Below are 57671 nucleotides of genomic sequence, written 5' to 3'. Positions count from 1 at the left end.
ATCGAAATTGTTTTGCATGCTTTGCTCCTGAAATCTGCGCCGTGCTTTTCCGGCTTTGCGCAATCATTCCGAAGCGGCCGCATGGTGAAAAGGGTTTACAAGCGAACACTGTTTTTAATTGGATCGATGCACGGGAATGCCACCCTGAGTTTTCGGTTTAAACGAAAAGCGAATTCGCAGCGTGCGACTGTTGGCGCGCCGCCTTACTCCGCATCATTCCGAACCACGCGTGCATTGATTGCACGTGTCTGTGGGGGGCGATCTCATCGCTCCTGCGGCAGGAGACAACAGAGCGCCCCCGAGGAGTCATGCGCCATGAAAAAAATTTGCACACTGGTTTTTTCCGCCCTGGTGGCCGTCAGCGGCTCAGTCCATGCCCAGACCCCGGAAGCGCCGGCTAACTACCCTAGTCAAGCCATCAAACTCATCGTGCCCTGGCCCGTCGGTGGCGGCACCGATGCGGTATCTCGCCATGTGGCCGCTGTCATGGGCAATCAGCTCAAGCAGCAGATGGTGGTTGACAACCGCCCGGGCGCCAATGGCCTGCTGGGCACAGAACAGGTTTCGCGCGCCCAGCCCAATGGCTACACGCTGGGCATTGCTTCGGTGGAAACCCATGCGATCAATCCACATGTCTACAAGCGCGTGAACTACAACGCGCAAAAAGACTTCACGCCCATCGCATGGGTGGGCGAGTTCCCCTACGCCATGGTGGTGCGCCCCGATCTACCCGTAAAAGATGTGGCTTCGCTGGTCGAACTGGCCAAAAAAGCGCCAGGCAAGATGACCTATGCCTCCTGGGGCGTTGGCAGCTCTTCGCAGATCGCCTTTGAGATGTTCAAGCAGGCCGCCAAGGTGGATTTCCTCCACATCCCGTTTCAAGGGGCGGCACCCGCTATTACGGCCATTGCCTCGGGCCAGGTGGATGTGTTGATGGTGCCGCTGTCAGTGGCCATGCCTCAAGAACGCGGAGGCCGCCTGAAGATGCTGGCGCTGGCCTCGGCCAAGCGTATGCCGGCCGCGCCAAATCTGCCCACGCTGGCTGAGCAAGGCTTCCCCGTGGAGGGAGGGACCTGGTTGGCCGTCATGGGGCCTGCTGGTGTGAATCCGGTCATCGTGGAGAAGGTCAACCAGTCGGTCAAAGCCGCGCTGGCCAACAAGGAGCTGCAAGACACACTGATCGGTCTGGGTGTGGAGCCGCTGGCGATGGAGCCCGATGCCGTACAGCGCCGCATCAGCGAGGAGTCCGCCCGTTGGAGCAGCGTCATCAAGACAGCGGGCATCAAGCTCGACTGACGCCGGTCCTTTTCAAGCACGGGCTGCCTGACGGCAGCCCGCTGTTCTGGTGAATGCTGCGATGAACGATACCTCTTCTGCTGCAGGCCTGAGCCGGCAACTGATACGGCTGCTGCTGCGGCGCCGAGAACGTAGTGACATTTCCGCTTCATTGCGCGCTAAGCTGCGGCTGCATGTGGCCGATGCCGTGGCCATTGGCTGGGCAGCCACCGCCAGCCCGCCGTTGTCGCAGCAACTCATGGATGCCATGTGTCTGGGCGTAGAGGGGGGAGCCTGCCAAGTGTTCGGCAGCGATCGCCGGCTGCCTCCCAGCCTGGCAGCCTTTGCCAACGCAGCACTGATCCACGCCCTGGACTTCGATGATATTCACGATATCTCCCGACTGCATCCGACGGCGGTGACATTGCCCGCAGCGCTGGCTGCGGCGCAATTGACGCAGGCTCCGATGTCCCGCGTGCTCGACGCGGTGACGCTGGGCAACGAACTGATGTGCCGGCTGGGGGCCATGCTGCGTCCGCAGGGCAAGGGACCGGGATCTGACTGGTTTCTCACGCAACTGTTCGGTTACTTCGGGGCGGCCTTTACTGCAGGCGTCGTGATGGAGCAGTCCGAAGACCAGCTGGTGGCCGGCTTCGGGTTTGCCTATATGCAGGCGGCCGGAGGCAAGGAAGCGGGATTTGGCGTGGGCTGTACCGGCCGCAGTATTTATCCGGCTTTCTCGGCCATGGGCGGCATGATAGCGGCGCAGCTCAGTCAGGCAGGCCTGACCGGCCCGGCTTCGGCGCTGGACGGCGCAGCCAATCTGTTTCGCCTCTATCTGCAAGGCGATCCCAGCGAAGCACAACAGGCCCAACTGCTGGATACCGAGCACTGGGAATTTGCCGCGACCTGCATCAAGCCCTGGCCCAGTTGCCGGCTCTCGCACCCCTATGTGGCGGCGGGCCTGGCGCTGCGCCAACAGCTAGGCGGTGAAGGGATCGAACATCTGGAAGTGGCGGTTAATGGTTCGGCCGCCAAACTCTGTCACCCGCTCGCTCAGCGCCGCAGACCGGAAACACTGCAAGACGCCAAGTACAGCGTGCCCTATATGACCGCATACGCGCTGGTGCATGGGCAGGTGGATCTTCCGGGCCTGCGGCAGGAAGCCCTGTCCGACCCCGAGGTTTTGGCATTGACGGACTGAATCAGCATTGTCGAGACCCTGCCGGACGGCCCCGGTCATCCGCCAGCGCAACTGCAGGCCATCACCACCTCCGGGAAGGCGCTGCGGGTCACAGCGCCTATGGATTTCGATCTGGACGAGCGTGGCGTTCAAACCAAATTCATCCACTGCCTGGCGCAGGCCGGCCTAGAAGACTGCGCACCTGCCGCTTGGCAGGCGCTGCTCAGCGCCGACGCATTGCCGGATGTCGCGCTGCTGATGAATCCGGCGCTGGCGCAGCCTCAGGGCCAGCGACGCCAGCCCGAGTGAAAAAAGCTCACAAGGAGACCGAGCATGAAACACCCCCCCGTCCGGCTAGGCATCCTGGCCTGCGTCATTGCGATGAGCACCGGCGCCGCCATCGCACAGACCGATTACCCCGGCAAGCCCATCAAACTGATCGTGCCTTTCGCTGCAGCAGGTAGTACCGACATCATGGCGCGCACACTGGCCAATGCGCTGACCAAGGAGCTGGGGCAGACCGTGCTGGTCGAGAATCGTCCGGGCGCGAGCGGCAACATCGGGGCCGATGCCGTGGCGCATGCGCCGGCAGACGGCTATACGCTGTTGTACACGTCCACCAATCTCACCGCGAATCCCGCGCAAATGCCGGTGAACTATGACGTGGTGCGCGACTTCGCACCCATTTCGCGCGTTGCCTTCCTGCCCCTGGTGCTCATCAAATCGTCCACCGTGCAGGCCAACACCGTGCCCGACCTGGTCCGTGACATCCGCAGCCAGCCGGACAAGTACAACTTCTCCTCCAGTGGCGTGGGCGGTGCGCCGCACATGGCCGGAGAGCGCTTCAAATCCGTGGGCAAGCTGGAGATGGCGCACGTGCCTTACAACGGCGCAGGCCCTGCCCTCAACGATGTGGCCGCAGGCCGCGTGCAGCTCACCTTCACCACCTTCTCGTCGGCACAGGCCTTGCTCAAGACAGACAAGATCGGCGCACTGGCCGTGGCGCATGACCGCCGTCTGCCTTCGCTGCCGCAACTGCCTACCTTCAAAGAGTACGGAATGCAGGGGCTGGAAATGGGCACCATGAATGGCCTGCTGGCCCCGGCCAAAACACCTCAACCCGTCATCGACAAGCTGTACGCCGCCGTGCAGAAAGCCGCAGCCAGCCCCGAAATGCGTAAGCAGTTCGAAGAACAGGGCGCTGACCTGCTGGCGGAAGATCCGGCAACGTTCGCCAGCTATATCCGCAGCGACGTGCAGCGCTGGAAAGACATGATGTCAGGCATCGAGGTCGCTAAATAATTTCTCACGCGAGCGCCGCCTGGCCACAAGCGGGTCCCCGCAGCGCCAAAGCGCCGCGGGGCATTGTGCTTGTCCATGCATCAGGCGGCGGTCCGCAAGGCCTCCAGCAGGGCGGGCAGCAGGTTTTGCCATTCCGCCACCACACCGTATTGCGCGCGCTGAAAGATGGGAGCTTCAGGGTCCTTGTTCACGGCAATGATGCGGCTGTCTTGCGATACACCGGCCATATGCTGGGGGGTGCCGGAGATACCGACCGTGAAATAGATCTTGGGGTTGACGAACTTGCCGGACTGGCCGATCTGGCGTGCCACGGGCACCCAGCCAGCATCCACGGTAGGCAGACTGCCGCCCAAGGAGGCGCCGAGCTGCTGGGCGATATCGGCCAGCAGGGAAAATCCGGCCTCACCCTGCATGCCGCGGCCACCGCTAACAACCAGCCTTGCGTTCTCCAGCGGCGGCAGCCGGTCATCCGGCTCCAACACAGCGGCCTGCACCGGCGCAGGCAACTCGGCCTGAAGAGGCATTGCATGCACCTGCGGGGCGATTCCCGCCTCCGCGCCGGCAGCGGGTGCCGGACGCCAGGTGGCGGTGCAGATATCGCTGCGGCTATCGAGTCGCAGGGCCACGCGCCCGCCGAAAGCCTGGCGCTCGGCGCTGACGCCATCCGCCGCGATCTTTATCTGCACGCAGCGCCCCAGATGGTCGCCCTGCAGGCTTGCGGCCAGCAGGGCCGCGCACTCTTCGGAGAGCGGGCCAGGGGGCAGCAGGATAAGCGACCGGGCCGCTGCGCCAAGGTGTTCCAGGGCTTCCTGGATGCATGGCAGCAAATGGGCCGCATCCAGACGCTGTAGCGCCGGATGCTGGCACTGCCACCAGTGGGCGGGCCCGGGCAGGGCGAGCGGCGCGATGCCGGGACTGCCTGCGCCAGCCAGGGCCAGCACAGTCAGCGTGCCGCCTTGCGCCAGTGCCGATGCCGCCTGCAACAGGGCATAGGGGGCGTCACAACAGTCGGCAGGGGGTAAAACCAGAACGATTTGGCGGGGCGGTGTCATGCTGTCTCTCCGGAAGTCAAAAGCAGCGCCGCCAGGGCGCGCGCCTGGATGCTCACATCACCGGCGATCATCTGGCAGGGCTCGGCGCGCTCGGGGGCGCTAGCCAGGCCCATGGCGCCCAGTGTCAGGGATGCCGGGGCACTGTTCTGCGGCAGCGGCTGCAGCATGAACTGCATTTTTTTGGCAGTCATCACGTTCTTGAGTAGAGGATGGCGCAGCTTGTTGCGTGCATGGTTCGTGACGGCGGCCACGACAGGGGTGGGCTGCGTCAGCACTTCCTGCACCGTGCCGAACTGGCGCAAGATATGCAGCAAACCCGGGCCGGCCTGCTGTACATGCATGGCCTGAGACACCAGGGGCCAGCCCAGCGCGTAGGCCGTGGCGGCAGGGACACCGCCGTCGTCCTCGTCGCCGAATTCGCGGCCGATCAGCACCAGATCCAGGGTGTCACCTATCTGGGCTTGCACAAAACCGCTCAGACCGGCCGCCAGGGCGCGGCTGTTCCATGCCGGAATCTGCTGCACGGAGTAGGCCAGCACGGCATCCAGACGGAAGCTGGCGACGTGTTGCAGCAACTTGTCCTGGGCGGTGTTGGCCGCCACCAGGGCTGTGAGCTGCACTGAGGGGTCTGCATCGCGCAGTTTCAGGCCCAGCTCCAGAGCCGCCTCGTCAAAGGGGCTCAGCAGGGCATGGCCCGCACGCAATGCCTGCATGGTTTCGGCGCTGACCGGCCGAGGAAGTGGCAGCTTGGCGTCCGCAATGCCCGAAAGAATGATCAGTACGTTCATTGAAATGGTGCAAGAGGTGGCTTGAATAACCGGGAGTGTCCTCGCGCAGCCCGGCCTGACCAAGCGCGCCAGGCCGAATAATCATTTCGGCTGGACCGGCAGCTTGCGCAGACCTAGCTCTCCCCGTGACAAGCCGCTTGTTCGGACTTACCGAATTCTTCTTTCGCCGGCGCGGTCTGTGCAAGCCGGCGCCCCCTCCCTAGACTGCCGCCAGTTCGAAGCCATAGAGGCTTTAGCGTTTTTTGCAGGCCGGTTGCGCCGCCCTGCGGATAGGTGCTTGTTTCTGGAGGTCTTGTGAGTGATTCCAACCTAGCCAAATCGGTGGATGTTCTGGTAGTCGGCGCTGGTAATGCCGCCCTGTGTTCCGCCCTCGCTGCAGCCGAGCAGGGCGCTAGCGTGCTGGTGCTCGAACGGGCGCCGGAAAGCGCGCGCGGCGGTAATTCAGCCTATACGGGCGGCGCGTTCCGCGTGGCGTATGACGGTGTGGAAGACATTCAGAAGCTGGTGCCGGACCTGTCCGCAGACGAACTGGCGAAATCCGATTTCGGCGCCTACCCAGCCTCGCAGTATTTTGATGAACTGATCGAAATGAGCGGCATGCGCGCCGATGGCGATCTGGTCGAAGTGCTGGTCAACCGCAGCTTCGAGACCCTGCAATGGATGCGCAGCCATGGCGTGCGCTTCATTCCCATTCATGGCCGTCAGTCCTTCCTGGTCGATGGTAAAAACAAGTTCTGGGGCGGCCTGACGGTGGAAGTATCCGGCGGCGGTGCCGGTCTGGTGGATGCTTTATTCACCAAGGCCGAGAAGCTGGGTATCCGCATTGCCTACGACCACAAGATGACCGAGCTGATCGTGGAAAATGGCAGGGTCTGCGGTGTGGTGGCTTCCCACAAGGGCCAGACGCTGCGGCTGCGTGCCGGCGCAGTCATTCTGGCCGCCGGCGGCTACCACGCCAATGCCCAGTGGCGTGCCAGCTATCTGGGTAAGAACTGGGACCTGGCGAAGGTGCGTGGCTCGCGCTACAACACCGGCCTGGCCATTCAGGCGGCGCTGGACATGGGCGCGCGCGCAGCCGGTCACTGGACGGCCTGCCACAGCGTGTTCTATGACGCGAATGCGCCCGAGTTCGGCCAGCCCAACCTGCTCAACCAACAAAAAAACTATTTCAATCTGGGCGTGGTGGTCAACACGCTGGGAGAACGGTTTGTAGACGAAGGCGAGAACTTCCGCAATTACACCTATTCGCGCATGGGGGCCGCCATGCTGCAACAGCCCAATGCCCGAGGCTGGCAGATTTTTGATGCCGTGGGCGCGAAGCTGCTGCCGGACGAATACCGCGTGCGCCATGCCACCCGTTATCAAGCTGACACGCTGGAAGCGCTGGTGGCGCAGTTTGACGGGGTGGATGCGCCACGCCTGCTGCAAACGCTCAAGGCGTTCAACGACGCCGTGGACCGCAGCCTGCCTTTCAATCCCGCCGTGCTCGACGGCCGCTGCACCAGGGGGCTGGCCGTCAACAAGAGCAACTGGGCACTGCCGCTGGAACAGGGGCCGTTTGTCGCTTACGAGGTGAGCTGTGGCATCACCTGCACCTATGCCGGCGTGGCGATCACGCCGCAGGCGGAAGTCCTGGACGAAGAAGGTTTCCCCATGCCCGGCCTCTACGCTGCCGGTGAAATGGTCGGTGGCCTGTACTTCAGCAAATACCCCGGTGGCGCGGGCCTGACCTCGGGTTCGGTCTTTGGCCGTATTGCCGGTCAGCACGCCGCCCGCATGGCTGCCGCCTGAGCGCCGCTAAGGAAGTTTTTCTCGTGCGGGCGGCTGGCCTCATGCCCTGCCTGCAACGCCCTCCATCATGTCCGGCCCACAGGGCGGGACAAACCTGAAAGCCTCTCATGAAAGTTCTCGTAGCCGTCAAGCGTGTCGTGGACTACAACGTCAAAGTCCATACGAAGTCCGATGGCAGTGGTGTCGACATCGGCAACGTCAAGATGAGCATCAACCCCTTCGACGAAATCGCCGTCGAAGAGGCCGTGCGTTTGAAGGAAAAGGGCGTCGTCAGCGAAGTGATCGCCATATCCTGCGGCGTGCCCCAGAGCCAGGAAACCCTGCGCACCGCCATGGCCATCGGCGCCGACCGCGCCATCCTCGTGGAAACCGACGAAACGCTCCAGCCCCTGGCCGTAGCCAAGCTGCTCAAAGCCCTGGTGGACAAAGAGCAACCCGGCATGGTGATCCTGGGCAAGCAGGCGATTGACGACGATTGCAATCAAACCGGCCAGATGCTGGCCGCCTTGGCGGACCTGCCCCAAGCCACCTTTGCCTCCAAGGTCGAAGTGGCGAACGGCAGGGTCAGCGTCACCCGCGAAGTGGATGGCGGCCTGGAAACCCTGAGCCTGTCCCTACCTGCCGTCATCACCACCGACTTACGCCTGAACGAGCCCCGCTACGTCACCCTGCCCAACATCATGAAGGCCAAGAAGAAACCGCTGGATACCGTCAAGCCCGAAGATCTGGGCGTAGATGTGACCCCCCGCCTCAAGACCCTGAGGGTGGCCGAACCGGCCAAGCGCAGCGCGGGCATAAAGGTCCCCGATGTGGCGACGCTGATCGACAAACTCAAAAACGCAGCCAAGGTCATCTAGGCGTCCGGGAGATAAGCATCATGTCCGTACTTGTTATTGCTGAACACGACAACGCCTGCATCAAGGGCGCCACCCTGAACACCGTCACAGCCGCTCTGGTCTGCGGCGGCGACGTGCACATGCTGGTCGCCGGTGAAAACGCCGCAACCGCAGCCCAGGCAGCGGCGCAGATTGCCGGTGTGTCCAAAGTGATCCTGGCTGACGGCGCATCGCTCAACAACAGCCTGGCGGAAAACCTTGCCGCCCAGGTGTTGGCGATTGCTGGCGACTACAGCCATATCCTGTTTCCTGCCACCGCTTCCGGCAAGAACACCGCCCCCCGGGTCGCCGCCAAGCTGGACGTCGCCCAGATTAGCGAGATCACGGCCGTGATCTCGGCGGACACCTTCGAGCGCCCCATCTATGCCGGCAACGCCATGGCCACCGTGCAATCGGGCGATACCACCAAGGTCATCACCGTGCGCAGCACCGGCTTCGATGCCGCCGCAGCCACAGGTGGCGCGGCCGCCGTGGAAACGGTGGCGGCCGTGGCGGACTCGGGCAAAAGCGCCCTCCTGGGGCGCGACGTGACCAAGAACGACCGCCCGGAACTCACCACCGCCAAGATCATCGTCTCCGGCGGTCGCGCGCTCGGTTCGGCTGAGAAATTCACCGAAATCATGACCCAACTTGCTGACAAACTCGGCGCCGCCATTGGTGCAAGCCGTGCCGCCGTGGACGCAGGCTACGCCTCTAATGATTTGCAGGTCGGTCAAACCGGCAAAGTCGTCGCGCCTCAGCTATACATCGCTGCCGGTATCTCTGGTGCGATCCAGCATCTGGCGGGCATGAAGGACTCCAAGGTCATCGTGGCGATCAACAAGGACCCTGAAGCGCCTATTTTCTCAATCGCCGATTATGGCCTGGAAGCGGACTTGTTTATGGCCGTTCCGGAACTGGCAGGGGCGCTGTGACAAGCCCGGCAGAGGCCTGTTGCAAAACTCGGGACAATGCCTTTTTTACGCACGCGGCCATCGAGGCAGTAGATCGCCCGCTGGTCGAGAGGAGACAAGGTTGACCATCTATTCCACGTTCAAACGGACCCTGACACTGCTGGCGCTGGGTATCGCTACCTCATGCGGCGCCTATGCGCAGAGTCCGGCCTATCCGCAAAAGCCGATCCGGCTCATCGTCGGTTTTCCCGCAGGCGGTGCGACCGACGTCGCGGCCCGTCTGGTCGGAAACAAGCTCTCAGAGATCATCGGGCAAGCCGTGATCATCGAAAACAAGCCCGGCAGTGCCAGCAACATTGGCGCAGACACCGTAGCCAAGGCGCCTGCCGATGGCTATACGCTGTTGTTCGGCACCATCGCACTGGCGGTCAATGGCAGCCTCTATCCTAAGCTCAGCTACAACCCGAGCAAGGACTTCCAGCCTGTCGCCATGGTGTCCTCGACCCCCTTCATTCTGGTCAGCAACCCTGCGGCGCCCTACAGCGATCTCAAGGACCTGCTGGACAAAGCTCGCCAGAGCCCCCGCGAAATCTACTACGCCACGGCCGGCAACGGTTCGGGTTCGCACCTGTTTATGGAGATGTTCCTGAAAATGGCGGGGGTTTCCATGACCCACGTTCCCTACCGGGGCGCGGCGCCGGCCATGAACGATGTGCTGGGCAATCAGGTGCCTCTCACCTTCGACAACATCATGACGACGCTGCCCATGGTGCAGGCCGGCAAGCTCAAGCCGCTGGGCATGAGCACAGCAAGCCGTTCAAAAGCGGCGCCCGACATCCCGACCTTGGACGAAAGCGGAATCCATGGTTTTGATGCGTCGGCCTGGTTCGGCATCTTTGCGCCGGCCGGCGTGCCCGCCAGTGTGGTCAGCAAGCTCAATCATAGTCTTAACGCGGCCGTGCGTGACCCTCAGGTCAACGACAAACTGCTGCAAATGGGAGCCGACCCTGTCACCGCCTCTCCCGAGGATTTCGACACCTTCTTCCAGAACGAAGTCCGCAAATGGAAAGAGGTCATCGACTCCGCCAACATCAAAGTTGAATAAACATGAATACACAGCAAAAGCTCCGGGAACTGGTCGATGCACGCCGTGGCCTGATCGTGCCCGGCGCATTCAATGCGCTGTCGGCGCGTGTGGTCGCCGACCTGGGTTTCGAAGCCATCTATGTCACCGGCGCCGGTGTCACCAACATGTGGTTCGGCATGCCTGATCAGGCCATCATGGGTTTGACTGACATTGCCGACCACACAGCCCGCATCCGTGATGCCGTGGATGTTCCGCTGATTGTCGATGCCGATACCGGCTTCGGCAATGCCGTTAACACCTACCATACCGTGCGCACGCTGGAACGGGCAGGCGCAGACTGCATCCAGCTCGAAGATCAGGTCAGCCCCAAGCGTTGCGGCCACTTCAACGGCAAAGACGTTATTGAAACCAGCGAAATGATCGGCAAGATCAAGGCAGCCGTCGATGGCCGCCGCAGCGAAGGTACGCTAATCATGGCTCGCACCGATGCGGCTGCCGTGCACGGTTTCGATGTCGCGGTTGAGCGTGCGCAGGCCTATGCGGATGCCGGCGCGGACATTCTATTTGTCGAAGCGGTGACCAGCGCCGAACACATCCGCGCCCTGCCTCAGCGCCTCAAGCAAGCCCAGCTGATAAACATGGTGATCGGTGGCAAGACGCCCATCACGAATACGGATGAGCTGGCCAGCATGGGCTTTAGCATCGTGCTGTACGCCAACGCGGCCTTGCAGGGGGCGCTTGCCGGCATGCAGCGCGCGCTGGGCGCCCTGCAACAGGACAGGAATCTCCAGGAAGATCCCGCACTGGTGGCACCCTTCAGCGAACGCCAGCGTCTGGTGAACAAGCCCCTGTGGGATGCGCTGGAAAGTCAATACCAGTGATATCGGGGTGACGGGCCAGCGAACCGCAGCGGCCATGCTCTTTCTCTCAACAGCGCTTCGGAACCAGCCTTAACAGCGCGTTAGCCCGTTTCAATCTTCTACCCATGCGTCGCGCATCGGCGCTGAAGCATGCGCGGCAGCCAAGCCTGACGCGGGTCCGCCCCCAGGCTGCGACCCGCCGCAAAGCTCGGCCTTCATACAAGGGGGCCGTGCTGGCTAGCCAGGCTAGCATTACCGGCAGCCATCCAGTTTGCCTTGCCTCCAGCCGCTGCATATCAAGCCGTCGTCCGCTAGCAGCCCTGGCTGCCAGGTCTAGGCCAAACACAGCGCTGTGAGCCGCGTGCCGCCCTGACCAGCCCCAGACGGGCCCCTATGTCTTTCATCTTCGGAAACGACAGGGCGTTGGCCGACGTGTTACAGCCCTGTAACTCAACCGGACATCCGCTGCGCTGAGCAAATGTTAATCTCAGACAAAAAAACGCACGTCCGGAGACTCGCCGTCATGACGCAATACCCTGCCCGCCGCCCCCCTTCACATGCGCTTACCGCCGTCGTCCTGGCGCTGTCCTCGCTTGCCCTGCCTAAAGACGCGTCAGCCGATAAAGATTGGTTCGATCCTGCGACCTGGCCAAACGGCACTGTGCCAACGAGCGGCGACGCTGCCAATATCGGCGGTGGTGAGCGGGTTATGCTGAGCGGCGCGGGCGCGGTGTACAGCCTCAGTATCAGCAATAATGTCTGGAATACGAATGTCAGCTCCCTCGTGGTTTCGGGGAATAGCGCGAGCCTGACCGGTTCCTATATCCAGGTAGGGGTAAACGGTGGAAGCGGGGCGCTTACCCTGAATGACCAGGCCTGGTTGAACACCGCATCCCTGACCCTCGCCAGCACGCTTGATTCCAGTGGCAGCGCAACCGTGGATAACTCCCGGGTGACGGCAGGCAGCATTTCAATCGCGGGTTCGGGTACCGCGACGTTCTACGCGCAAAAGGGCTCCACGGTCAACGTGAATCAGACCATCCTCGGAGAGTGGGGCAAGGGCAACGGCACCCTCGTGATCAGCGATGGCTCGACCTGGAACAATTCAGCCAGGTTTTCGGTGGGGACGCTGTCATCCGGCACGGTTAAAGTCCTGAGCGCCGGCGTACTTTCCACGACCTCCGGCGCGACCCTGGGAGGGACAAGCAACGGTGCGGCGAGCGGAAGCGTCCTGGTGCGTGGCAATGGCAGCGAATGGCGCTCAGGCGGCACGGTGACAGTGGGCGAGGCAGCAACAGGCAAGGTCTGGCTGCTTGAGGGCGGCAGCTTGTCCGCGCCCAAAATCCTGATCGCCAATCAAGCCTCGTCGAAGGGGCAACTCCTTATCGGAGGCGAGCCCGGATCGCCGGCACAGCCGGGGGGACGTCTTGATGTCGGTGCCATCGAGTTCGGGGCCGGCGCCGGCACACTCATTTTCAACCTGAGCGGATCGCCAATGAGCTATGCCGGGACGCTGGCGGGCCCCGGCCAGGTCAGGGTCCTCGCCGGCAACCTCGTTTACACCGGCAACAGCGCTGCGGCGATCAGTGTGCTGGGCGACCCCCGCATCTTTGTCGAGGGCGGCACGCTGGATGTCCGTGGGCAACTGCGCGGGCAAACGTCTGTGCTCGATGGCGGACGCCTGGGCGGCAACGGCGCTGTTGGCGCGACGCAGATTTCCGCCGGCGGCAGGCTCGCGCCAAGCGGGACGCTCACTGTCAATGGCGATTTGTCACTGAGCCCCAACGCGGTCTACGAGGTGCGTGCAGCCCCGGACGGCACGGCTAGCCGGGTCGTCGTCAACGGCCTCGCGAGCTTGGCGGGCTCCGTGCTTCACGTCGGGCCTGACGGCGAGTTCGCCCCCTACCAGCGCTACACCATCATGCAGGCACAGACGCTCGCGGGCGCCTTCGACAGCGTGTCGTCCAACTTCGCCTACCTCACGCCTTCGATCTCCTACTCCGGGCAAGACGTACTCCTGGAACTGAGGCGCAGCACAGTAACGAATCCGAACGGGCCGGAGCCGATCCGGTTTTCCGCCCTGGCCCGCACCCCCAATCAACGCTCGGTCGCCCAAGCACTGGAGTCTCTCCCCGTCAGCAACGACATCCACCAGGCCGTCCTGACGCTGCCTGCCGGCGCGCCGCCGGCGGCACTTGCCCAACTCGCCGGAGAGCCCCTTGCCACCACGGCCAGCGCGCTGGGCGGGCTGGCCGTGAACGCGCGCAGCCTGCCTATGGCGCAGCTTCGCCGCAATTTGAACGCCGCCCCGTCGCCAGGCGCGCCGACGGCCTCTGCGGGAACGAGCGACGCGCCGATCTCCGCCGCCGTGCTCCCCGATCGGGGGACATCGCCTATGTGGGCTCAGCTCGTCGGCCAATGGCAGACGGGCGGCGGAGAAGACGGCATTGCCCGTTTTCGGCAGCATACCGGAGGGGTTTTCGCCGGCGCGGACGGCGCCCTGGCGAGCGGATGGCGGCTAGGCGCAGCAGTCGGTGTCAGCAACAGCAAGATGGATGTGGGCAGCCTCAGCAGCCGCAGCGACATCGACAGCTATAGCGCCACGGTTTATGCCGGCCGCCGCTTCGATAGCGGTGCCGGCTCTTTCAATGTGCTGCTTGGCGTGGGCTATACCTGGCATGACATCGCCAGCCAGCGCCACGTGCAATTTGCTGGCGTGGACCAGAAACTGAGCGCGAACTACGGCGCGAGCACGGGGCAAGTCTTCGCAGAGCTGGGGTATGGCCTGCCCGTGGGCGGGCGCAGCGTGATCGAGCCCTACGTCGGTCTGGCCTTCAATGACCAGCGCGTGCGGGCTTTTAGCGAAACCGGCGGCTCGGCCGCCTTGCGCAGCGAGCGCCAGCACGACCAAACGACGACGACGACGCTTGGCCTGCGCGCGAGCACCACGGTCGACGACCTGACCCTCAGCGGCGGCGCAGGCTGGCGTCATGCGCTGGGCGACCTGCGGCCGCAAAGCCGATTGGCCTTCGCCGACAGCGCCGTCTTCACGGTGGCGGGCGCCCCCATCGCGGCCAATGCCCTCGTCACCGAGCTGGGCCTGTCGTGGCAGGCCTCGCGTTCGCTCGCGCTATCGCTGCGCTATGACGGCGAATATGGTGGCGGCAATAAGCTGCACACAGGCATGCTGCGAGCGGCCTGGGCCTTTTAGCCGTCGTAGTCCGCAATGGTTAAAAATAGACCGCCATCAGCGGTCTATTCCATGAAAACCACGAGGTTTAAGAAGGCTTATCGCAAGCGGAACACCGCTTTTGCGCGCTTACTCCACCGTAACGCTCTTAGCCAGATTGCGCGGCTTGTCCACGTCGGTGCCGCGTGCGCAGGCCGTGTGATAAGCCAATAGTTGCAGCGGGATGGTGTGCAGGATGGGAGACAGCGCGCCGTAGTATTCGGGCATGCGGATGACGTGCATGCCTTCTTCGTTGACGATCTTGCTGTCGGCGTCGGCAAAGACATAAAGCTCGCCGCCGCGCGCGCGCACTTCCTGCATATTGGATTTGAGCTTTTCCAGCAGCGCGTCCTTGGGTGCGATGGTGACAACAGGCATGTGCTCGGTCACCAGGGCCAGCGGGCCGTGCTTGAGTTCGCCAGCCGGATAGGCTTCGGCATGGATGTAGCTGATTTCCTTGAGCTTGAGCGCCCCCTCAAGCGCGATGGGGTAATGCATGCCACGGCCCAGGAAGAGCGCATTTTCCTTAGAGGCGAAACGGTCGGCCCAGGCCATGATCTGCGGTTCCAGCGCCAGCACGGCGCTGATCGCCACGGGGAGATGGCGCAGGGCCTTGAGGTAGTCCGCCTCTTGTTCCTCACTGAGCTGGCCACGGCTTTGCGCCAGGGTCAGGGTCAACAGGAAAAGGGCGGTAAGCTGGGTGGTGAAGGCCTTGGTCGAGGCCACGCCGATTTCAACGCCTGCGCGGGTGATGTAGGCCAGCTCACACTCGCGCACCATGGCGCTGGTGGAGACATTGCAAATCGTCAGGGTGTGGGGCATGCCCAGCGAGCGGGCGTGCTTGAGCGCAGCCAGGGTGTCCGCGGTTTCGCCAGATTGCGAAATAGTGACGACCAGGGTTTTGGGATTGGGCACGCTATCGCGATAGCGGTATTCGCTGGCGATTTCGACAGCCACCGGAATCTTGGCGATGGACTCGATCCAGTACTTGGCGGTCAGGCCGGCGTAGTAGCTGGTGCCGCAGGCCAGGATGAGCAGGCGGTCGATGTCTTTGAAGACCTTGTAGGCGGCATCGCCAAAGAGCTCGGGCGTAATCGCATCGATATCTTGCAGGGTGTCGCCCACGGCCCGCGGCTGCTCGAAAATTTCTTTCTGCATGAAGTGGCGGTAGGGGCCCAGTTCGGCCGCGCCGGTATGCACATGAACGGTGTTGATCTTGCGTTCGACCGGCTTGCCTTGCTGGTCGGTGATCCAGACGCGGGCCAGTTGCAGATCGACGACATCGCCATCTTCGAGGTAGATGATCTGATCGGTGGTGCCAGCCAAAGCCAGTGCATCGGAGGCAAGAAAGTTCTCTCCCTGACCCACGCCGACGACCAGCGGCGAACCCTGGCGCGCGCCCACGACGCGGTGCGGCTCATCGCGGCAGAATACGGCGATGGCGTAGGCGCCATGCAAACGCTTGACGGCCTGTTGCACGGCTTCAAACAGATCGCCGTTATAGAGGTGATTGACCAGATGCGCGATGACTTCGGTATCGGTCTGGCTTTCGAATACGAAGCCGGCCTGCTGCAACTCGGCGCGCAGTTCGACGTAGTTTTCAATGATGCCGTTATGCACCAGGGCGATGCGCGGCTCATCCTGGCCCACCGCCGAGAAGTGCGGATGCGCGTTATACGTCGCGGGCACGCCATGCGTGGCCCAGCGGGTGTGGGCAATACCGGTGAAACCGCTCAGGCTCTCCGCAGCGACCTGATCGGCCAACTCGGAAACGCGCTGGGTGCTGCGGCTGCGGCGCAGGTGGCCGTCCTGATAAACGGCGACTCCGCAGGAGTCATAGCCACGATATTCCAGACGGCGCAGGCCTTCGACCAGCACCGGAGTGATGTCGCGCTGGGCGACGGCGCCAACAATACCGCACATGAGCAGAGCTCCTTAATGAGTGAGTGCCTGCATTGTGCGCTGTGGCAAAAGAAATTTGATTTCTATATTTCGTCTTGTATGAACGTTTATTTTCTAACAATTAAGTGATTAAATATTATTTCTTAATTGATAAGAAAATGAATTAATCATGCAGGATTTTGCTCTTCAACCCGAGCTGGACGAGCTGGACCGGCGCATTCTGGAACAACTCCAGCACGATAGCGCGATCACCAACCAGGATCTGGCGCTACGGGTGCATGCCTCGCCGCCGACCTGTTTGCGCCGGGTGCGCCGCCTGACCGAGGCGGGCGTCATCACCCGGCAAGTCGCCTTGCTGGACGCGCAAAAGCTGGGCAGTTCACTGACCGCCATCGTGGAAATCACGCTGGATGTCCAGGCAGCCGAGCGCCTTGATGAGTTCGAGCAATGGATGCTGGCGGAGCCGGCTGTATTGCAATGCTATCGGGTGTCGCCGGGGCCGGACTTCGTGGTGATCGTGCAGGTGCGCGATATGCCGGCCTACCACGCGCTGGCACACCGCGCCTTTACGGCGCATGCCAATGTGCGCAATGTGAGAACGTTTTTCTCGATACACCGGGCGAAGTTCGAAACCCGTATCGAACTGCCGCCCGCGTGATCAGCGCATCAGGCGCTCGAACTGCAAGAGATAGCGCTTGCCCATTTCGCTGACGTCGTGCTCGGTGCGCACATAGTCGTAGGCCCGCTGGGTGATCTCTGCGCAAAAGGCGGCATCGTCCAGGCAGCGCGCCATGCCCTGGGCCATCGCGCTATGGTCGCCCACCGCCACCAGCACGCCACGACCATCGGCCAGGCTTTCCTTCAGGCCGCCCGCATCGGTGGACACCACCGGCACATGCTGCAAAAAAGCGTCGAGCACGCTGCTGCCCAACGCTTCTTCACAGGAAGCCATCACAAAAACGTCCATGATGCTGTAGAAGTCTTCGACGCCTTTACGAAAGCCGGTGAAGCGGTAGACATCTCCGATGCCTAGCTTCTCGACCTCGGCACGCGCCTCGGCCTCACGGTCGCCGCCTGCGCCAAAATGCAGAAACACGAAATCGCGCCGCGTGCGCGCCAGTTCGCCGACGGCGCGCACCAGCGTTACCGGGTCTTTATCGCGGATCAGCGCGGCCGATGTGGCCAGCACTCTCTTGCCATGCAACTGAAACTCGTCGACCAGACCCGCCACATTGGCAGGATCGATCACATGGGGTTCGACGGCGCTGCGGATGATGACGGGCTGCACGCCAAGGCGGCGCGGCTCGCTGGCCGCCATCTCGCTGATGGCAACCATCAAGTCCACATGACGCCATTTGAAGCCCGTCTTCCATTCTTCCCCGGGCTCGACCACAAAGGACGTGCGGCGCGAAAACACCACCGGGCGGCGATGCAGGAGCTTGGTGAGCACCGCCCAGGTATTGGTATTAGCCGTCTGCGAATGCAGGATGTCGAAGCCATGGCCGTGGCGAACGAGAAAGGCCAACTGGCCCGCCACATTGCGCACCCCGTGCGTGACAAAACCTTCAGAGCGGGCACGCGCCTCCAGCGGCCCGCCGGCCCGGCACAGCAGCTCGACCTGATGGCCGGCCTTGCGAAAGGCGCGCATGCAATAAAGCGTTTGCCGCTCGCCGCCACGCCAGCCTTTCTCAAAGTTGAGCTGCAATATCTTCATGCGCGGCCGATGCCTTGATATTCAAAACCTTGCTCGCGCATTTCCGCGGGCACCCAGAGATTGCGGCCATCGATCACCAGGGGCCGCTTGAGCAAGCGCTTCACGCGCTCCAGATCGGGGGCGCGGAACACCTTCCACTCCGTGGCGATGAGCAAGGCATCGGCCTGATCCAGCGTGTCATACATGTCTTGCATCATGCAAACGCCCGGGTTGTCCGCGAGCAGGGGACGGGCCTGATCCATCGCCACCGGATCGTAAGCAAGCACCGTGGCGCCGCGGCGCGTCAGCTCAGCGATGATGGTCAAACTGGGCGCCTCGCGCATGTCATCCGTATTGGGCTTGAAAGCCAGCCCCCAGAGGGCGAAGCGGCGGCCGCTGAGGTCTTCACCATAGATCGCACGGACCTTTTCAGCCAGGCGCAGTTTCTGGCGGCCATTGGCCGCCTCGACCGCACGGATCACCTCCATCGGCTCGCCATGCTCGTCAGCCGTGCGCACCAAGGCCTGCACATCCTTGGGGAAGCAGGAGCCGCCGTAACCCGCTCCCGGATAAAGAAATTGATAACCGATGCGAGGGTCGGCGCCGATGCCGCGACGCACCTGTTCGATGTCAGCGCCCAGCTTTTCGGCCAGATTGGCCATCTCGTTCATAAAGGAGATACGGGTGGCGAGCATGGCATTGGCGGCGTATTTGGTCAGTTCCGCCGAACGGACATCCATGACCATGAGACGCTCGTGCGTGCGCTGAAACGGCGCATAGATACGCCGCATAACATCCACCGCATGCGGATCATCGGCGCCGACCACGATGCGGTCCGGGCTCATGAAGTCGGCAATGGCCGCGCCTTCTTTGAGAAACTCCGGGTTGGATGCCACCGAAAACGGGATATCCACACCGCGCTCAGCCAGAACCTCGGCCATCGCAGCGCGAACCTTGTCGGCGGTGCCGACCGGCACGGTCGATTTATCGACCACGACCTTGGTGTCGGTCATGTGGCGCGCCACATTACGCGCCGCAGCCAGCACATATTGCAAGTCGGCCGAGCCGTCCTCACCGGGCGGCGTGCCCACGGCGATGAACTGCACCGAGCCAAACGCCACGCTTTGCGCGACATCATCCGTGAAATGCAGCCGCCCGCCGGCCACGTTGCGCCGCACCAGATCTTCCAGGCCCGGCTCATAGATGGGAATGCGGCCTAGGCGCAACTGGGCGATTTTGTCGGCATTGGTATCCAGACACATGACTTGATTGCCCATGTCCGCCAGGCAGGCGCCCGACACCAAGCCTACATAACCGCTACCTATCACCGTGATTTTCATGCGCACAGCCTCGTCAATCCTGGCGCCTCCCAAGGAGGCGATCTCCGTCTCATTATAGAAGCCCCCCCTCAACGGGCAGGCAGACCGACCTTCTTGGCGATACGCACAGAGTTGACCGCGATAGCCAGGGACGCGCAGATCGCAGCAGCGATCAGGCCCAGGGTAGAGCCATGGGCGGCGCTCATGCTGAAGGCGATGGCCACCAGGGCCGTGCCAAAGCTCTGGCCGAACACCCGCGTGGTGGCCTGCAAGCCGCCGGCCGCGCCGCTGCGCCGGATCGGCGCCCCGGAAAGCATGGCCCGGTTATTGGGCGTCTGGAAGAGACCAAAGCCGAGACCCGCCACGAACATGCCGGCCATGATGCGGGCATTGGAAGCATCGGCGGGCGACAGCACTAGCCAGAGCAGCCCGAGCGCCATCGCGCCCGCGCCCACTCCCGACAGCACGGCGGCCGAATAACGATCAGACAGAAAACCCGCGACCGGCGCCACCAGCCCCGTACCCAAGGGCCAGGCGGCCATCAGCAGACCCACCTGCAAATACGGCCGGCCCAGTTCATGCTGGAAGTAAAAAGGCAGGGATACATAAGAAGCCATCTGCGCGGCAAAGGTCGCCGCCGAGGCCATGACCGCAAAGCCCACCTGCCGGATACGCAGCAGATCAATGGGCACCAGCGGCGCGGGCTGATCGCGGCTGCGCCGGATCAGCAAACACCCAGCCACCACGGCTGCCGCCAGCAAGCCCAGGCTGCGCCCGATATCCTGCCCAAGAGAATCCACTGCGGAGATAAAGCAGCCCAGCGTGACCATGCTGAGCAGCGCCGACGCATAATCCATGCGCTCGGTATTGCGCGGCGCTTCTGGCAGAAAACGCAGCCCCAGCATCAACAGCAGGCCGATGGGCAGATTGACGGCGAAGATCCAGCGCCAATCCGCCACGCTGAGAATGAAAGACCCCAGCGCCGGCCCCAGCACCGACATCAAGGCCACCGTCGTCGCATTGATGCTGATGCCACGGCCCAGCAAGCGGCTGGGATAGATGTTGCGAACCAGGCCGCCAAACATGCACATCAGCGTGGCCGCGCCTATGCCTTGCACCATGCGGGCCAGACTCAATTGCAGCAAAGAGCCCGACAGCGCACAACCCAGCGAGGCCAGGGTGAACAAACTCAGGCCGATCATGAACATGCGCCGGAAACCGATACGCTCGGCGACGGCGGACATGGGCAGCAACATCGTCACCACGGCCAGGTTATAGGCATTGATCACCCAAACCGCCGCAGAGGGCGGCGAGTTCAGGTCAGTGGCGATGGTGGGCAAGGCCACGTTGGCGATCGTGGCATCCAGCACCGACAGGCTCATGCCGGTGAGGACGGTCGCAACAGCGTAATAGCGCTTCGGGACTGGCAGGCCGTCTGAGACCGTACCGGCCGTGCTCACGACTTCTTGACCGGACGCTTCCAGCCAGGCACCGTGCTTTGGCGAATACGCGACAGCGTCAGACTGTCGGCCGGCGCATCGCGCGTAAGCGTGGTGCCCGCAGCCAGCGTCGCCCCCCGGCCCACACGCACCGGCGCCACAAGCTGGGTATCCGAACCGATAAAAGCATCGTCTTCGATAATGGTGCGATGCTTGTTCACGCCATCGTAATTACAGGTAATCGTGCCTGCGCCCACGTTGACGCGTGCGCCGATATCGGCGTCACCGATATAGGCCAGATGATTGGCCTTGCTGGCCTCGCCCAGCACTGCGTTCTTGATTTCGACGAAATTGCCGACATGGGCCTGATTGCCCAGATCGGCGCCGGGCCGCAAACGGGCATAGGGGCCGACCCTCGCCTCATCGCCTACCCGGGCCTGCTGCAAGTGACTGTAAGCCTCGATCTGCGTGCCCGCGCCAACCTCCACATCACGCAGCACGCAATGCGGGCCAACGCGCACACCGTCACCCAGTTTGACCCGGCCTTCAAACACACAGCCGACATCGATATAGACATCGCGACCGCATTCCAGTGTGCCGCGCTGGTCAAAGCGGGCAGGGTCGGCCAGCGTCACACCCGCCTCAAGCTGGCGGCGAGCCAGTTCGGCCTGCCAGCGCCGTTCGAGTTCAGCCTGCTGCGCGCGGCTGTTCACGCCCAGCGTCTCCCAGCTCGCGGCAGGTTGCGCGGCGCTGACCGTCACGCCGTCGGCCACCGCCAGCGCGATGATGTCGGTCAGGTAATACTCGCCCTGGGCATTGTTGTTGTCGATGCGCGTGAGCCAATCCTTGAGCTTGGCGGTGGGCGCGACCAGAATGCCGGTGTTCACTTCCTTGATGGCGCGCTCTTGCTCATTGGCGTCTTTATGCTCGACGATGCGCGTCACCTGGCCCTGCGCATCACGCACGATGCGGCCGTATCCGGTGGCGTCCGGCAGCACTTCGGTCAGAACCGCAACGCCCTGGCCACGCGCGGCCATGAGGCGGCGCAGAGTTTCCGGCTGCACCAGCGGCACGTCGCCATACAACACCAGGGTGGCGTCTTCGGCGCCATCGCCCTCCATCAGCTGCGGCACGGCTTGCTGTACCGCATGACCCGTGCCGTGCTGCGGCCGTTGTAGGGCAAAGCTCAAGCCTGCCTGACCCGCATAGGCGGCCTCGACACGTTCAGCGCCATGTCCGACCACCACAACGATGCGGCCCGGTTGCAGATCACGGGCACTTTCCAGCACATGACCGAGCATGGGCTGTCCGGCCAGTGTATGCAGCACCTTGGGGAGATCGGACTGCATGCGTTTGCCCAGCCCGGCCGCGAGAATCACAACATTTAGCATAGAAAAAAGACTCTTGAAGTGGCACGGGCGCCTGGACGACCGTGTAAAAAGAAATACGCTCAGTCCGCGCGCTTGGACTTGCTGCGAGCTGCGGCGGCCGATTTGACAGGCCTGCCTGCGGTTTTGCTGGCAGTCTTGACCGTCGCCTTGGCGGCGGTCTTGGCGGCAGGCTTGGAAGCAGGCTTGGCCTGCGCCGGCGTTTCCTGCGCAGCCGCGCCCGGCATGCTGGCCGCCGTTGCGGCCGCGATATGGCCAAACTGCTGATTCAACAGATCCCACCAGGCCTGCGAGGCCGATTGCGCCGCCGCATTGACACTTTCCGCCGCCGGAGCCGCCGCGGGCTCTTCTTCGGACGCGGCGGCAGGCTTGATACCCAACACCGCCTCCAAGGGCGAAGGCCCGCCCTCGGCCGCCGAACCGACGAAAGAACGCAGGGTGGCGATCGTGGCGCGCTGCACTTCCAGGCCCTGGATGCTGCTCGTCAGCATCTGCAGATTCAAGCGCAGCCAAGTCTCCACGGCACGCAATTCGGTGATGCGGCGCTCCAGCTCTTCCAGACTGAGCGCAGGGGTCAGCGGCAGGCTGGCGCCCAGGCCGCCTGGCCCGGCCAAACCCGCCCAGGCCTGCCGCATCATTTCCATGCTGGCCAGCAGCGGATTGCGATCGGCATTCTGGCCCAGGCCGGGCAAGATGAAAGGATTGGAATCAGTCATGCAATCTCCAAGACGGCTAAGTGGGCCCGGAACCCACCCGGTTGCGTGTCCGAATACGCGTTAGGGCCAATATTACGCCCGACCACCGACCCCTGCCAAAACACGAAGCCGATGGCCACCATGGGCTACAGGCAAGCGGCGGCGCGCACGTCATGCCGTGCTAACAAGGGTGAGATTTTGCAAGCAAGGGCGTCTGGACAGATCGCTGCATTCTGAGACAATTAAGCGAATGGACATCCCCTTGACCGATCTCGAGCAGGCCATCAATTACTGGCGCAATCTCAAACCCGCCCAGGGCGAGGAAGCCCGGCTATGCGCCGAAGCCGCCGCGCTCGCCGCCCCTTACGCCATGATGATCATGACGCGCCGCCAGACGCTGTCCCTGAACGAACTGGACATCCCGGCCCGCCAGGCCTTAGCGCAGTGGCGCGCGGGCGAAGGCTAAGGCCCGCGCCTTACTTGCCGTCCAGCAAGAGCTTGATGTCGTTGGTCAGGGCCGGCACGCCCAGATTGCTGTTGGCCAGCACCCGCGACTCGCCCTTGCCATCGATCAGATAGAAGGCGGCGGTGTGATCCATGGTGTAGCCGCCATCCTTGGTGGGCACCTTGGCGTAATAGGCCTTGAAGGAGGACGCCGCCTGCTTGATCTGCTCCGGCGTGCCGGTCAAAGCCAGAAAACGCTTGTCGAAGCTGGAGACGTATTGCTTGAGAACTTCCGGGCTGTCACGCTCGGGGTCCACCGTCACCAGCAGCACCTGCACGCGGTCCGCGTCGGGGCCAAGCGCCTGCATGACTTCCGCCATTTCGGCCAGCGCGGTCGGACAAACATCGGGGCACTGGGTGAAACCGAAGAACAACACGGCCACCTTGCCGGCGAAGTCGCTCAGGGTGCGCGGCTGGCCATTCATGTCCGTGAGCGCGAGTTTCTTGCCCAACTGCGTGCCCGTGATATCACTGCCCTTAAAGGGCGGCGGCGCATCGCCGCAAGCCGCCAACCCGCCCGCCAGGGACAAAGCAGCAATGGCCTGTAGGGCGCGGCGACGGGCGGACGAAAACACAGACATGAAGCAAACCCCTGGTCAAAACGGTCAGGCCGACAAGACGCCGACCCAGTGATCCACCAGCAAGGCGCCGAACAAAAGCGCCAGATAGAGGATGGAATAACGGAACAGACGCCGCGAGCGCTCGTCGCTATAGCTGCGGTAAAGACGCAGGGCATGGGCCACGAAAATACCGCCCAGAATGACAGCGGCCAGCAGATACAGCAGGCCGTTCATGTGCATGAAATAGGGCAGCAGCGTGACGGCGAACAGCGCAAAACTGTACAACATGATCTGCAAGCGGGTATGTTTGCTGCCGTGGGTAATGGGCAGCATGGGCAGACCCGCCTTGCGATAGTCTTCCGTGCGATACAGCGCCAGCGCCCAGAAATGCGGCGGCGTCCAGATGAAGATGATCAGCACCAGCACCCAGGCTTCGGCCGGCACGGCATTGGCGACACTCGCCCAGCCCAAGGCCGGCGGCATCGCGCCCGACAAACCGCCGATTACGATGTTTTGCGGCGTGCGCGGTTTGAGAATGACGGTGTAGATGACGGCATAGCCGACAAACGTGGCGAAAGTAAGCCACATGGTCAAGGGATTGACCAGGTGATAAAGCACCAACATGCCCGCGCCGCCCAGCAGGCCGGACAAGCTCAGAACCTGAGCCGGCGAAATCGTGCCGCGTGCCGTGCCACGGCGGGCCGTGCGCGTCATGCGGGCGTCGATTTCCTGTTCGATCAGGCAATTGATGGCGAAAGCAGCGGCGGCGAGCAACCAGATACCAATGGTGCCAAACAGCACACGCTTGAGGTCAGGCAGGCCGGGAACCGCCAAAAACATCCCGATCACCGCACAGAACACAGCAAGCTGTGTGACTCTCGGCTTGGTCAGCACGAGATACTGGCGCAGCAATCCGGGTTGGGGAGCAGCGATGGAGGTCATGATTCAGCTATTTTAACGCCCTTGGCGGTCAAAGCCTGCGCAACGGTGGCTGGCCGGCCGTCGACAGCCGGACCAGCACCAAGACCGAAGCCAGGATCAGGCCGGCCGCGCCCCCATTGTGGAGCACGGCGATCAAAAGCGGCCATTGGAAAAAAATCGTGGTCAGGCCTGTCACTAGCTGGGCCAGCAACAGGACAAGCATCAAACGAGCCGGGCCCGACAGGCCGCTGATCCCGCGCATTCGCCAGGCCAGCACGCCCAGATAGATAAAGACGATGAAGGCGAAGTTACGGTGCACCCAATGGATGGCCGTCAGTGCGCTCTGGGAAATCATCTGCCCAGAGGGCAGCTCGCCCAGCGCGCGGATCAAAGAAAAACCGCCATGAAAGTCCATGTCGGGCACGAGGCTGCCATGGCAGGTCGGAAAGTCCAGGCAGGCCAGGGCAGCATAATTCGTGCTGACCCAGCCGCCCAGCGTCACCTGCGCCGCCAGCAACACCAGCCCCAGCGCCATCCAGGGGCGCCAGCGCAGCGCGGCCGCCGGCACCGGCAGATGGGGCCGCTCGCGAGCCGCCAGCCAGGTCATCAGCGCCAGCAAAGACAGCCCGAGCACCAGGTGGGCGGTCACGACAACAGGCATGAGCTTGTGTGTGACGGTCCAGGCGCCGAATGCGCCTTGCACGCAAACCGCCACCAGCGCCACCGTCGCCAGCGCCGGGGAGCGCCCCAGACGGCCGCGATAGCGCCAGGCCATGTAAACAATGGCGATAATGAGCAGACCCAGCAGGCCGCCCACATAGCGATGGATCATTTCGATCCAGGCCTTGGACAGCGTGACCGGGCCGAAAGGCATATCGCTGGCCGCGCGGTGGATGTCTTGCAAGGCCCCCAGCGGGCTGGCCTTACCGTAGCAGCCCGGCCAATCCGGGCAGCCCAGACCGGAATCCGTCAGGCGCACGAAAGCGCCGAACATGATCAGGTCCAGCGTGAGAAACCACGTGAAGAAAACGAGTTTGCGATAACGCTCAACAATGCGGTCCATGCACTCAGTCAATACGCGGGTTATACCAAAGCCGGCTGAGATTTCTGCGCGTTTGCGCGAGGGGCGCCAACGGGGGAGGGCCACGTCAGCGCGCTTGGCCGCCCTTCGGGTTCGGGCGCGCGGATCGGTGTGCCGACGCGGCGCGAGACGGCTGTCTGCATGCTCGGCGTCTTGCCGGTGACTCAGGTTGCGCCAGCGACGATCAGCAGTCCCGCCTCGGACTGGCGCTCGGCGGATAGTTTACGCATCGCAGCAAATTCAAAAAGAGGCCAATTGACGCACCCCCATCGCGCCGCACGGGCATAAATCGGGGTCGAACCCGCCTGCACTAAAATCCGCGCCATGCCTCAATCTCTCCTCACCCCCGAACGTCTGGCCCCGCTCGAAGCCGCCTTGCGCGACAAAGCCGTGCAAGCACCGCCCGAGCGCGCCAGACCGGTTTATATCGCTGGTCAGCGCTGCGGCTGGGCCACGCTTGCGGCCTGCGACGCCCTGCGCGGCAGCGGCCTGGTCACCATCGAAGACGCGGCACTGCATGTGTCCCCCGGCCTGCCTCCGGGCGCCGAGCTGGATGCGGTGCTCGCCCGGATCGCCCTGAAGCTGCGCGAGGCGCGCTGCTTGCGCGGCTGGCGCGACGAACTGCTGGACGTGACCGCCGGCGCGCAACACCTGGGCGCCATCGAGCGCGCCGCTATGCGCCCGCTGGGCCTGCTGACGCGGGCCGTCCATCTGAACGCCTGGACACCCGATGGCCGCCTATGGGTCGCAAGGCGTGCGCTATCCAAGTCTACCGATCCGGGCATGTGGGACACCCTGGTGGGCGGCCTGGTCGGCAGCGGCGAACCCCTGGATAGCGCCCTGGTGCGCGAATGCGCCGAAGAGGCCGGTCTGGAACCAGCCCAGATCCATCAACGCGAACCCTTGCGCCTCGTGCTGCGCATGCAGCGGCATCTTCCCGAGGGCTATCAGGTCGAAGATTTGCTGACCAGCACCTGCGTGCTGGCCGAAGACGCTCGGCCGAGCAACCGTGACGGCGAGGTCATGGAGATCGCCACCTTGCCGCTGGCCGAGACCGTGGCGCGCATCGAAGCCGGGGAATTCACCCTGGAGGCTGCGCTGGTCATCCTGGAAGACATCCGGCATCGCAGCAAGGCGTAACGCCGCTCAGCCTTTCGGCACCCCCTCCACCGGCGGCTCGGGGCGCGTCGGCGAGTCCGCTTGCGTCTTGGAGGGCGGCTTGACCCCGGGCGGGTACACCTGACCGGTTTCCGAGAACTGACGCCAGACTTCGATCGCGCGCAGACGCTGTTTGACCACCTTGTCGATGCGCTCGCGCAGATCGGCGTCTCGCGCCAACAAGGCGTGCAAATCCCTCGCTGACAGCATCAATAGCTTGCTGTAGCCCAGCGAGCGCACATCCGCATTGATGTGTTCCTCGCCCAGCAGCGCTAACTCGCCGAAAAACTCACCGGTGCCCAGCTCAACCGTCGTATTGTCGGGCAGTTGCACGACCACGGCGCCGGAGGCCACGAACCACATTTCCTGTCCATGCCGGCCATGAGCCAACACGCGCTGATCGGGCAAGGCAAGACGCGGTTTGAGCAGTTTGCAGATCGCGCGCAGCGAGTCGGGACTCAGCCCCTCAAAAATGGGCACTCGCTTGATGAGTTCGGCCGCACCCATTTCGATGTCCAGCGGCGGACGGCGGTCGATATGCGCCCAGCGCGTCGTCAGTTGGTCGATCAAATCGGCATAGACCTCGCCGCTGATCAGAAATTGCTCCAGCATGTCGCGGTAGCGGATGCGCTCAAGCTCGCGGGCCACCCGGCCCAGATAGCTCTCCTGCAACCAGAGCGCATACCTGGGATATTGCAGATCGAGCGCCTGCAAGGCATTGTCGATCAGCGCCAGCCGGTGCTCATGGACGGCCACAATGTGTTGCGCGGCGTCTTCGCCGAGCAACAGGCTGATCTGCTCGCGCGAAAACTGAATCAACTTCCGCGCCACCGACCGCTTGGTCTGTAAATTGGCGAATCGTTGACTCAATTCGCGGCCCAGCCAGCCCTGAAAACCAAAGACATAATGCATCCGCAGCGCCAGCCGGAATGCGGTGGAATAACGCACATCGGCTGCGATGGCATCTTCAAAGCCCTGCACACCGCCAACGCGCACCGCGTCTTCGAGCCGTTCGGCACGGGCCAGCAGGCTTTCGGCCATCCGCCAATCGACGATCTGGGCCTTGAGAATGTCAAAAAACATTTCCTCTTCGCGCCGCGCCACGATGGCCATACCCACCGCCGTGCGCTGCTCCAGGCTCATACGCGCCACCTGGCTGTCGTGAACCGACGCCATGCTGGCGTCGAACACCGCGTGAATACGATCGCGGGCCTCGGCCGGGATACTGTCTTTACTGGCGATCTCGTCAGTTTTTCCCTGGAGATCTTCCAGCGCCAGCGACAGGGCCTGATTCCGTATGGTGCGCTCCATTGGCGAAAGCTGGTTCAGCCCCAACATGCGGATCAGGGGCCGCAGGCTGATGCCGTTGATAAACAGCGTGGCCAGCACAAAGCCCGTGGTCGCCACCGCCACGAACTGGCGCGCCTCCTCGGGCACCGTGGTCTGCTCCGTCACGGCCAAGGCCAGCGCCAATGAAACCGCTCCCCGCAATCCGCCCCATAGCATCACCGTCTTATAAGGATTGCTGACCTCTGCGCCGATCTTGAAAATCCGCAACAAGGGCAACAGCCCAAACACCACGATCGCCCGGGCCACCAGCGTCGCCACGAACACCACCACGACCAGCAGCAATTCCTGCCAATCCGCCGCCGCCATCAGCTTGGGAATCAGCATGGCGGCAAACAGGAAAATCAGCGAATTGGCCCAGAAGCCGAATTGCTCCCAGAAGTTGGAGAGGTACTCAAAGGTGGTAGGCGACATGCGGGTGCGCCCGGTAGAGCCCAGCACCAGGCCGGCCACCACGGTCGCCACCACGCCCGACACATTCAGATAGTGCTCTGAAATGAAGAACGACAGATAGGCCAGGGTAAGCGTGAGGGTGATTTCGGCCGTCGGATAGCCGCGCAACCAGGCAAACAACAGGCAGGCCGCCCGGCCCATCAGCCAGCCGGCGATGCCGCCGCCGAGAAAGTGGATAACGAAATCATTGAATACTGCGCCGGCCGAAATCTCGCCCGAGCCTCCCAAGGCGGCCAGCAGCACCGAGTACAGGGCGATAGAGGCCGCGTCGTTGAACAGGCTTTCGCCCTCAACCAACGTCGTCAGGCGCTTGGGGGCGCCCACTTCGCGGAATATCCCCACCACGGCAGCCGGGTCGGTCGTCGCGACGATGGCGCCCAGCAAGAGGCAAACAATCAAGCCATACGATGACACCGCATTGACCGTCACGCCCACGACCAAGGTGCAAACCACCACGGCCACAATGGCCATCATCAGAATGGGGCCGATGTCGTTCATCAAACGCCGCACATTCATCGACAGCGCGGTTTCGAACAAGAGCACGGGCAAAAACACCATCAAAAACGTTTCTGACGAAATCTCGAAACGCTCGATCGTGTCCAGCAGATCGCCGAGAACCGGCGGCGCCCAGCCATGCAGATGAATGCCAATACCCAGCAAACAGCCCACGATGGCCAGCAGCACGGAGTAAGGCAGACCCAAGCGGCCAGCCAGCGGCGGCATGAAGCAGACCATCGTCAAGAGGCCTGCAAGCCCGAAAACAAAAAACCCGATATCCATAAGAAGGCGAGGGAAGGATAAGGGCAAAGAATAGCGTCTTTTTGTCGCAGCGCCGTGGCGGCGTTTTTCATGCTTGCATCCCTGGCCCACACTTGCTTACGCTTGCCAGCGGAATAATTCATGCTGCGTCCGTGATTTTTCGCTAAGGTGCTTGCTTTATGACACCGGGAGTGGCTTTTGCCTGAACACCCGCTTGCCGCGCACGATGCGCCGGCTTTGCTTCTGCAACTGAGCGACTCGCATCTGATGGCAGACCCCGACGCCCGCATGCTGGGCGTGAACACGGACGCCAGCTTGCGAGCCGTGATTGACCTTGCACGGCGCCAGGAGGGGCAGCCCGAGCTGATGCTGCTGACGGGCGATCTCGCTCAGGATGGCAGCCCGCAGGCCTATCGGCGGCTACAAGCGCATCTGCGTGGCGCCCCGGTCCGCTGCCTGCCGGGCAACCATGACGCCCCTGAGGTCATGCGCCAGATCCTGGCTGATTGGATCAGCCCCGTCTATGACCTGCCCGGCTGGCGCATCATCATGCTGGATTCCACCGTGCCAGGCGAGGATTTCGGCCATCTCGATGAGGCGCAGCTCGCCGTGCTGGATCAAGCGATCAAGGATGCCGGCCCACGCCATGTTCTCGTGGCGCTGCATCACAATCTGGCCAGGGTTGATGGCAATTGGCAAGACCCCATGATGGTCGATAACGCCGCTGCGGTGTTCGCGCGGCTGTCGGCCCATCCGCAGACTCGGATCGCACTATGGGGCCACATCCATCAGGAGTTCGATTGCCGCCACCATCATTTGCGCTTGCTGGGCACGCCATCGACCTGCTTTCAGTTCACTCTGAACAATGGCCAGCACGCCATTGACGCCAAGGCGCCGGGCTATCGCTGGATCAAGCTGTACGCAGACGGTTCCATCGCCACCGGCATCCGGCGGCTGGATGCCGCCGCCTGGGCAAGCTTGCAAGCCACCCCGACCCTAGAACTGGCCTGAAACCAACAAGGACGAGCGCGGCGGCGTTTTGCGCTACTTGCCGGCCCCAAGAGGACTGTGCGGCAATAAAAAACGGGGCACCGATATGCATGGTGCCCCGTAAAAAACGTCCGCCCCATAGGGGAGGGGAAAGAGGAGAAGCCGAGACGGACGATAAGACTACAAAACAGGAGACTGCTTCAAGCATTGCGGTCTACTTAGGTTAGTAGGCATCGGGCTGAATAAGTTTCCCGAATCCTGGCCACTTCTTCCCTAAATTTGTATCAGATGGTGTCGCCAGTGCCCAATAAAAACGCCGGTGCTCCACACAGAGCACCGGCGTCGGCGAACAACAGCGAATCAGGCCGCTGCCAAGGCGCCACGCATTTTCTTCAATGCGGCAGCCTCGATCTGGCGAATGCGCTCGGCAGACACGCCGAACTCTGCGGCAAGTTCGTGCAGGGTGGCACCGCCCTCATCCTGCAACCAGCGGGCCTCGACGATACGACGCGAACGCGGGTCCAGCGCCGTGATGGCATCGGACAGACCCTTGCCTTGCAGATCGTCACGCGCTTTGCGTTCCAGCACGCGGGTCGGCTCTTCTCGGCATTCGTCGGACAGATAGGCGATAGGCGCGTAGCCATCATCGTCATCGTCCTGGTTTTCAAGCGAAAGGTCCCGGCCAGACAGGCGGACTTCCATCTCGCTGACATCCTCGCGGCGAACATTGAGTTCGCGAGCAATGTGGTCAACCTGCTCGGTGTCCAGCGTATGGCCATCGGGCCGCATGCTGCGCAGATTGAAGAACAGCTTGCGCTGCGCCTTGGTGGTCGCCACCTTGACCAGACGCCAGTTGCGGATGATGTATTCGTGGATTTCAGCTTTGATCCAGTGAACGGCAAACGACACCAGGCGCACACCGCGCTCGGGATCGAATCGCTTGACGGCCTTCATGAGGCCGACATTGCCTTCCTGAATCAGATCGGCATGAGGCAGACCGTAGCCCAGGTACTGACGGGCGACCGACACCACCAGGCGCAGGTGCGACAGCACCAGCTCGCGAGCGGACTCGAGGTCATCGCTATCGCGCAGACGGCGAGCCAGCGTGGATTCCTGCTCGGCCGTCAGGACAGGCAGACGGTTTACCGTCGTGATATAGGCATCGATCGTGCCCAACGCACCCGGATTGGCAACCGCCAAGGCCAGGGCGTTACCCGACGGGGTCAACGAGGGACTGGCAGAATTCATTTTGCGGCCTCCATGAAACGAGGGGGAAACGGGCATGAGATTGATGTTAGCACTCCAAATGGTTGAGTGCTAATTCGACTGCTGCACTGCGGCGAAGTTCCCCTTTCTGGCCAGCGCCGGACTACTGCGGCCCCATTTTATTTCTGGGCGACGGTTTTACCCACCAGGTCGATGGCCGGAGCCAGGCGGCCCTGAAGTTCGGCGGGCAGCATGAAATTGGCCGCAGGATGCATCAGCACCTCGGTTTTGCCTTCACGCTCGCGCACCAGCACACGCAGGGGGAGATCCAGGGCCACATCGGGTTCGGCCAGCATCAGGGGCGTGCCGGCCTTGGGGTTACCGAAAATCAACACTTTGGTCGGCGGCATTTCGAGACCCACCGCCTTGGCCGCGCCGGCATGGTCGATCTCGGCAAAGATGGTCATGCCATGGCTGGTCAGGCCCTGACGCAAGTGCTGGACCGTGTCATCGAAACCGCGCGCGCTGTTGAACTTCACCAGATGCTCGTGGGCGTGAGCGGCCGAGGTGCCCAGGGAGAGGGCCGCAGCGGTCGCGATCCCGCCGAGAAAACGCCCGATGGTGAAAAACCGTATGGCTGGAATCATGGTGTTGCTCCTAGGCTTGCGTTGCGAGCGGCCCAGTATAGGAAGCCGGCCCAGGGGCTCGCCGGAGCAGGGGTTGAATCAGATCAAATCGGCGCGCAGCCTACCAGCCACGCTGCTTCAGCCCCTGCGCCGTGGCGCTATCTGCGGGACGGATGAACAGGGCGCCACGCGGATCGAACAGTACCTGGTAACGCGCACCATCAAAGAGCGGCATGTAGGCGGCGCTGCCATAGGTGACATCGATAAAGGGCAGCCACTCGGGAAACCAGCGTTTGACGGCGCCGATGTCAGGCGCGGGCCAATCATCGAGCGCATGGATGGATCGCATGCCGGCCTGCTCGCGCTGCACATCCCGGTAACGGCCGGACAGACGCTCCAGGCGATAGAGCGGCGGCGCGCCTGCAACCAGAGCAGGCAGACGCCAGCGGACCACCTTGGCATCGATCTGCCATTCATCGCCATAGAGCGTGTAATCGCGCTCGCTCAAGCCCTGGGCTTGAGCGGCGACCGTATATTGATCGCCGTGATGGCCGATGATGCGTACCTCGGCCACCGGTACATCGGCCGTAAGGCGGGAAAACTGCGCCAGCGACAGGGCGAACAGGCCGGATACGCAGGCCAGCGCCGCGAGCAAGAGACCGCAGGCGCGCCGCACGGGCCGCAAGCGGAAGGTTTTGCGGCCCCGCTCATCGCGCGGGCCGCCCCGGTCCAAAAACATGCCCAGGCCCAAGCCCAACAGCAAGACTGCCGCCAGGGCGACCCACACGAAAGGCGTCAGCAGATCTGTCACAGAGAGTCGCTCCGTTCATCAGGTGACGCCAGTATAAAAGCGCCACGCCGTCCCTGCCTTAACGCAAGCGCTCGGCGTGAAACCGGATGTGATCCGCCATAAAGGTCGAAATGAAGTAATAACCGTGGTCGTAAGCCTCATGACGGCGCAGCATCAGCGCTTGTCCCGCATCGTGGCAAGCCTGTTCGAATAGCTCGGGATAGAGCTGCTCGGCCAGAAATTGATCCGCCAGCCCCTGATCGATCAGAATGCCCTCAGGATAAGGGTTGCGCAGGCCACGCATCAGCTCGCTGGCGTCATGTTCAGCCCAGACGGCCTTATCCTCGCCCAGATAACCGGCAAACGCCTTTTGGCCCCAGGGGCAACGCATGGGCGCGGCGATAGGTGCAAAAGCCGAAACGCTGGCCCAACGGCCGGGGTGGCGCAAAGCCAGCGTCAATGCGCCATGCCCCCCCATAGAGTGACCGAAAATGCCGGCGCGGGCGGCATCGCCCGGCAGGGCGGTGGTCACCAGATCGAACAACTCGCCGGCCACATAGCTTTCCATGCGGTAGTGCGGGGCATAAGCCTCGGTACGCGCGTCCAGATAAAAGCCCGCGCCCACGCCGAAATCCCAATGGGCCGTCTCGCCGGGCGCGCCGGCGCCGCGCGGGCTGGTGTCGCAACTGACCAGCATCAGGCCGTGCTCGGCGGCCAGGCGCTGAGCACCCGCCTTGATCATGAAGGTTTCTTCGGTGCAGGTCAGGCCGGCCAGATAGAACAGCACCGGCACGCGCGCCGACTCCGCCTGCTCGGGCAGGAACACGGAAAACCGCATCGGCAGACCGATCTGCGCGGAGTCATGCCGGTAGAAACGCTGCCGGCCGCCGAAGGCACGGTGTTCGGAGAGCAGTTCCATGTCAGTAGATCACGACCGAGCGGATGGACTCACCGCGCTTCATGAGGTCAAAACCCTCGTTGATGCGGTCCAGCGGCAGCCTGTGCGTGATCAGATCGTCGATATTGATCTTGCCTTCCATATACCAGTCAACGATCTTGGGGACATCGGTGCGGCCGCGTGCGCCGCCGAAGGCAGAACCCTTCCACTCGCGTCCGGTCACCAATTGGAAGGGGCGGGTGCTGATTTCAGCGCCGGCCTCGGCCACGCCGATGATGATGGACTGGCCCCAACCCTTGTGACAGCACTCCAGCGCCTGACGCATCACCTTGGTGTTGCCGATGCACTCGAAGGAGTAATCCGCGCCGCCATCGGTCAGTTGCACGATGTGGTCAACGACGTTCTCGACATCATTCGGGTTGACGAAATGCGTCATGCCAAATTTGCGCGCCATCGCCTCGCGTTCGGGATTCAAATCCACGCCGATGATCTTGTCGGCGCCCACCATCTTGGCGCCCTGAATCACATTCAGTCCGATACCGCCCAGACCGAACACCACCACATTGGCGCCGGCTTCGACCTTGGCGGTGTAGACCACCGCGCCAATACCGGTCGTCACACCGCAACCGATATAGCAGATCTTGTCGAAGGGCGCGTCCTCGCGCACTTTGGCCACGGCAATCTCGGGCACCACAATATGGTTGGCGAAGGTCGAGGTGCCCATGTAATGGAACAGCGGCTTGCCATCGAGCGAGAAGCGCGAGGTGCCGTCAGGCATCAAACCCTTGCCCTGCGTGCTGCGGATGGCCTGGCACAGGTTGGTTTTACGCGACAGACAGAATTTGCACTGGCGGCATTCCGGGGTGTAGAGGGGAATGACATGGTCACCCTTGCGCAAGGACGTCACGCCGGGGCCGACATCGACCACGACACCCGCGCCTTCATGGCCGAGAATCGCCGGGAAAATCCCTTCCGGATCAGCACCAGACAAGGTGTAATAGTCGGTATGGCAGATGCCCGTGGCCTTGACCTCGATCAGCACCTCGCCGGCACGAGGGCCCTCCAGGTCGACGTCTTCGACGGTCAAGGGTGCACCGGCCTTCCAGGCGATGGCAGCTTTGGTCTTCATATCAGTGGCTCCTAGGTGTATCTGCGGGTGCTGAAAAACAGCCACAGATGTTAACCTGAGCGGCTTAGTGTCTCCCGGACGTGAAATCGCGGGCTTGACCGCAGACGACGGTGGCACTATTTATATAGGGTATCGCCCCTAAACGTGCTTGCGCCACAGCGAGACTCGACACTATGGCCCGTCTGCCCCGCCTGTATGCTCCAGGGCTGCCCCAATTGGTGCAGGCCAACTTCGTTCAGTCACTGGCATCGCCTTCTCAGCCAGCGCCTTCGGACATCCTCAGTCAACTGGCCGGCTGGCTCGGCGAGTCGGCGCAACGCCACAAAGTAGCGGTGCACGGCTGGGTTCTAGCCAACGACCGCATCCTGCTGCTGGCCACGCCGGCCGATGAAGAGGGCCTGCCGCGTCTCATGCAGACACTGGGCCGCAATCTTGCGGCGCGGCTGCGTGGCGGCCGGGTTTTCGCCGGCCGATACCGGTCAGCGCTGCTGGAACCGGGCGCCTGGGTGCTGCCTTCGCTGGTCTGGCTAGAAACCTATCCGGTGCGCAGCGGCGCCGCGCTCGAACCCGACGCCTGGCCCTGGTCTTCTGCGGCCAGCCATACGGGCAACAACAGCGCCGCGCCCGCGCAATGGCAGTCCGACCACGCCGATTACTGGGCTTGCGGCAACACACCGTTCGACCGTCAGGCCAATTACCGGCGCATGCTCAACAATGGTCTGTCCCGCGAGCAGACGCAACGTATCGAACAGGCCATATCTGGCCAATGGGCGCTGGGCGGCACCACCTTTGTTGCCAGCCTCGCCCATACCGCCAGCAGGCGCGTGGCGCCTGGCCAACGCGGCCGCCCGCGCAAGAAGCCGGCGCCGACCACTGCGGAACCTACCCAGGCCGTCTAAGCCCTGAGTTTCCCCGGCTTGCCGCTGGCTTTTTCATACTCGTGACAGGACTCGGATAGCCGTCTGCCAGTCAAATAAGTTGCGGCTTTTTTGTCAGGTTTTATTGGGGACATATAAAAGGATTTTCCATGGGTATGCCATCCAAAATGGCCTACCCTCTTTTTATGCTTCGTATAAACCATTGAAATAACTCATATTTATATATGACCCCAATTTAAATCAAACTAAAACAGTCGGGATATATTAAGGGACACAACAATAGATTCCGCTTGCTTTCACTCTTGCCCCGCAGTAAGGTCAGCGTGCACTGCAACATTTACGGCGCAGGCCGGAGCGCGTTATGTCCCATACCCCCAAAGAAGAATCCTGTCGCCCGATCGCGGCCGCAACCATCGATGCCTCGCGCATCGGTCTGCCCGCCGCCCAAGGCCTGTACTCCCCACTGAACGAACATGACGCCTGTGGCGTCGGTTTTGTCGCCCATATTAAGGGGCGCAAAAGTCACGCGATCATCCTTCAGGGCCTGAAGATCCTCGAAAACCTCGACCATCGCGGCGCCGTGGGCGCGGACAAGCTGATGGGCGACGGCGCAGGCATCCTCATCCAGATTCCCGACGCGCTATACCGCGACGAAATGGCGCAACAAGGCGTATCCCTGCCCCCGCCCGGCGAGTACGGCGTGGCCATGGTTTTCCTACCCAAGGAAACCGCTTCGCGTCTGGCCTGTGAACAGGAGCTGGAACGCTCGGTGCGCGCCGAAGGCCAGACCGTGCTGGGCTGGCGCGATGTGCCGATCGACCGCGACATGCCCATGTCGCCCACGGTGCGCGATTGCGAACCCGTCATCCGCCAATTGTTCATCGGCCGGGGCGCGGACGTGATGGTGCCGGACGCGCTGGAACGCAAGCTCTACGTCATCCGCAAAACCGCCAGCCACGCCATCCAGAACATGCGCTTGGCGCATGGCAAAGAGTACTTCGTACCCTCGGCTTCGGTGCGGACGGTGGTCTACAAAGGCCTGCTGCTGGCCGATCAGGTGGGCCGCTACTACCGCGACCTGGCTGATCCGCGCACGGTCTCGGCGCTGGCGCTCGTGCACCAACGTTTCTCGACCAACACCTTCCCGGCATGGCCCTTGGCCCACCCTTACCGCATGATCGCCCACAACGGTGAAATCAACACGGTCAAGGGCAACTTCAACTGGCTGCGCGCACGTGAAGGCATGATGCAGTCGGCGGTGCTGGGCGATGACCTCAAAAAGCTCTACCCCATCGTCTATGAAGGCCAGTCGGATACGGCCACCTTCGACAACTGTCTGGAACTGCTGGTCAATTCCGGCTATTCGCTGGCCCATGCCATGATGATGATGATCCCGGAAGCCTGGGAGCAGCACACGCAGATGGACCAGAGCCGCCGCGCGTTTTACGAGTACCACGCGGCCATGATGGAACCCTGGGACGGCCCGGCCGCCGTGGCCTTCACCGATGGCCGCCAGATCGGCGCCACGCTGGACCGCAACGGTTTGCGCCCGGCCCGCTATCTGGTCACGGATGACGACATGGTCATCATGGCCTCCGAAGCCGGCACGCTGTCCATCCCCGAGAATCGCATCGTCAAAAAGTGGCGTTTGCAACCGGGCAAGATGTTCCTGATCGACCTGGAGCAGGGCCGCATCATCGACGACAGCGAGATCAAGTCGCAGTTGGCCAACAGCCGCCCCTACCGTCAGTGGATCGAACGCTTGCAAATCAAGCTGGAGTCCCTACCCGCCCCGCGCTCGGCCTCGCCCGCGACGCAGACGCCGGTGCCGCTGCTCGATCGCCAGCAGGCCTTCGGCTGGACGCAGGAAGACTACAAATTCATCCTGGAGCCGATGGCCACCACGGGCGAAGAAGTCATCGGCTCGATGGGCAACGATGCCCCGCTCGCCGTGCTGTCCAATCGCGCCAAGCCTTTCTACAACTATTTCCGCCAGTTGTTCGCTCAGGTGACCAACCCGCCGATCGATCCGATCCGCGAACAGATGGTGATGTCGCTGGTGTCTTTCATCGGCCCCAAGCCCAACCTGCTGGACATCAACAACGTCAACCCGCCGCTGCGTCTCGAGGTGTCACAGCCGGTGCTGGACTTCGCCGCCATGGCGCAGATCCGCGACATCGACCAGGTCACGGGTAAGAAATTCCGCAGCTATGAACTGGACATCACTTATCCGGCTGCCTGGGGTCCAGAAGGCATCGAAGCCCGCGTAGCCGCGCTGTGCGCCCGCGCCGTGGATGCAGTGCAAAGCGGCTATAACATCCTGATCGTGTCCGACCGGCTGATCGACAGTGAACGGGTTGCGATCCCGGCGCTGCTGGCGACCTCGGCGGTGCACCAACACCTGATACGCGCCGGTCTGCGCACCAACACCGGCCTGGTGGTGGAAACCGGTTCGGCGCGCGAAGTGCATCACTTCGCCCTCCTTGGCGGCTACGGCGCAGAGGCCGTGCACCCCTATCTAGCGCTGGAATCGCTGGGCCGCATGCACAGCCCCGAAAAGGCCGTCAAGAACTACATCAAGGCGATCGGCAAGGGGCTGAACAAGGTCATGTCCAAGATGGGCATCTCCACCTTTATGTCGTATTGCGGCGCGCAGATTTTCGAGGCCGTCGGCCTGCAACGCCAGTTGGTGGAGAAGTATTTCACCGGCACGGCGTCCAACATCGAGGGCATCGGCATCTTCCAGGTGGCCGAGGAAGCGCTGCGCATGCACCGCGCCGCCTTCAGCGCCGACCCGGTGCTTGAAAACGCACTGGACGCAGGCGGCGAGTACGCCTATCGCGTCCGTGGCGAAGAGCATATGTGGACGCCCGATTCCATCGCCAAGCTGCAGCACGCTTCGCGCTCGAACAACTACCGCACTTACAAAGAGTACGCGCAGATCATCAACGACCAGAGCCGCCGTCACATGACGCTGCGCGGTCTGTTCGAATTCCGCGTCGATCCGGCCCGTGCGATTTCGCTCGACGAAGTCGAACCCGCCAAGGAAATCGTGCGTCGCTTCGCCACGGGCGCCATGTCGCTGGGTTCGATCTCCACCGAAGCGCACTCGGTGCTGGCCGTGGCCATGAACCGTATCGGCGGCAAGTCCAACACCGGCGAAGGCGGCGAGGACGAACTGCGCTATCGCGCCGAAATGCGCAAGGGCAAGAGCACCATCAAAGAGGGCGACACCCTGGCCTCGGTGCTCGGCAAGGAACGTATCGAAGCCGATGTGCCGCTCAAAAAAGGCGATTCGCTGCGCTCGCGCATCAAGCAGGTCGCTTCGGGCCGCTTCGGTGTGTCAGCCGAATACCTCTCCAGCGCGGACCAGATCCAGATCAAGATGGCGCAGGGCGCCAAGCCTGGCGAGGGCGGTCAGTTGCCCGGCCACAAGGTGTCGGAATACATCGCCAAGTTGCGCTACTCCGTGCCCGGCGTGGGCCTGATTTCCCCGCCGCCGCATCACGACATCTACTCGATCGAGGATCTGGCTCAACTGATCCACGATCTGAAAAACGTCAACACACGCGCCTCGATCTCCGTCAAACTGGTCTCTGAAGTCGGCGTAGGCACGGTCGCCGCCGGCGTGGCCAAGGCCAAGGCCGACCACGTCGTGGTTGCCGGCCATGATGGCGGCACGGGCGCCTCGCCGGTGTCGTCGATCAAGCATGTGGGCACGCCCTGGGAACTCGGCCTGGCCGAAACCCAGCAGACGCTGGTGCTCAACCGTCTGCGCAGCCGCATCCGCGTCCAGGCCGACGGCCAGATGAAAACCGGCCGCGATGTCATCATCGGCGCGCTGCTGGGCGCCGACGAGTTCGGCTTCGCGACGGCGCCGCTGGTCGTCGAAGGCTGCATCATGATGCGTAAATGCCACCTGAACACCTGCCCGGTGGGCGTGGCCACGCAAGACCCCGAGCTGCGCAAGAAATTCCAGGGCAAGCCGGAACACGTCGTCAACTATTTCTTCTTCGTCGCCGAAGAAGTGCGCGAGATCATGGCCCAACTGGGCATCCGCAAGTTCGATGACCTGATCGGCCGCACCGACCTGCTCGACATGCGCGCCGGCATTGATCACTGGAAGGCACAGGGCCTGGATTTCCAGCGGGTATTCCACCGCGTGGCTTCCGACACTTCCGTGCGTCACACCGAAGAGCAGGACCACGGCCTGGCCAGCGCACTCGACCACCAACTGATCGAACGTGCCCGTCCGGCGATCGAACGCGGCGAGAAAGTGTCGTTCATCGTGCCTGTGCGCAACCGCAACCGCACCATCGGCGCCATGCTGTCCGGCGCGGTGGCAGCGCGTTACGGCCACGATGGCCTGCCCGACGACAGTATCCACATTCAGTGCAACGGCACGGCTGGCCAAAGCTTTGGCGCCTTCCTGGCGCACGGCATCACGCTGGATCTGGTGGGCGAGGCCAACGACTATGTCGGCAAGGGCCTGTCAGGCGGACGCATCATCGTGCGCTCGCCCAACGATTTCCGCGGCTTCGGCCCCGACCACATCATTGCCGGCAACACCGTCATGTATGGCGCGCTTTCTGGCGAGGCCTTCTTCAATGGCGTGGCGGGCGAACGCTTCGCTGTGCGCAATTCGGGCGCCGCGACGGTTGTCGAGGGCACCGGCGACCACGGCTGCGAATACATGACTGGCGGTACGGTAGTCGTGCTGGGCAGCACCGGACGCAACTTCGCGGCTGGCATGTCCGGCGGCGTGGCCTATGTCTGGGACCCGGACCGCAGCTTCAAGCACCGCTGCAATCTGTCCATGGTCGAGCTGGAAGCCGTGGTACCGCATGCCGAGCAACAGGCCGAGGGCAACATCGAGACCTGGCACAGCACGCAACGCGGCGGCGAGCGCGAAACCGACGAGAGCATTCTGCGCCGTCTGGTGGAAGAGCATTTCCGCTACACCGGCAGCTACCGCGCCCGTGAAATCCTGGGCGACTGGGAGGCCGCACGCGGCAAGTTCGTCAAAGTCATGCCGACCGAATACCGTCGCGCCCTGGGTGAAATGTGGCGCGCAGCCAACCCGCAACAACTGGCTGCCTGAGGACCAAAATGGGAAAGATCACTGGTTTCATCGAGTATGAGCGCCTGCAAGAGGCCTCGGAAGCGCCGCAAAAGCGCCTGAAAAACTGGCGCGAATTCGTGCTGCACCTGAACGACGAGCAGTCCAAGCAGCAGGCCGCCCGCTGCATGGACTGCGGCATCCCGTTCTGCAATAACGGCTGCCCTGTGAACAACATCATTCCAGACTGGAATGATCTGGTTTACCGCCAGGAATGGCGCGCCGCGCTGGACGTGCTGCACTCCACCAACAACTTCCCGGAGTTCACGGGCCGCATCTGCCCGGCGCCCTGCGAAACGGCCTGTACCTTGAATATCAACAGCGACGCGGTCGGCATCAAGTCCATCGAGCACGCCATCATCGACAAGGGTTGGGCCGAGGGCTGGGTATTGCCCAAGCTGCCCGCCCGCAAGACGGGTAAGCGCGTGGCTGTCGTGGGTTCGGGTCCGGCTGGCCTGGCCTGCGCGCAGCAGCTCGCCCGCGCCGGCCATGCCGTGACGGTGTTCGAAAAGAGCGACCGTATCGGTGGCCTGCTGCGTTATGGCATTCCTGACTTCAAGCTGGAAAAGGCGCAGATCGATCGCCGCGTCGTGCAGATGGAAGCCGAAGGCGTGGAGTTTGCACCCTCGACCTATATCGGCAACGCCACCGACCTGGCGGCGGATGGCCTGAGCGTGCGCAGCCCGCAATCGCTGCTGGACGAGTTCGACGCCGTGGTCATGACGGGCGGCTCGGAAACCCCGCGCGATCTGCCGGTGCCCGGCCGTGAGCTCGAAGGCGTTTATTACGCCATGGACTTCCTGCGCCAGCAGAACAAGGCCGTGGCAGGCGACCGCCTGACGAATCAGACGCTGGCCCGCGGCAAGCATGTGGTCGTGATCGGCGGCGGCGATACCGGCTCCGACTGCGTGGGCACGAGCAACCGCCATGGCGCCTTGTCGGTGACGCAATTCGAACTGCTGCCCCAGCCCCCGGAGCAAGAGGACAAGCCCATGGTCTGGCCTTATTGGCCGCTGAAGCTGCGCACCTCGTCTTCGCATGAAGAGGGCTGCCAGCGCGACTGGTCGGTAACGACCAAGGCCTTCGTGGGCAGCGATGGCAAGCTTGAAAAACTCATCGGCGCACGCGTCGAATGGACCAAGGATGAGGCCACCGGCCAGATGAAGATGCGCGAAGTCGAGGGTTCGCAATTCGAGATCAAGGCTGACCTCGTCTTGCTGGCCATGGGCTTTGTCTCGCCCGTGCAAACCGTGCTCGACGCCTTTGGCGTAGACCGCGACATGCGCGGCAATGTGCGGGCCAACACCGACGACTATCAGACCAATATACCTAAGGTCTTCGCCGCCGGTGACATGCGCCGTGGCCAGTCGCTGGTTGTCTGGGCCATTCGCGAAGGCCGCCAATGCGCGCGCTCGGTGGACGCCTTCCTGATGGGCAGCTCCGAACTGCCGCGTTAAGCGCTAGGCCTAGGTTCACGCCCGGCTGGCGCTACGCGCCAGCCGGGCGTTTTGCTTTGTGGATCAAATTTTCCTGCGCCCTGGTGCAAGCCAGGCAGACGCGGTGCCGATAAGGTTACGCACTCGACCGCTTCAACGGCGCCTGTCACAAGGGAAAAACCATGTCCACATCCACACCGGGTCGCGCGGTAGACCCCATCACCCTCGCCGTCGTGCGCGGGGCGCTGGAAACCGCACAACGCGAGATGACGCTCACGCTGGAAAAAACCGGCCGCTCCAGCGTTTTCAATCTAGCGCACGATTACAGCAACGCGCTGTTCGATCACCTTCCTGAAATGATTTTGCAGGGCCAGGATATCCCCATCCACCTGGGCTCGCTGATTCCCGCCATGAAAGCCGTATCCGACTACTTCGGCGACGACATTCACGAAGGCGACATCATCTATCACAACGATCCGGTCTATCAGGGCAGTCACATCCTGGACTGCTGCATGTACAAGCCGGTGTTCCACGAAGGCAAGCTGGTGTTCTGGACGGTCTGCAAGGGCCACCTCACCGATATCGGCGGACCGGTTCCGGCCGGCTACAACCCCGACGCGCGCGAGCTCTATGCCGAAGGACTGCGCATCCCTCCGGTCAAGCTCTGGGACCGTGGCCAACGCCGCGAAGATGTCATCAATCTGCTGCTTTGCAATATGCGGGCGCGTCGCAACCAGGAGGGCGATCTCAACGCCCAGTATGGCGCCTGCCGCGTTGGCGAGCGGCATCTGCTTGCCCTGATCGAGCGCTATGGCATCACCACCTTGCAGGCCGCCATCGCCGAGCTGAAGGATATGGCCGACCGGCATATGCGCTCCTTGATCGCCTCGATCCCGGACGGCACCTATCACGGCCGCTCCTGCCTCGAAGACGCAGGCCACGGCTACGGCGAGCTAGTTATCTCGGCCGCCGTCGAGGTCAAGGGCGATCAGGTGCATATCCGTATCGACAGCCCTCCCCAAGTGCCTTATTTCATCAATTCTTATGCGGGCAATTCCATGTCCGGCATTTATCTGGGCCTGATGATGTTCGCCCAGGTGCCGCCGCCCTACAACGCCGGACTTTACCGCTGCGTCACCGTAGACCTGGGCCCGCAGGGCACGCTGTGCAACGCGCGCGAACCGGCCCCCCACGTCAATTGCACCACCACGCCCATGGAGACGCTGACCGATGCCGTGCGCCAGGCCTTCGAAGCGGCGGCGCCCGACCGCGTCACGGCCTCATGGGGGCATGCCAGCGGCGTGAATATCGCCGGCATGGACCCGCGCCGCAACGAAGAGTACGTCACCATGGTGCTGGCCTCCATCATTTCCGGAGCCGGCGCCACACGCCAGATGGACGGCTGGCATGCCTGCGGCCCGCTATGCTGCTTCGGCGCGCTCAGCTCGGGCGATATCGAACTGCTGGAATACGCCTACCCCATCATCATCCATCGCTACGGCCTGCAACAGGACAGCGGCGGCGCCGGACAAAACCGGGGCGGCAGCGGCACCGTTTGGGAAGTCGAGCCCCTGGGCCACGACATGACCGTGGTCGCCTTCGGCGAAGGCCGTCAGATTCCTACGGGCGGTGCGGCAGGAGCCTATAACAGCATGACGGACCGCAAGCTCGGCCGTCTGGAGCATCTCCACGCCGACGGCACCGTTACGGTGTACCGCAAGAACACCATCCTGACGGTGCGGCCCGGCGAACGGGCGCGCAATATCAACCCCGGTGGCGGCGGCTACGGCGATCCCTACAGCCGCGATCCAGCGCATGTCGCACAAGACGTCAGAAACGGTCTGGTTTCGCGCGAAGCGGCCCAGGTCGAATATGGCGTGGTGCTCGATCACGCCGGTCAGATCGAACTGGCCGCCACCCGCGCGCTGCGCATCCAAGATCCGCGCTAAGGAGACATTCATGCTAGGAAAATATCGCCTAGGCGTTGACGCCGGAGGCACTTTCACCGATTTCGTGCTGGCGGACCGCGACGGCACGGTGCACTTGTTCAAAAGCCCCTCTACGCCCGAAGACGGCACGCGCGCCATCGCAGACGGCCTGGCCCAGATGGCCACGGCGCTGAATAAGCCGATCGAGTCCATCATTGCCGACTGTGATCTCTGCATCAATGGCACCACGGTCGCGCTCAATGCCTTGATAGAGCTCAAGGGCGTAAAGGTCGGCCTGCTTTGCACGGCCGGCCATGAGGACAGCATCGAAATCCGGCTCGGCCACAAAGAAGAAGGCTATCGCTACGACGCCGCATATCCGCCGGCCCCGCAACTGGTGCCGCGCCATCTGCGCATGCCGGTGCGCGGCCGCATCCTGTCCGATGGCACGGAACATGCGCCACTCAACGAAGACGATATCCGCCAGGCCATCGAGGTGTTCAAACGCGAAGGCGTGCAGGCGGTCGCCATCTCTTTCGTGTGGGCCCCGAGCAATGCCAGCCATGAACAACGCGCGCGCGACATGATCAGACGCGCCATGCCAGATGTATTCGTATGCGCCGGCCACGAAGTCTATCCGCAAGTGCGCGAGTACACCCGCAGCTCCACCACCATCGTCAACGCCTACCTCAGCCCCATCATGGGCCGCTATGTGCAGCGCATCGACGACTATTTCCGCAGCCTGGGCGCGCGCGGCGCGGTGCGCTATTTCCAATCCAACGGTGGACTAGCCGTGGGGGAAACCATGCGCGAGCGCGCCGTCAACGCCATCAACTCCGGCCCGGCCTCCGCGCCGCAGGCCGGACTGTATGTCGCCGCGCCTTTCGGCATCGATAACATCATCACCGTCGATATGGGAGGCACCTCCTTCGACATCACCATGGCGCATGGCGGCCAGACCAACCTGAACCGCAATATCGACTTCCTGCGCCACCGCATCGGTGTGCCCATGATCCACGTCGAAACACTGGGCGCGGGCGGCGGATCGATTGCGCACCTGAACACTTTCGGCATGCTGGAGGTCGGCCCGCGCAGCGCGGGCGCAATGCCCGGCCCCGCCTGCTACGGCAAAGGCGGCACCGAGCCCACTGTCACCGATGCCAATATGACCTTAGGCTATCTACAGCCCGACGCCGTGCTAGGCGGCAGCATCCGCCTGAATCTGGACCGTGCGCGTCAAGCCATCCAGGAGCATGTCGCGCAACCGTTGGGGCTTTCACTCGAACGCGCCGCCTACGGCATCAGCACCCTGGTGAACCTCAACATGGCCAACGGCATCCGCCGTATCTCTATCGAAAACGGCTACGACCCGCGCGACTTCGCCCTGGTCTGCGCCGGCGGCGCGGCGGGCATGCACATCACCGCGCTGGCCGAAGAAATCGGCAGCCGCACCGTACTCGTTCCCAAACTCGCCTCCTGCCTGTGCGCCTTCGGCCAGGTCATCTCTGATGTCAAATATCATTTCCTGGCCAGCGCCGTCATGGTGCTCGATGGCGACACCGACCTGGCGCGTTTGAATCGCCTTTTCCAGGAGATGGAAACACGCGGCCGCGAACTGCTGGCCAGCGACGGTTTTACGCCGGAACGCATCCATCTGTCGCGCAAAGTCGAGATGCGCTATCAAGGCCAAATCCATGAATGCCAGGTAGAGCTGCCACCCGGCCCGATGACGCCCGAAGGCCTGGCCAGCCTGTTGCACCATTTTCATCAACGCCATGAGCAGCTCTACACCTATGCGGAGCCGCACAACCTGGTGGAGCTGGTCAACCTTGAAGTCCAGGCCGTCGGCGAGGTCGACAAGCCCAGCCTGCCGGTCTGGCCGGCGGGCGACGGCGATATCGAGGCCGCCCGCATCGACACGCGGGACATGTTGTTTGACGAGAGCGGCGCCGCTGTGAGCACGCCAGTCTACGACGGCCGTAAGCTGAAGTCGGGCGATGGTCTGATTGGTCCGGCCGTCATTCAGGAGCCCACCACGACGCTGGTCGTGCGTCCGGGCTGGAACGCCTTGTTGCATAGCTCGGGAACCTACTTATTGACCCGCCAGGACGCGTGATTCACGCTAGGGCCTGTTGAGCTAACAGGCCCCGTCCAAGGCAGGATTCATGGTGGATGCCCGCTACGACACCGCCAGCCTGCCGGGACCAGACCGGTCCCGGCACTGGGAAGGCGCAGTCGGTCAAACCTATTTCAGTCTGCAGCTTCAGTTCCACGACAGCGACCGCTTCGAAGGGTCGTTGCATTCGTGGAAACTGGGCGCATTATCGCTGTCCCAACTGGCGTCCACCCCCCTGTGCTACCGCCGTCTGAAGCAGCATCTGAACGACGTCAACGAAGAGCAATATCTGGTCACGGTTCCACGACGCTCGGCCATCCGATTCAGCCAGGGCGGGCGTGACACCGAATGCCGCCCAGGCGCCTTTCTGCTTGAACATGGCCAAAGCCCTTACGAATTCTCTTATGCCCGGGACAACGCGCTTTGGGTGCTCAAGGTGCCGGGCGAATCCTTGCGCGCGCGCCTACATACGCCCAACCGTTATTGCGCGCTGGCCTTTGACGCCACGCAAGGCGCGGGCTGGCTGTTCGCCTCTTATGTGAATCTGATAGGCCAGCAACTCTTGCGTGGCGACGATACGGCCCGGCATGTGCTGGGTCAGCATCTGGTGGAACTGCTGGCCTGTTCGGTCGAGGGCGATGCGCGGGTCTTATCGTCCCAGGACTCGCCCGTGCGCAACGCCCATCTGAGCCGCATCGAACACTATGTGCGCCAGCATCTAGGCAATGCGGATCTCAATCCCACCCAGGTCGCGCAGGCCTGTGGCATCTCTGTCCGATATCTGCACAGCCTTTACCAAGGCCAGGGCCAGACTTTCAGTGAATGGCTGTGCGGACAGCGGCTGGAGCGCGCCCACCACACGCTGCTGTCTGCCAGCGCCTTACATAGCATCGCCCGCATTGCGCAGCAATGGGGCTTTGCAGATCAGGCGCATTTTTCGCGTCTTTATAAACGCCGCTACGGATATCCCCCAAGCCAGGCCCGCCGGGCAGGCCTGGCTGCCTGATCAATTGGGCTCGGGGCGCGTTGCCTGAACAGGGCGAGAGAGCGACCAGTACACCAGCGCCGACACCACAAAGCTGGCGGGCGCGGCCAAGGTTGAGGCAAACCCCGGCAAGTGCATGAGCACGAGACCGCTGAGCGCGCCGATCAGCCAGGCGCCCAAGCCTCCATGATTGAACGCACGGGTTTCGCCTGTGGTCACTGTTGCACGCCCCGACATATGGACCAAGGCCACCGCCACCCAGGCCACGACGAAAATGCCTTGATAGGCCAGGGCTTGCAGCAGATAGGCAAAGACATCGAACAGCATCAGCAGATAGGCCAGAACACCCGCAATGACAGCCCACACGGCCTTGGGCCAATGTGCCAGCGGTGCAAAAAAGGCCTGCATATTGATGGTGGCCAGATAGTAGTTGGCGGTATTGATGCGCGTCTGCGTGACCCAGACGAAGAACAGACCGCCCAGCCCCATCAGTTTGAGCAAGGCCAACACCACTGACACCTCGGACAGCGCCTCATCACCCGGGATCGTGCTCACCAGATAAATACCGGCCAGGCCATTGAGCAGAAAGGTCACCAGGTAGAAGGGCATGCCAAAGTTGTAGCGGCTGTGATATTTGGCATCTTTGCGGCGGCCAAAGCGTGCATAGTCGAAAGTGAACATCATCAATATCCACACGCCCATGTAATACACAAAGGCATCCCACCAGCCGCCGGCGACCGGGCCGCTGGCCGGCCCGAAGGACAACCAGGCGTCGCTGTAGCCGTACTCTTTTGTGGCCAGCACCACGGCCAGCAAGAGGCCGCCCAGATAGAAGGGCAGCAGGATGCCGTTGAACTTGTCCAGCCAGCGCTGCACGCTGCCAAAAATGAGCAAGACGCTATAGACCACCACCAAAAGCGCGAAGGCGGCGTAAGGCACGGAAGGAAAGATATGATGCGCGGCAATCGCCATGACAGCGCCCTCGAACACGGCGTAATAGATGGCCGTGGCGAAGAAAATCAGCGTGGCGAGGGCGGCGCCCGACGTGCCGAAGACCTCGCGCGAAAAGACCGCCACAGATTGGCCGGTGCGTATGGCATAGCGGCTGATGACCCCATTGATGAGGCCATAGCAGATGACGGACAACACCATACCGATGATGGCGTTGCGCGCGCCGTAGTTAAGCGCAAGCGTCGCTCCGACAACGATGTAGAACATGGCGCTGCACACTGCCCACCAGGCCATGGTGAGCGGCAGACGCGCCATGCGGTCGCCTTCAGAAACGGGCTGCAATGAAGTATCGCTAGATGAGGTTTGGCTGCGGGTAAGGTTGGCCATAATGGCTCTCCTGGCTTGCTTTGAGAACGGCGGGTTTCGAACAACTACAGGACTGCGTTGGAAACGAGAACGACTGACAGCAAAGGCGGATCGCGGGCGTAACAAGCCCCGCCGGCATGAGAAATGCCGATCTGAAACCGAAGGGAAAATCCGGCAGGGAGAACACCCTGCCGGCCAATCAAGAGATCATGAAGCCAGGGCTTCACGCAGGCGCTCGAAACGCGCCCGGTAATCACGGCGTGCCTGTAAGGCCTGCGCCAAGGTAACCCGCTCGAAGCGGGCGGTCTGATTGGGTTGCATCTGACCGACCTTGTCCATATCCGCACTGATGACAGTGCCTATCATGGCGTAGCCACCGCCTGAAACCGCATCACGATGCAGAATAATGGGCTCAATTCCCGCCGGAACCTGAATGGAACCGATCGGATAGCAAGCATCGACGATGTTGGAGGGGTCGGCGCCCGCACCAAAGGGCTGCTCGCGATCCTGGAAACGCAGCGGACGGCCTTTTTTATAGCGATAGCCGATGCGGTCCGCTTCCGAGGTCACCACCCAGGCATCTTCATAAAAGGCCTCAACCGAATCGGGCTCCAGGCGGTGGTCATACAGGCCCGGCACCACACGCAGCGTCTGGGTCTTGGAGCAGGCCACCTGCAAAGGCTCGGGCAAGGCGCGGCCCACCCGCGCGCCAGGACGCGGTGTCCCTCCATGCAGCCTGTCACCCGCTGCCAGCCGACGCCCATCCAGGCCGCCAATAGCGCCCAAGGCATAGGTCGAGCGGCTGCCCAATACCTGCGGGACGTCGATGCCGCCCGCCACCGCCAGGCAGGCGCGCGCGCCTGCCTGCACGAAATCGAAAGACAGCCGCGCACCCGCGGGCACTTGCAAAACGACGTTGCAAGCGGCCGCCACGCCGTCGATCTTGGGCACCATGGCCGCGCCCGTCACGGCAATCAGCGCCTGACGGTGAAACAGCAATTCCGGACCCAGCAGCGTGCACTCGAGCACTGCCGCGTCCTCAGGATTGCCCAGGAGCAGATTCGCAGCGGCCAGCGCATACTGATCCAAGGCGCCCGAAGGCGGGATACCAAGATGGTAATAGCCCTGACGGCCGCGGTCCTGAACGGAAGTCGCCAGACCGGGTTTGATGACTTCGATGAGGGCGGCTTCAGTGCTCATGACTCGTCTCCAGCAAACGGGCGTTATAGGCCTGGGGCGACGCCAGGAATTCGGATAGTGAGAAAGACAGGGGCCGCACACTCAGCTTGAATGTGCCCGCCTCGACTTCGGCCAGGGCTTGATCGTAGGCCTTGCGGTCGATGGGCTGAAACTTGACGATATCGCCTGGCCGGAAAAACAGCATCGAGTCGCGCAAATGCGCCTGACGTTGAGCCGGTTCGAAAATGGGCGCAGGCGTCACGCCGAACATCTGATAGCCGCCCGCGCCGCGCACCGAGTAGATGCAGCCAAAGCAGCCGCCATGCCCCACCGTATGCTTGGGCGTATCGGTGCGAGGACGCAGGTATTTGGGCACTTGCAACTGACGTTCGCGCTCAACCATCTGATACATGAAGGGCAGCCCCGCCACAAAGCCCACCATCGATACGAACCAGGGCGAGCCCGCGTGCGCATCGATAAAGCCCTGCACCGAGTCAAAGCCGTTGATGCGGGCGGCATATTCCAGATCGGTGGAGTCCGGATCTTGATGACGCTCACGAAAGCGCATCAGGGTTTCATGGGTCCAGGGGTCGTTGTAGAGCACCGGCACCTCGACCAGCCGCGTTTGTAGCTTAAGGTCGTCGAGCGGGATATCGGCCTCGATCTCGCGCAGCATGTCCAATAGCGCCTGGGGCGAGATGACATCCGGGTCATAGCGCACCTGATACGAGGCATTGGCCGGGCAGATTTCAATAACCCCCGGCACGGCGCGCTCGCGCAAGGCCGTTGTGATGGCCATGCTCTTGAAAAAGGATTCCAGCGACATCGCTTCGCTGATCTCGGCAAAGATGAACTCATCACCGCCAAAGCTGTAACGCACACTCATTGCTTGCCCTCCGGCCAACTCTGCATCCAGGCTTCGAGATAGTTTGTGTGAAAGTCACCCTTGAGCACAGCGGTGTCCTGCACCAGGGCGCGGTGCAAGGCCAGCGTGGAGGGCAGACCTTCGAGCTGCACTTCATCCAGGGCACGCGCCATGCGTCCCAAGGCCTGCGGCCGGCTCTCGTCCCAGACGATCAGCTTGGCCAGCAGCGAATCGTAGTAGGGCGCAACGGCGCAACCCGCATACACCATCGAGTCCACCCGCACCCCTGGCCCACCCGGCCAGCGCAGCTGCGTCACCGTGCCCGGCCCAGGCGCGAAATTGCGTGTGGGGTCCTCAGCATTGAGCCGGCACTCGATGGCCGCGCCCCGCATGACGATGTCACCCTGCTCAAAGCGCAAGGGCTCGCCATCGGCGATGCGCAGCATTTCGCGCACCAGATCCACGCCGGTGATCATCTCGGTAATCGGATGCTCGACCTGGATGCGCGTATTCATCTCAATGAAATAAAACTCTCCTCGCGCCTCGTCGTACAGGTATTCGAGTGTGCCCGCGCCACGATAAGACACGGCCTGAGCCAATCGGACGGCCGAAGCGCAAAGCGATGCGCGCAGCGCTTCGGACAGTACCGGCGAGGGCGCTTCTTCCATAATTTTTTGACGCCGCCGTTGCAAAGAGCATTCGCGTTCGAACAAATGCACGGCATGACGGCCATCGCCCAAGACCTGCACTTCGATGTGGCGGGCACGTGGCAGGAAGCGCTCCAGATAGACCCCGCCGTCGCCGAAAGCGGCTTTCGCCTCGGCCTGTGCCAGCGGCATCCGCTCGCGCAGCTCCGCCTCATCAGCCACCACCCGGATACCGCGTCCGCCACCGCCCGCCGCCGCCTTGACCATCAGGGGATAGCCTATGACGGCGGCATGGGTGAGCGCCTCGTCCAGCGTCGCGACCACGCCGTCGCTGCCTGGCACCGTCGGCACACCGGCCTCCTGAGCGGCCCGCCTCGCGGCGGCCTTATCCCCCATGCGGCGGATAATGCCGGCATCGGGCCCCACAAAGATCAGACCGGCATGCTCCACGGCCTCGGCGAAAGCCGCGTTTTCCGAGAGAAACCCATAGCCCGGATGCACGGCCTGCGCGCCCGACTGACGGGCCGCCGCCAGAATAGCCTCGCTGTTCAGGTAACTGCGCGTGGCGTGCGACCCGCCAATATGCACCGCCTCGTCGGCCAGTTTGACGGGCAGGGCATCGCGATCGGCATCGCTATAGACCGCGACCGTGCGCATGCCCAGCTCGCGGGCGGCGCGGATCACCCGCAGGGCGATTTCGCCGCGATTGGCCACCAGCAATTTGTGTATCCGCTGCGGCTGATAAGAAGACATTGCCATGCCTCAGCCCTCGATGCGCAACAACGGCTGCCCCGCTTCCACCGGATCGCCATCCGCCACCAGGATTTCGGCTACGACGCCGGCCACAGAGGTCTCGATCTGGTTGAACTGTTTCATCACCTCGATGATGCCCACGATGTCACCGGCCGCCACCCTCTTGCCGACTTCGACGAAGGGTGCTTCGCCAGGACCGGGGCTGCGGTAGAAAGTGCCGGGCAGGGGGCTGGGAAGGTCTTGCTGCGACATGTTTTTTTCTCCTTGGAATATAAAAATCTGGGGATGGCTCAGAGCACAGGGAAGGGCGGCGGGCTGATACGGATTCCGGCCGCTTGCAGATGCTGGCGGGTCGCCTCGACCAACTCCAGCGCGCCTGGCGTATCGCTGTGAATGCAGACGGAATCAAAATCGATGGGAATGTCCTGCCCCTCGACCGTACGCACACGGCCCTCCGTGCAAGCGCGCAACACCTTGGCCGCCACCTGCGCAGGATCAAGCGCCTTGGTATAGCGCGTGAAAACAATGGAGCCGCTGGAGTCGTAGTCGCGGTCGGCATAGAACTCGCGCACGACCGGCTGGCCCAGTTCACGCGCCACCTTGCAAGTAACGGAGTTCTCCATGCAATAGAGATAGAGCGTGGGCTCGAGCTCGCGCAGGGTTTGCACCAGACGGCGCGACAGCGTCTCGTCTCGCGCGGCCAGCATGTAGAGCGCCCCATGGGGCTTGATGTGCTGCAAGCGCACGCCATGCAAGCGGGCAAACTCACGCAGCGCGCCTAGCTGATAAACGATATCGTTGACCAGACCCTCGGCGCTTTCTTTGAGATCACGCCGGCCAAAGCCCGCCAGGTCGCGAAACCCCGGATGCGCGCCAATGCCCACGCCGTGCTCGCGGGCCATCAGCACAGTGCGGCTCATGATGTTGGGATCGCCGGCATGAAAACCCGTTGCGATATTGGCGGAGCTGATCAGGGGCATGATCTGCTCATCAATGCCATCACCGATTTTCCAGGGACCGAAACCCTCTCCCATATCGGAGTTCAGGTCGATGCTCGCCTTGGTCATGAATATGTGTCTCCCAGGTGCTGCGCCACATTGGCGCCAGCAGTGTGGGAACAGTAGCCAAGGCTTTGATGAATAAAAAGTTCTTTTTTTAAATCACTCAATATCTATTTTTTAGATAACAAAGCGCGGCCAATTTTCAGATAATTTTCCAGTTCCCTTAAAAATTAAGGGATTTCCCTAGATATTCCTGGCGAGCTTTATTTTTCTAAAACAGATATTTTTAAGTCTTAATATCTATTTTTTAGATAAAGATCGCCATGTCTTTGACTCTGAAACAGCTCAAATACTTCGTAGCGGCTGCCGAACTCGGACAGATTTCGCAGGCCGCCATCCAGCTCAGCATTTCCCAATCAGCCGTCACCACCGCCATTCGCGAGCTAGAAGACGCGGTTGGATCGTCCCTCTTTGACCGGGGCGCGACCGGCGTGACGCTGACCAACACCGGACGCGCTTTTCTCAATCATGCGTACCACATTCTGTCTTCAGTGGACGAAGCCCTGAACATGAATGGCGCATCCGAAGGGGCGGCCGGCCGCCTGCTGCTGGCGGCGTCTTATACCGTCATCGGCTATTTCCTCCCCTATCACCTGAACCGCTTATCACAGCTGCATCCGCAACTAGACATCCAGTTACACGAACTGAACCGCAACGCCATCGAAGAGGGACTGATCGCACATCGCTACGATATGGCGGTGCTGCTGACCTCCAATGTGGTCAACCCCGAACTGGCGGTCGAACACTTCTTCGGCTCGCCGCGCCGCCTCTGGGTGCCTGCCCGCCACCCCTTGCTATCGCGCGACACCGTCACACTCGAGGACGTCGCACGCGAACCCTTCATCATGCTCACGGTGGATGAAGCCGCTCACACCGCACTGCGTTACTGGGCCGACACGCCATTTCGCCCCGATATCCGGCTGCGCACCTCCTCGGTGGAAGCCGTGCGCAGCATGGTGGCCAATGGCGGCGGCGTCGCCATGCTGTCTGACATGGTCTACCGCCCCTGGTCTCTGGAAGGGCGGCGCATCGAAACCATTCAACTGAAAGACCCTATTCCGCCGATGAATGTCGGCCTGGCCTGGCGCCGGGGTACCGAGCTTAGCCCGGCCATGCGCGCCATCCGCGACTACTTCCGCCATGCTTACGCGGTGCCGCGCTAAAGCCGACTGTGGCATCGCTTCCACAGAACAAATCAGAAATCTCTGTGTCGCTTGACCCAGGTCATAGCCGTAAAGCCCACGCTCTGCGAATCTGTCTGCATACGGATCAATTTACGGAGAGAGAGATGCAAGCAGTTTTCCGGCGCGGTCGCGCCATCGCCCTGGCCGCGCTGTGCGGCACCATGTTGTCTGCTCCCGCCCTGGCCCACGAGGAAGGGGACTGGCTGGTCAAGGTAGGCGTAACCCAGGTTCGCCCCCAATCCAACAACGGCAGCGTGCTCAACGGCTCGGTCGATCTGGACGTGAACAACAGCACCCGTCCGTCGTTCACCGTGACCTACATGGCCACGCGCAACGTGGGTATCGAACTGCTGGGCGCATGGCCTTTCGAGCATGACATTCGCGGCAGCGGACTAGGCACCATCGGCAAAACCAAGCACTTGCCCCCTACGCTCAGCCTGCAATGGCACTTTCTGCCAGACAGCACGGTGCAACCCTATGTTGGCGTGGGTCTGAACTACACCCACTTCTTTGACACCCAGGCTCGCGGCGCGCTGGCCGGCTCGAATCTCAAGCTCAAAGACTCCTGGGGCCTCGCCGGCCAGGTCGGCGTAGACGTCAAACTCAGCGAACGCTGGTTCCTGAACGCCGATCTGCGCTATATCGACATCTCGTCCAAGGTGAAGCTCGACGGCGAACGCATCGGCACGGCCCGCATCAACCCCTGGGTTGCCACGGTGGGCGTGGGCTATCGCTTCTAAAGCAGACAAGCCAAGGCAGGAACGGGGCCTTTCGGCCCCGTTTTACTTCTCTATGTCTGAAACCGGGCTTAGGCCTGCCGGTTGGCATCAACCAGCGCGGCGTCGATACGCCGGGAAAGGCCAGAGGTCATCCCACCCCTTTTTTCGCCTCGGACACGGGCTTGGATTGCGGCCCGCAGTCGCGCGCTTTTCCTAGCAAGGCAAGACGCCAATTTCTTGAATCGGCTTGACGGAATCCGATCCACAACAGGAAAACAGCAGTCCAGCCATACGGCACCCCTGGGCGAAAACGGGGCTCGGGCTACAATGATGGATTGTCGCACCCTCATCGTGCCCCCAGGAAAGGCCTTCGAGCATTCCGCAACCCTACCCGCTGCCCATGCCCGTTTCTACCCGCAACAGCTCGGAACTCGTATTGTCCTGCAAGGATGTTGCGCTAGGGTATGGCGACTTCACCGTGCTTTCGGGCATTACGCTAGAGGTGCACGCCGGCCAGGTGGTCGCTGTCATGGGCGGCTCCGGCTCGGGTAAAACCACGCTGCTGCGCGCGGCCACGGGCCAAATCGCCGCTCAGAGCGGCGTGGTCAAGGCCTTTGGCCAGGACGTCGCCCAGGCCAGCCCCGAATCGCTGCAAGGCCTGCGCAAGCGCATGGGTGTGCTGTTTCAGCAGGGCGCGCTCTTTACGGACCTCAACGTCTTTGAAAATGTCGCCTTTCCGCTGCGAGAACACACGAACGCCAGCGAAGCCGACATTCTCGACAAGGTGCTGGACAAGCTCGATGCGGTCGGCCTGCGCGCAGCCGCCCATTTGCGCGTCGCCGAGATTTCCGGAGGCATGGCTCGCCGGGTGGCCCTGGCCCGCGCCGTCGTCCTCGAGCCTGAACTCATTCTTTACGACGAGCCTTTTGCCGGACTGGACCCGATCTCCATGGGTATCACGGCGCGTCTGATCCGGCACCTGTCGGATCGCCTGCGCTGTGCCTCCGTGTTGATCACCCATGACATCCAGGAGTCATTCGCCATCGCAGATCAGGTCTACCTCGTCGGCCAGGGACAGATGAAGGCATCCGGGCCTCCCCAGACGCTGTCGGAGTCGCAGGACCCCTATGTCCGCCAGTTCCTGGATGGCGCGCCTGACGGCCCGGTCGCGTTCAGCTACCCCGAAACCCCGGCCTTCAAGCGCTGGCTGGGGCAACAACAAGGACGCAAATCATGAGCGCGCTGGGCCGATTCATCACCGCCATCGGCGCCTGGGTAGGCGATCTCATCCGGAGCGTAGGCTTTTTCACCCGCTTTTTTGGCGCTATCCTGGCGCGCTCCGGCATCATCTTCCGCCGCCCGCGCCTGGTATCCCAGCAGGTCCATTTCATCGGCAACTATTCCCTGCTGATCATCGCCGTATCCGGCCTGTTCGTGGGCTTTGTTCTGGGGCTGCAGGGTTATTACACCCTGAATCGCTATGGCTCCGAGGAGGCCCTCGGCCTGCTGGTGGCGCTGTCGCTGGTGCGCGAACTGGGTCCGGTCGTGACCGCCCTGCTGTTTGCCGGCCGGGCGGGCACCTCGCTCACCGCTGAAATCGGTCTCATGAAGGCCGGTGAGCAACTGGCCGCCATGGAAGTCATGGCCGTTGACCCCATGCGCCGTGTCCTGGTGCCACGATTCTGGGGCGGCGTCATCGCCATGCCCATCCTGGCCTCGGTATTCTCCATGGTGGGCATCCTGGGCGGCTGGGTCGTCGGCGTCGTCATGATCGGCGTCGATACCGGCGCATTCTGGTCACAGATGCAGGCCGGCGTCGATATCTGGGACGATGTGCTCAACGGCGTGATCAAAAGCGTGGTCTTCGGCATCACCGTCACCCTGGTAGCCCTTTATGAGGGTTGGCAGGCCCGCCCGACGCCGGAAGGCGTGGCGCGGGCCACCACCCGCACCGTGGTGGTGGGGTCTCTCGCCGTACTGGCCCTGGATTTCCTTCTGACCGCCCTGATGTTTGGCAATTGATACGGATTCATCATGTCACGCGAAAAAACCGATTTCTGGGTTGGCCTCTTCGTGCTGTTGGGCGCACTGTCGCTCATCTTCCTGGCGCTGCGCGCCGGCAACCTCAGCAGTTTCTCCTTCACGCCCACCTATGAGCTCACTGCCGATTTCGACAATATCGGGGGTCTGAAAGTGCGTGCGCCAGTGAAAAGCGCCGGGGTGGTGGTCGGGCGCGTCTCCAACATCAGCTTCAATGACCAGACCTTTCA

General features: G+C 62.6%; 49 protein-coding genes (2 of these 49 cut by a window edge). 25 read left to right on the top strand and 24 right to left on the bottom strand.

Annotated features, from left to right (window positions below; all coding sequences use genetic code 11):
- Window positions 1–18 carry the 5' end (the start) of an FAD-dependent oxidoreductase gene (locus U0029_RS00785; protein WP_114852080.1) on the bottom strand. Its footprint begins 1428 nt before the window's first position, so only the first 18 of its 1446 coding nucleotides appear in the window; its start codon is at window positions 16–18; its stop codon lies off the left edge, out of view.
- Window positions 19–315: 297 nt separating this feature from the next.
- On the opposite strand from U0029_RS00785, the gene U0029_RS00780 reads away from it, so the two are divergent.
- From U0029_RS00780 to U0029_RS00765, 4 genes are all read left to right on the top strand, one after another.
- On the top strand, window positions 316–1296 hold the full coding sequence (locus tag U0029_RS00780; protein ID WP_012418896.1) for a Bug family tripartite tricarboxylate transporter substrate binding protein: 981 nt from the start codon (window positions 316–318) through the stop codon (window positions 1294–1296).
- A gap of 61 nt (window positions 1297–1357) precedes the next feature.
- A complete protein-coding gene (locus U0029_RS00775; RefSeq protein WP_114852081.1) occupies window positions 1358–2479 on the top strand; it encodes an MmgE/PrpD family protein in 1122 nt (373 codons plus the stop codon).
- A gap of 99 nt (window positions 2480–2578) precedes the next feature.
- Window positions 2579–2767, top strand: a complete 189-nt coding sequence (locus tag U0029_RS00770; RefSeq protein ID WP_114852082.1) for a hypothetical protein — start codon at window positions 2579–2581, stop codon at window positions 2765–2767.
- A gap of 24 nt (window positions 2768–2791) precedes the next feature.
- Window positions 2792–3760 carry a tripartite tricarboxylate transporter substrate binding protein gene (locus U0029_RS00765; RefSeq protein WP_114852083.1) on the top strand — a complete coding sequence of 323 codons (969 nt, stop codon included), beginning with the start codon at window positions 2792–2794 and terminating at the stop codon, window positions 3758–3760.
- A gap of 80 nt (window positions 3761–3840) precedes the next feature.
- Here U0029_RS00765 and U0029_RS00760 read toward each other — a convergent pair whose 3' ends face one another.
- Window positions 3841–4812: an electron transfer flavoprotein subunit alpha/FixB family protein gene (locus U0029_RS00760; RefSeq protein ID WP_012418899.1), complete on the bottom strand. Its 972-nt coding sequence runs from the start codon at window positions 4810–4812 to the stop codon at window positions 3841–3843.
- Window positions 4809–5600, bottom strand: coding sequence for a hypothetical protein (locus U0029_RS00755; RefSeq protein ID WP_114852084.1), 792 nt, complete (start codon window positions 5598–5600; stop codon window positions 4809–4811). Before U0029_RS00755 ends, U0029_RS00760 begins: the two co-directional genes overlap by 4 nt.
- A 294-nt stretch (window positions 5601–5894) precedes the next feature.
- Between U0029_RS00755 and tcuA the strand changes: the two genes are divergently transcribed.
- The 6 genes from tcuA (at window position 5895) to U0029_RS00725 (ending at window position 14338) form a co-directional block, all read left to right on the top strand.
- Complete coding sequence (tcuA, locus tag U0029_RS00750) at window positions 5895–7391, top strand: FAD-dependent tricarballylate dehydrogenase TcuA (protein WP_197535394.1); 1497 nt, start codon at window positions 5895–5897, stop codon at window positions 7389–7391.
- 107 nt (window positions 7392–7498) lie between these two features.
- Complete coding sequence (locus U0029_RS00745) at window positions 7499–8248, top strand: electron transfer flavoprotein subunit beta/FixA family protein (protein WP_012418902.1); 750 nt, start codon at window positions 7499–7501, stop codon at window positions 8246–8248.
- A gap of 20 nt (window positions 8249–8268) precedes the next feature.
- Window positions 8269–9201: an electron transfer flavoprotein subunit alpha/FixB family protein gene (locus U0029_RS00740; RefSeq protein WP_114852085.1), complete on the top strand. Its 933-nt coding sequence runs from the start codon at window positions 8269–8271 to the stop codon at window positions 9199–9201.
- Window positions 9202–9301: 100 nt separating this feature from the next.
- A complete protein-coding gene (locus tag U0029_RS00735) occupies window positions 9302–10285 on the top strand; it encodes a tripartite tricarboxylate transporter substrate binding protein (RefSeq protein ID WP_114852086.1) in 984 nt (327 codons plus the stop codon).
- Between the two features lie 2 nt (window positions 10286–10287).
- A complete protein-coding gene (locus U0029_RS00730) occupies window positions 10288–11148 on the top strand; it encodes an isocitrate lyase/PEP mutase family protein (protein ID WP_114852087.1) in 861 nt (286 codons plus the stop codon).
- 502 nt (window positions 11149–11650) lie between these two features.
- On the top strand, window positions 11651–14338 hold the full coding sequence (locus tag U0029_RS00725; RefSeq protein ID WP_162790354.1) for an autotransporter family protein: 2688 nt from the start codon (window positions 11651–11653) through the stop codon (window positions 14336–14338).
- A 108-nt stretch (window positions 14339–14446) separates the two neighbouring features.
- On the opposite strand, the gene glmS is transcribed toward U0029_RS00725, so the two are convergent.
- A complete protein-coding gene (glmS, locus tag U0029_RS00720; RefSeq protein WP_012418907.1) occupies window positions 14447–16279 on the bottom strand; it encodes a glutamine--fructose-6-phosphate transaminase (isomerizing) in 1833 nt (610 codons plus the stop codon).
- A 148-nt stretch (window positions 16280–16427) separates the two neighbouring features.
- On the opposite strand from glmS, the gene U0029_RS00715 reads away from it, so the two are divergent.
- On the top strand, window positions 16428–16916 hold the full coding sequence (locus tag U0029_RS00715; RefSeq protein ID WP_012418908.1) for an Lrp/AsnC family transcriptional regulator: 489 nt from the start codon (window positions 16428–16430) through the stop codon (window positions 16914–16916).
- Here the strand turns inward: U0029_RS00715 and U0029_RS00710 are convergent, their stop codons facing one another.
- From U0029_RS00710 to U0029_RS00690, 5 genes are all read right to left on the bottom strand, one after another.
- Window positions 16917–17972: a glycosyltransferase family 4 protein gene (locus U0029_RS00710; RefSeq protein WP_114852089.1), complete on the bottom strand. Its 1056-nt coding sequence runs from the start codon at window positions 17970–17972 to the stop codon at window positions 16917–16919.
- A complete protein-coding gene (locus tag U0029_RS00705) occupies window positions 17969–19291 on the bottom strand; it encodes a UDP-glucose dehydrogenase family protein (RefSeq protein WP_114852090.1) in 1323 nt (440 codons plus the stop codon). The genes U0029_RS00710 and U0029_RS00705 overlap by 4 nt, the downstream gene beginning before the upstream one ends.
- 68 nt (window positions 19292–19359) lie before the next feature.
- Window positions 19360–20730, bottom strand: a complete 1371-nt coding sequence (locus tag U0029_RS00700; protein WP_236824183.1) for an MFS transporter — start codon at window positions 20728–20730, stop codon at window positions 19360–19362.
- The gene (gene glmU, locus U0029_RS00695; RefSeq protein ID WP_012418912.1) at window positions 20727–22100 is read right to left on the bottom strand and encodes a bifunctional UDP-N-acetylglucosamine diphosphorylase/glucosamine-1-phosphate N-acetyltransferase GlmU; all 1374 of its coding nucleotides are present in this window, start codon (window positions 22098–22100) and stop codon (window positions 20727–20729) included. Before glmU ends, U0029_RS00700 begins: the two co-directional genes overlap by 4 nt.
- A gap of 59 nt (window positions 22101–22159) precedes the next feature.
- Window positions 22160–22813 carry a PhaM family polyhydroxyalkanoate granule multifunctional regulatory protein gene (locus U0029_RS00690; protein WP_012418913.1) on the bottom strand — a complete coding sequence of 218 codons (654 nt, stop codon included), beginning with the start codon at window positions 22811–22813 and terminating at the stop codon, window positions 22160–22162.
- 229 nt (window positions 22814–23042) lie between these two features.
- On the opposite strand from U0029_RS00690, the gene U0029_RS00685 reads away from it, so the two are divergent.
- A complete protein-coding gene (locus tag U0029_RS00685) occupies window positions 23043–23258 on the top strand; it encodes a DUF3717 domain-containing protein (protein ID WP_012418915.1) in 216 nt (71 codons plus the stop codon).
- 10 nt (window positions 23259–23268) lie between these two features.
- On the opposite strand, the gene U0029_RS00680 is transcribed toward U0029_RS00685, so the two are convergent.
- The 3 genes from U0029_RS00680 to U0029_RS00670 are packed head-to-tail and all read right to left on the bottom strand — an operon-like array spanning window position 23269 to window position 25840.
- Window positions 23269–23877 (bottom strand): SCO family protein, encoded by a 609-nt coding sequence (locus U0029_RS00680; protein ID WP_012418916.1) that lies wholly within the window; start codon window positions 23875–23877, stop codon window positions 23269–23271.
- 24 nt (window positions 23878–23901) lie between these two features.
- The gene (gene cyoE, locus U0029_RS00675) at window positions 23902–24798 is read right to left on the bottom strand and encodes a heme o synthase (protein ID WP_012418917.1); all 897 of its coding nucleotides are present in this window, start codon (window positions 24796–24798) and stop codon (window positions 23902–23904) included.
- A gap of 28 nt (window positions 24799–24826) precedes the next feature.
- Window positions 24827–25840: a COX15/CtaA family protein gene (locus U0029_RS00670; protein ID WP_012418918.1), complete on the bottom strand. Its 1014-nt coding sequence runs from the start codon at window positions 25838–25840 to the stop codon at window positions 24827–24829.
- 342 nt (window positions 25841–26182) lie between these two features.
- On the opposite strand from U0029_RS00670, the gene U0029_RS00665 reads away from it, so the two are divergent.
- A complete protein-coding gene (locus U0029_RS00665) occupies window positions 26183–26998 on the top strand; it encodes an NUDIX hydrolase (protein ID WP_012418919.1) in 816 nt (271 codons plus the stop codon).
- Between the two features lie 6 nt (window positions 26999–27004).
- On the opposite strand, the gene U0029_RS00660 is transcribed toward U0029_RS00665, so the two are convergent.
- A complete protein-coding gene (locus U0029_RS00660) occupies window positions 27005–29596 on the bottom strand; it encodes a cation:proton antiporter (RefSeq protein ID WP_114852091.1) in 2592 nt (863 codons plus the stop codon).
- Window positions 29597–29842: 246 nt separating this feature from the next.
- Between U0029_RS00660 and U0029_RS00655 the strand changes: the two genes are divergently transcribed.
- A complete protein-coding gene (locus U0029_RS00655; protein WP_231838773.1) occupies window positions 29843–30586 on the top strand; it encodes a metallophosphoesterase in 744 nt (247 codons plus the stop codon).
- A gap of 339 nt (window positions 30587–30925) precedes the next feature.
- Here the strand turns inward: U0029_RS00655 and rpoH are convergent, their stop codons facing one another.
- The 5 genes from rpoH to U0029_RS00630 all read right to left on the bottom strand — a co-directional run bounded on the left by rpoH (window position 30926) and on the right by U0029_RS00630 (window position 35214).
- Window positions 30926–31813 (bottom strand): RNA polymerase sigma factor RpoH, encoded by an 888-nt coding sequence (gene rpoH, locus U0029_RS00650; protein WP_114852092.1) that lies wholly within the window; start codon window positions 31811–31813, stop codon window positions 30926–30928.
- A 137-nt stretch (window positions 31814–31950) separates the two neighbouring features.
- Window positions 31951–32418 (bottom strand): DUF302 domain-containing protein, encoded by a 468-nt coding sequence (locus tag U0029_RS00645; protein WP_012418923.1) that lies wholly within the window; start codon window positions 32416–32418, stop codon window positions 31951–31953.
- Window positions 32419–32518: 100 nt separating this feature from the next.
- On the bottom strand, window positions 32519–33208 hold the full coding sequence (locus U0029_RS00640; protein WP_114852093.1) for a hypothetical protein: 690 nt from the start codon (window positions 33206–33208) through the stop codon (window positions 32519–32521).
- Window positions 33209–33266: 58 nt separating this feature from the next.
- Window positions 33267–34106 (bottom strand): S-formylglutathione hydrolase, encoded by an 840-nt coding sequence (fghA, locus tag U0029_RS00635; protein WP_012418925.1) that lies wholly within the window; start codon window positions 34104–34106, stop codon window positions 33267–33269.
- A gap of 1 nt (window position 34107) precedes the next feature.
- On the bottom strand, window positions 34108–35214 hold the full coding sequence (locus tag U0029_RS00630) for an S-(hydroxymethyl)glutathione dehydrogenase/class III alcohol dehydrogenase (RefSeq protein ID WP_012418926.1): 1107 nt from the start codon (window positions 35212–35214) through the stop codon (window positions 34108–34110).
- A 173-nt stretch (window positions 35215–35387) separates the two neighbouring features.
- On the opposite strand from U0029_RS00630, the gene U0029_RS00625 reads away from it, so the two are divergent.
- From U0029_RS00625 to U0029_RS00600, 6 genes are all read left to right on the top strand, one after another.
- Window positions 35388–36113 (top strand): hypothetical protein, encoded by a 726-nt coding sequence (locus U0029_RS00625; protein WP_012418927.1) that lies wholly within the window; start codon window positions 35388–35390, stop codon window positions 36111–36113.
- Between the two features lie 340 nt (window positions 36114–36453).
- Window positions 36454–41193, top strand: coding sequence for a glutamate synthase-related protein (locus tag U0029_RS00620; protein ID WP_114852094.1), 4740 nt, complete (start codon window positions 36454–36456; stop codon window positions 41191–41193).
- Window positions 41194–41201: 8 nt separating this feature from the next.
- Window positions 41202–42668, top strand: coding sequence for a glutamate synthase subunit beta (locus U0029_RS00615; protein WP_114852095.1), 1467 nt, complete (start codon window positions 41202–41204; stop codon window positions 42666–42668).
- A 161-nt stretch (window positions 42669–42829) separates the two neighbouring features.
- Window positions 42830–44596 carry a caprolactamase subunit beta gene (gene capB, locus U0029_RS00610; protein WP_012418930.1) on the top strand — a complete coding sequence of 589 codons (1767 nt, stop codon included), beginning with the start codon at window positions 42830–42832 and terminating at the stop codon, window positions 44594–44596.
- Between the two features lie 10 nt (window positions 44597–44606).
- Entirely contained in the window at window positions 44607–46691 is a 2085-nt protein-coding gene (gene capA / locus U0029_RS00605) for a caprolactamase subunit alpha (RefSeq protein ID WP_114852096.1), read from the top strand.
- Between the two features lie 49 nt (window positions 46692–46740).
- On the top strand, window positions 46741–47697 hold the full coding sequence (locus U0029_RS00600) for an AraC-like ligand-binding domain-containing protein (RefSeq protein ID WP_012418932.1): 957 nt from the start codon (window positions 46741–46743) through the stop codon (window positions 47695–47697).
- Here the strand turns inward: U0029_RS00600 and U0029_RS00595 are convergent, their stop codons facing one another.
- The 6 genes from U0029_RS00595 to U0029_RS00570 all read right to left on the bottom strand — a co-directional run bounded on the left by U0029_RS00595 (window position 47698) and on the right by U0029_RS00570 (window position 53504).
- Entirely contained in the window at window positions 47698–49014 is a 1317-nt protein-coding gene (locus tag U0029_RS00595; RefSeq protein WP_114852097.1) for a purine-cytosine permease family protein, read from the bottom strand.
- 186 nt (window positions 49015–49200) lie between these two features.
- Window positions 49201–50193 (bottom strand): 5-oxoprolinase subunit C family protein, encoded by a 993-nt coding sequence (locus U0029_RS00590; RefSeq protein ID WP_012418934.1) that lies wholly within the window; start codon window positions 50191–50193, stop codon window positions 49201–49203.
- On the bottom strand, window positions 50183–51058 hold the full coding sequence (locus tag U0029_RS00585; RefSeq protein ID WP_114852098.1) for a 5-oxoprolinase subunit B family protein: 876 nt from the start codon (window positions 51056–51058) through the stop codon (window positions 50183–50185). The genes U0029_RS00590 and U0029_RS00585 overlap by 11 nt, the downstream gene beginning before the upstream one ends.
- Window positions 51055–52443, bottom strand: coding sequence for an acetyl-CoA carboxylase biotin carboxylase subunit (locus tag U0029_RS00580; protein ID WP_114852099.1), 1389 nt, complete (start codon window positions 52441–52443; stop codon window positions 51055–51057). Before U0029_RS00580 ends, U0029_RS00585 begins: the two co-directional genes overlap by 4 nt.
- 3 nt (window positions 52444–52446) lie before the next feature.
- Complete coding sequence (locus U0029_RS00575; RefSeq protein ID WP_012418937.1) at window positions 52447–52689, bottom strand: acetyl-CoA carboxylase; 243 nt, start codon at window positions 52687–52689, stop codon at window positions 52447–52449.
- Between the two features lie 38 nt (window positions 52690–52727).
- A complete protein-coding gene (locus U0029_RS00570) occupies window positions 52728–53504 on the bottom strand; it encodes a 5-oxoprolinase subunit PxpA (RefSeq protein ID WP_114852100.1) in 777 nt (258 codons plus the stop codon).
- 257 nt (window positions 53505–53761) lie between these two features.
- Here U0029_RS00570 and U0029_RS00565 point away from each other — a divergent pair, with 257 nt between their 5' ends.
- From U0029_RS00565 to mlaD, 5 genes are all read left to right on the top strand, one after another.
- Window positions 53762–54661 (top strand): LysR family transcriptional regulator, encoded by a 900-nt coding sequence (locus tag U0029_RS00565; protein WP_012418939.1) that lies wholly within the window; start codon window positions 53762–53764, stop codon window positions 54659–54661.
- 125 nt (window positions 54662–54786) lie between these two features.
- Window positions 54787–55422 carry an OmpW/AlkL family protein gene (locus U0029_RS00560; protein ID WP_012418940.1) on the top strand — a complete coding sequence of 212 codons (636 nt, stop codon included), beginning with the start codon at window positions 54787–54789 and terminating at the stop codon, window positions 55420–55422.
- A 379-nt stretch (window positions 55423–55801) separates the two neighbouring features.
- Entirely contained in the window at window positions 55802–56638 is an 837-nt protein-coding gene (locus U0029_RS00555; protein ID WP_114852101.1) for an ABC transporter ATP-binding protein, read from the top strand.
- On the top strand, window positions 56635–57423 hold the full coding sequence (gene mlaE, locus U0029_RS00550; protein ID WP_012418942.1) for a lipid asymmetry maintenance ABC transporter permease subunit MlaE: 789 nt from the start codon (window positions 56635–56637) through the stop codon (window positions 57421–57423). The genes U0029_RS00555 and mlaE overlap by 4 nt, the downstream gene beginning before the upstream one ends.
- A gap of 12 nt (window positions 57424–57435) precedes the next feature.
- A protein-coding gene (gene mlaD, locus U0029_RS00545) for an outer membrane lipid asymmetry maintenance protein MlaD (protein WP_012418943.1) crosses the window boundary here: on the top strand, window positions 57436–57671 show its 5' portion. Its footprint extends 253 nt past the window's final position; 236 of the gene's 489 nt are visible here — the first part of the coding sequence; it begins with the start codon at window positions 57436–57438; its stop codon lies off the right edge, out of view.

Origin of the sequence: Bordetella avium (assembly GCF_034424645.1) — a bacterium.
Taxonomy (GTDB): Bacteria; Pseudomonadota; Gammaproteobacteria; order Burkholderiales; family Burkholderiaceae_B; genus Bordetella; species Bordetella avium.
The sequence above is the reverse complement of the archived record's forward strand: the minus strand, read 5'-3'. Positions and strand labels throughout refer to the sequence as shown.

Coding starts and splice junctions, on each gene's coding strand:
- U0029_RS00660 (WP_114852091.1), bottom strand. CDS start 29,596: ATGGATATCGGGTTTTTTGTTTTCGGGCTTGCAGGCCTCTTGACGATG.
- U0029_RS00575 (WP_012418937.1), bottom strand. CDS start 52,689: ATGTCGCAGCAAGACCTTCCCAGCCCCCTGCCCGGCACTTTCTACCGC.
- U0029_RS00670 (WP_012418918.1), bottom strand. CDS start 25,840: ATGGACCGCATTGTTGAGCGTTATCGCAAACTCGTTTTCTTCACGTGG.
- U0029_RS00685 (WP_012418915.1), top strand. CDS start 23,043: ATGGACATCCCCTTGACCGATCTCGAGCAGGCCATCAATTACTGGCGC.
- U0029_RS00655 (WP_231838773.1), top strand. CDS start 29,843: ATGGCAGACCCCGACGCCCGCATGCTGGGCGTGAACACGGACGCCAGC.
- rpoH (WP_114852092.1), bottom strand. CDS start 31,813: ATGAATTCTGCCAGTCCCTCGTTGACCCCGTCGGGTAACGCCCTGGCC.
- cyoE (WP_012418917.1), bottom strand. CDS start 24,798: ATGACCTCCATCGCTGCTCCCCAACCCGGATTGCTGCGCCAGTATCTC.
- U0029_RS00600 (WP_012418932.1), top strand. CDS start 46,741: ATGGTGGATGCCCGCTACGACACCGCCAGCCTGCCGGGACCAGACCGG.
- U0029_RS00645 (WP_012418923.1), bottom strand. CDS start 32,418: ATGATTCCAGCCATACGGTTTTTCACCATCGGGCGTTTTCTCGGCGGG.
- U0029_RS00705 (WP_114852090.1), bottom strand. CDS start 19,291: ATGAAAATCACGGTGATAGGTAGCGGTTATGTAGGCTTGGTGTCGGGC.
- U0029_RS00715 (WP_012418908.1), top strand. CDS start 16,428: ATGCAGGATTTTGCTCTTCAACCCGAGCTGGACGAGCTGGACCGGCGC.
- U0029_RS00755 (WP_114852084.1), bottom strand. CDS start 5,600: ATGAACGTACTGATCATTCTTTCGGGCATTGCGGACGCCAAGCTGCCA.
- U0029_RS00765 (WP_114852083.1), top strand. CDS start 2,792: ATGAAACACCCCCCCGTCCGGCTAGGCATCCTGGCCTGCGTCATTGCG.
- U0029_RS00680 (WP_012418916.1), bottom strand. CDS start 23,877: ATGTCTGTGTTTTCGTCCGCCCGTCGCCGCGCCCTACAGGCCATTGCT.
- U0029_RS00585 (WP_114852098.1), bottom strand. CDS start 51,058: ATGAGTGTGCGTTACAGCTTTGGCGGTGATGAGTTCATCTTTGCCGAG.
- U0029_RS00665 (WP_012418919.1), top strand. CDS start 26,183: ATGCCTCAATCTCTCCTCACCCCCGAACGTCTGGCCCCGCTCGAAGCC.
- mlaE (WP_012418942.1), top strand. CDS start 56,635: ATGAGCGCGCTGGGCCGATTCATCACCGCCATCGGCGCCTGGGTAGGC.
- capA (WP_114852096.1), top strand. CDS start 44,607: ATGCTAGGAAAATATCGCCTAGGCGTTGACGCCGGAGGCACTTTCACC.
- U0029_RS00580 (WP_114852099.1), bottom strand. CDS start 52,443: ATGGCAATGTCTTCTTATCAGCCGCAGCGGATACACAAATTGCTGGTG.
- U0029_RS00690 (WP_012418913.1), bottom strand. CDS start 22,813: ATGACTGATTCCAATCCTTTCATCTTGCCCGGCCTGGGCCAGAATGCC.
- U0029_RS00630 (WP_012418926.1), bottom strand. CDS start 35,214: ATGAAGACCAAAGCTGCCATCGCCTGGAAGGCCGGTGCACCCTTGACC.
- U0029_RS00620 (WP_114852094.1), top strand. CDS start 36,454: ATGTCCCATACCCCCAAAGAAGAATCCTGTCGCCCGATCGCGGCCGCA.
- glmU (WP_012418912.1), bottom strand. CDS start 22,100: ATGCTAAATGTTGTGATTCTCGCGGCCGGGCTGGGCAAACGCATGCAG.
- glmS (WP_012418907.1), bottom strand. CDS start 16,279: ATGTGCGGTATTGTTGGCGCCGTCGCCCAGCGCGACATCACTCCGGTG.
- U0029_RS00725 (WP_162790354.1), top strand. CDS start 11,651: ATGACGCAATACCCTGCCCGCCGCCCCCCTTCACATGCGCTTACCGCC.
- U0029_RS00760 (WP_012418899.1), bottom strand. CDS start 4,812: ATGACACCGCCCCGCCAAATCGTTCTGGTTTTACCCCCTGCCGACTGT.
- U0029_RS00560 (WP_012418940.1), top strand. CDS start 54,787: ATGCAAGCAGTTTTCCGGCGCGGTCGCGCCATCGCCCTGGCCGCGCTG.
- U0029_RS00710 (WP_114852089.1), bottom strand. CDS start 17,972: ATGAAGATATTGCAGCTCAACTTTGAGAAAGGCTGGCGTGGCGGCGAG.
- U0029_RS00615 (WP_114852095.1), top strand. CDS start 41,202: ATGGGAAAGATCACTGGTTTCATCGAGTATGAGCGCCTGCAAGAGGCC.
- U0029_RS00570 (WP_114852100.1), bottom strand. CDS start 53,504: ATGACCAAGGCGAGCATCGACCTGAACTCCGATATGGGAGAGGGTTTC.
- U0029_RS00770 (WP_114852082.1), top strand. CDS start 2,579: ATGGATTTCGATCTGGACGAGCGTGGCGTTCAAACCAAATTCATCCAC.
- U0029_RS00595 (WP_114852097.1), bottom strand. CDS start 49,014: ATGGCCAACCTTACCCGCAGCCAAACCTCATCTAGCGATACTTCATTG.
- U0029_RS00565 (WP_012418939.1), top strand. CDS start 53,762: ATGTCTTTGACTCTGAAACAGCTCAAATACTTCGTAGCGGCTGCCGAA.
- U0029_RS00590 (WP_012418934.1), bottom strand. CDS start 50,193: ATGAGCACTGAAGCCGCCCTCATCGAAGTCATCAAACCCGGTCTGGCG.
- fghA (WP_012418925.1), bottom strand. CDS start 34,106: ATGGAACTGCTCTCCGAACACCGTGCCTTCGGCGGCCGGCAGCGTTTC.
- capB (WP_012418930.1), top strand. CDS start 42,830: ATGTCCACATCCACACCGGGTCGCGCGGTAGACCCCATCACCCTCGCC.
- U0029_RS00740 (WP_114852085.1), top strand. CDS start 8,269: ATGTCCGTACTTGTTATTGCTGAACACGACAACGCCTGCATCAAGGGC.
- U0029_RS00625 (WP_012418927.1), top strand. CDS start 35,388: ATGGCCCGTCTGCCCCGCCTGTATGCTCCAGGGCTGCCCCAATTGGTG.
- U0029_RS00780 (WP_012418896.1), top strand. CDS start 316: ATGAAAAAAATTTGCACACTGGTTTTTTCCGCCCTGGTGGCCGTCAGC.
- U0029_RS00775 (WP_114852081.1), top strand. CDS start 1,358: ATGAACGATACCTCTTCTGCTGCAGGCCTGAGCCGGCAACTGATACGG.
- U0029_RS00730 (WP_114852087.1), top strand. CDS start 10,288: ATGAATACACAGCAAAAGCTCCGGGAACTGGTCGATGCACGCCGTGGC.
- U0029_RS00745 (WP_012418902.1), top strand. CDS start 7,499: ATGAAAGTTCTCGTAGCCGTCAAGCGTGTCGTGGACTACAACGTCAAA.
- U0029_RS00555 (WP_114852101.1), top strand. CDS start 55,802: ATGCCCGTTTCTACCCGCAACAGCTCGGAACTCGTATTGTCCTGCAAG.